The 55,453-nt window shown below is 57.3% G+C and carries 57 protein-coding genes and 1 pseudogene (1 of these 58 running past the window's edge); 30 read left to right on the forward strand and 28 right to left on the reverse strand.

The genetic code is table 11. The features are described from left to right. The 5 genes from AC2FI9_RS10700 to AC2FI9_RS10720 form a co-directional block, all read left to right on the forward strand. A protein-coding gene (locus AC2FI9_RS10700; protein ID WP_496767489.1) for an ABC transporter ATP-binding protein crosses the window boundary here: on the forward strand, window positions 1-810 show its 3' portion. 720 nt of this gene lie to the left of the window's left edge; the window shows 810 of its 1,530 coding nt (coding positions 721-1,530); its start codon lies beyond the left edge, outside the window; the stop codon is at window positions 808-810. Between the two features lies 1 nt (window position 811). Beyond that, window positions 812-1,906 carry an ABC transporter permease gene (locus AC2FI9_RS10705; RefSeq protein WP_282152456.1) on the forward strand — a complete coding sequence of 365 codons (1,095 nt, stop codon included), beginning with the start codon at window positions 812-814 and terminating at the stop codon, window positions 1,904-1,906. After that, complete coding sequence (locus AC2FI9_RS10710; RefSeq protein ID WP_496767491.1) at window positions 1,906-2,874, forward strand: ABC transporter permease; 969 nt, start codon at window positions 1,906-1,908, stop codon at window positions 2,872-2,874. The genes AC2FI9_RS10705 and AC2FI9_RS10710 overlap by 1 nt, the downstream gene beginning before the upstream one ends. A gap of 346 nt (window positions 2,875-3,220) precedes the next feature. Beyond that, window positions 3,221-4,141 (forward strand): sulfite exporter TauE/SafE family protein, encoded by a 921-nt coding sequence (locus tag AC2FI9_RS10715; RefSeq protein WP_496767492.1) that lies wholly within the window; start codon window positions 3,221-3,223, stop codon window positions 4,139-4,141. A 2-nt stretch (window positions 4,142-4,143) separates the two neighbouring features. Further along, window positions 4,144-4,908 (forward strand): TIGR02186 family protein, encoded by a 765-nt coding sequence (locus tag AC2FI9_RS10720; RefSeq protein ID WP_496767494.1) that lies wholly within the window; start codon window positions 4,144-4,146, stop codon window positions 4,906-4,908. A gap of 7 nt (window positions 4,909-4,915) precedes the next feature. On the opposite strand, the gene AC2FI9_RS10725 is transcribed toward AC2FI9_RS10720, so the two are convergent. From AC2FI9_RS10725 to AC2FI9_RS10755, 7 genes are all read right to left on the reverse strand, one after another. Continuing rightward, a complete protein-coding gene (locus AC2FI9_RS10725) occupies window positions 4,916-5,644 on the reverse strand; it encodes an SDR family oxidoreductase (RefSeq protein WP_496767496.1) in 729 nt (242 codons plus the stop codon). Continuing rightward, window positions 5,641-7,173, reverse strand: a complete 1,533-nt coding sequence (locus AC2FI9_RS10730; RefSeq protein WP_496767498.1) for an ATP-dependent DNA helicase — start codon at window positions 7,171-7,173, stop codon at window positions 5,641-5,643. Before AC2FI9_RS10730 ends, AC2FI9_RS10725 begins: the two co-directional genes overlap by 4 nt. Window positions 7,174-7,233: 60 nt before the next feature. Beyond that, window positions 7,234-7,872 (reverse strand): acyl-homoserine-lactone synthase, encoded by a 639-nt coding sequence (locus AC2FI9_RS10735; RefSeq protein WP_496767500.1) that lies wholly within the window; start codon window positions 7,870-7,872, stop codon window positions 7,234-7,236. Between the two features lie 84 nt (window positions 7,873-7,956). Next, window positions 7,957-8,676 (reverse strand): helix-turn-helix transcriptional regulator, encoded by a 720-nt coding sequence (locus AC2FI9_RS10740; protein WP_496725845.1) that lies wholly within the window; start codon window positions 8,674-8,676, stop codon window positions 7,957-7,959. After that, window positions 8,615-8,833: a hypothetical protein gene (locus tag AC2FI9_RS10745; protein WP_058278773.1), complete on the reverse strand. Its 219-nt coding sequence runs from the start codon at window positions 8,831-8,833 to the stop codon at window positions 8,615-8,617. The genes AC2FI9_RS10740 and AC2FI9_RS10745 overlap by 62 nt, the downstream gene beginning before the upstream one ends. Before the next feature lie 207 nt (window positions 8,834-9,040). Next, window positions 9,041-10,327: a crotonyl-CoA carboxylase/reductase gene (ccrA, locus tag AC2FI9_RS10750; protein WP_496725843.1), complete on the reverse strand. Its 1,287-nt coding sequence runs from the start codon at window positions 10,325-10,327 to the stop codon at window positions 9,041-9,043. Between the two features lie 113 nt (window positions 10,328-10,440). Then, on the reverse strand, window positions 10,441-11,829 hold the full coding sequence (locus AC2FI9_RS10755) for a 1-acyl-sn-glycerol-3-phosphate acyltransferase (protein WP_496767502.1): 1,389 nt from the start codon (window positions 11,827-11,829) through the stop codon (window positions 10,441-10,443). A gap of 141 nt (window positions 11,830-11,970) precedes the next feature. Here AC2FI9_RS10755 and AC2FI9_RS10760 point away from each other — a divergent pair. The 3 genes and pseudogenes from AC2FI9_RS10760 to deoD all read left to right on the forward strand — a co-directional run. Beyond that, window positions 11,971-13,941, forward strand: a pseudogene (locus tag AC2FI9_RS10760) (protein meaA); the annotation flags it as partial. Window positions 13,942-14,065: 124 nt separating this feature from the next. After that, window positions 14,066-14,380, forward strand: coding sequence for an H-NS histone family protein (locus AC2FI9_RS10765; RefSeq protein ID WP_496734370.1), 315 nt, complete (start codon window positions 14,066-14,068; stop codon window positions 14,378-14,380). 24 nt (window positions 14,381-14,404) lie between these two features. Beyond that, window positions 14,405-15,115 (forward strand): purine-nucleoside phosphorylase, encoded by a 711-nt coding sequence (gene deoD / locus AC2FI9_RS10770; protein WP_496767506.1) that lies wholly within the window; start codon window positions 14,405-14,407, stop codon window positions 15,113-15,115. Between the two features lie 554 nt (window positions 15,116-15,669). Here the strand turns inward: deoD and AC2FI9_RS10775 are convergent. Then, the gene (locus AC2FI9_RS10775) at window positions 15,670-16,449 is read right to left on the reverse strand and encodes a succinate dehydrogenase iron-sulfur subunit (RefSeq protein ID WP_058273522.1); all 780 of its coding nucleotides are present in this window, start codon (window positions 16,447-16,449) and stop codon (window positions 15,670-15,672) included. 163 nt (window positions 16,450-16,612) lie between these two features. On the opposite strand from AC2FI9_RS10775, the gene AC2FI9_RS10780 reads away from it, so the two are divergent. Continuing rightward, window positions 16,613-17,668 carry a glycosyltransferase family 4 protein gene (locus AC2FI9_RS10780; protein ID WP_496767509.1) on the forward strand — a complete coding sequence of 352 codons (1,056 nt, stop codon included), beginning with the start codon at window positions 16,613-16,615 and terminating at the stop codon, window positions 17,666-17,668. Between the two features lie 646 nt (window positions 17,669-18,314). On the opposite strand, the gene sdhA is transcribed toward AC2FI9_RS10780, so the two are convergent. The 8 genes from sdhA to AC2FI9_RS10820 all read right to left on the reverse strand — a co-directional run bounded on the left by sdhA (window position 18,315) and on the right by AC2FI9_RS10820 (window position 24,501). Next, window positions 18,315-20,123, reverse strand: coding sequence for a succinate dehydrogenase flavoprotein subunit (gene sdhA / locus AC2FI9_RS10785; protein WP_496767513.1), 1,809 nt, complete (start codon window positions 20,121-20,123; stop codon window positions 18,315-18,317). Between the two features lie 24 nt (window positions 20,124-20,147). Then, complete coding sequence (sdhD, locus tag AC2FI9_RS10790) at window positions 20,148-20,519, reverse strand: succinate dehydrogenase, hydrophobic membrane anchor protein (RefSeq protein WP_496767517.1); 372 nt, start codon at window positions 20,517-20,519, stop codon at window positions 20,148-20,150. Window positions 20,520-20,530: 11 nt separating this feature from the next. Next, a complete protein-coding gene (gene sdhC, locus AC2FI9_RS10795; RefSeq protein WP_496767521.1) occupies window positions 20,531-20,914 on the reverse strand; it encodes a succinate dehydrogenase, cytochrome b556 subunit in 384 nt (127 codons plus the stop codon). Window positions 20,915-21,114: 200 nt separating this feature from the next. Continuing rightward, a complete protein-coding gene (locus tag AC2FI9_RS10800; protein ID WP_496767523.1) occupies window positions 21,115-21,777 on the reverse strand; it encodes a DUF1194 domain-containing protein in 663 nt (220 codons plus the stop codon). A 57-nt stretch (window positions 21,778-21,834) separates the two neighbouring features. After that, on the reverse strand, window positions 21,835-22,863 hold the full coding sequence (locus AC2FI9_RS10805) for a MaoC family dehydratase (protein ID WP_496767526.1): 1,029 nt from the start codon (window positions 22,861-22,863) through the stop codon (window positions 21,835-21,837). Next, the gene (locus AC2FI9_RS10810) at window positions 22,863-23,069 is read right to left on the reverse strand and encodes a DUF1737 domain-containing protein (protein WP_496767528.1); all 207 of its coding nucleotides are present in this window, start codon (window positions 23,067-23,069) and stop codon (window positions 22,863-22,865) included. Before AC2FI9_RS10810 ends, AC2FI9_RS10805 begins: the two co-directional genes overlap by 1 nt. Before the next feature lie 13 nt (window positions 23,070-23,082). After that, window positions 23,083-23,637, reverse strand: a complete 555-nt coding sequence (locus AC2FI9_RS10815; RefSeq protein WP_496767534.1) for an NnrU family protein — start codon at window positions 23,635-23,637, stop codon at window positions 23,083-23,085. A gap of 6 nt (window positions 23,638-23,643) precedes the next feature. Then, window positions 23,644-24,501 (reverse strand): HpcH/HpaI aldolase/citrate lyase family protein, encoded by an 858-nt coding sequence (locus AC2FI9_RS10820; RefSeq protein ID WP_496767537.1) that lies wholly within the window; start codon window positions 24,499-24,501, stop codon window positions 23,644-23,646. Between the two features lie 170 nt (window positions 24,502-24,671). Here AC2FI9_RS10820 and AC2FI9_RS10825 point away from each other — a divergent pair, with 170 nt between their 5' ends. Then, window positions 24,672-24,971, forward strand: coding sequence for a hypothetical protein (locus AC2FI9_RS10825; RefSeq protein ID WP_282120109.1), 300 nt, complete (start codon window positions 24,672-24,674; stop codon window positions 24,969-24,971). Here AC2FI9_RS10825 and AC2FI9_RS10830 read toward each other — a convergent pair whose 3' ends face one another. Next, on the reverse strand, window positions 24,972-25,727 hold the full coding sequence (locus AC2FI9_RS10830; RefSeq protein ID WP_496767538.1) for a sulfite exporter TauE/SafE family protein: 756 nt from the start codon (window positions 25,725-25,727) through the stop codon (window positions 24,972-24,974). A gap of 160 nt (window positions 25,728-25,887) precedes the next feature. Here AC2FI9_RS10830 and mdh point away from each other — a divergent pair, with 160 nt between their 5' ends. From mdh to lpdA, 10 genes are all read left to right on the forward strand, one after another. Then, the gene (gene mdh, locus AC2FI9_RS10835) at window positions 25,888-26,850 is read left to right on the forward strand and encodes a malate dehydrogenase (protein ID WP_058273532.1); all 963 of its coding nucleotides are present in this window, start codon (window positions 25,888-25,890) and stop codon (window positions 26,848-26,850) included. Window positions 26,851-27,213: 363 nt separating this feature from the next. Then, the gene (gene sucC, locus AC2FI9_RS10840; protein ID WP_058278788.1) at window positions 27,214-28,407 is read left to right on the forward strand and encodes an ADP-forming succinate--CoA ligase subunit beta; all 1,194 of its coding nucleotides are present in this window, start codon (window positions 27,214-27,216) and stop codon (window positions 28,405-28,407) included. 83 nt (window positions 28,408-28,490) lie between these two features. Next, window positions 28,491-29,372, forward strand: coding sequence for a succinate--CoA ligase subunit alpha (sucD, locus tag AC2FI9_RS10845; RefSeq protein WP_496767540.1), 882 nt, complete (start codon window positions 28,491-28,493; stop codon window positions 29,370-29,372). A gap of 120 nt (window positions 29,373-29,492) precedes the next feature. Next, on the forward strand, window positions 29,493-30,068 hold the full coding sequence (locus tag AC2FI9_RS10850; protein ID WP_496767542.1) for a hypothetical protein: 576 nt from the start codon (window positions 29,493-29,495) through the stop codon (window positions 30,066-30,068). Beyond that, on the forward strand, window positions 30,065-30,607 hold the full coding sequence (locus AC2FI9_RS10855; RefSeq protein ID WP_496767544.1) for a DUF805 domain-containing protein: 543 nt from the start codon (window positions 30,065-30,067) through the stop codon (window positions 30,605-30,607). Before AC2FI9_RS10850 ends, AC2FI9_RS10855 begins: the two co-directional genes overlap by 4 nt. Next, window positions 30,604-33,561 carry a 2-oxoglutarate dehydrogenase E1 component gene (locus AC2FI9_RS10860; protein WP_496767546.1) on the forward strand — a complete coding sequence of 986 codons (2,958 nt, stop codon included), beginning with the start codon at window positions 30,604-30,606 and terminating at the stop codon, window positions 33,559-33,561. The genes AC2FI9_RS10855 and AC2FI9_RS10860 overlap by 4 nt, the downstream gene beginning before the upstream one ends. 3 nt (window positions 33,562-33,564) lie before the next feature. Then, window positions 33,565-35,079 (forward strand): 2-oxoglutarate dehydrogenase complex dihydrolipoyllysine-residue succinyltransferase, encoded by a 1,515-nt coding sequence (gene odhB / locus AC2FI9_RS10865; RefSeq protein WP_496767547.1) that lies wholly within the window; start codon window positions 33,565-33,567, stop codon window positions 35,077-35,079. A 2-nt stretch (window positions 35,080-35,081) separates the two neighbouring features. Beyond that, window positions 35,082-35,351 (forward strand): hypothetical protein, encoded by a 270-nt coding sequence (locus AC2FI9_RS10870; protein WP_058273540.1) that lies wholly within the window; start codon window positions 35,082-35,084, stop codon window positions 35,349-35,351. Between the two features lie 83 nt (window positions 35,352-35,434). After that, window positions 35,435-35,824, forward strand: a complete 390-nt coding sequence (locus tag AC2FI9_RS10875; protein WP_496767549.1) for an MAPEG family protein — start codon at window positions 35,435-35,437, stop codon at window positions 35,822-35,824. A gap of 89 nt (window positions 35,825-35,913) precedes the next feature. Further along, a complete protein-coding gene (gene lpdA, locus AC2FI9_RS10880) occupies window positions 35,914-37,302 on the forward strand; it encodes a dihydrolipoyl dehydrogenase (RefSeq protein WP_496767551.1) in 1,389 nt (462 codons plus the stop codon). Window positions 37,303-37,321: 19 nt separating this feature from the next. On the opposite strand, the gene AC2FI9_RS10885 is transcribed toward lpdA, so the two are convergent. Next, window positions 37,322-37,900, reverse strand: coding sequence for a TetR/AcrR family transcriptional regulator (locus AC2FI9_RS10885; protein WP_496767553.1), 579 nt, complete (start codon window positions 37,898-37,900; stop codon window positions 37,322-37,324). Window positions 37,901-38,002: 102 nt separating this feature from the next. Between AC2FI9_RS10885 and AC2FI9_RS10890 the strand changes: the two genes are divergently transcribed. After that, on the forward strand, window positions 38,003-38,596 hold the full coding sequence (locus AC2FI9_RS10890) for an NAD(P)H-dependent oxidoreductase (protein ID WP_496767555.1): 594 nt from the start codon (window positions 38,003-38,005) through the stop codon (window positions 38,594-38,596). A gap of 126 nt (window positions 38,597-38,722) precedes the next feature. On the opposite strand, the gene AC2FI9_RS10895 is transcribed toward AC2FI9_RS10890, so the two are convergent. From AC2FI9_RS10895 to AC2FI9_RS10915, 5 genes are all read right to left on the reverse strand, one after another. Further along, window positions 38,723-39,595: a sterol desaturase family protein gene (locus AC2FI9_RS10895; protein ID WP_496767556.1), complete on the reverse strand. Its 873-nt coding sequence runs from the start codon at window positions 39,593-39,595 to the stop codon at window positions 38,723-38,725. A 252-nt stretch (window positions 39,596-39,847) separates the two neighbouring features. After that, on the reverse strand, window positions 39,848-40,453 hold the full coding sequence (locus AC2FI9_RS10900; RefSeq protein WP_496767558.1) for a pyridoxamine 5'-phosphate oxidase family protein: 606 nt from the start codon (window positions 40,451-40,453) through the stop codon (window positions 39,848-39,850). After that, window positions 40,440-41,180, reverse strand: a complete 741-nt coding sequence (locus tag AC2FI9_RS10905; RefSeq protein WP_496734331.1) for a lysophospholipid acyltransferase family protein — start codon at window positions 41,178-41,180, stop codon at window positions 40,440-40,442. The genes AC2FI9_RS10900 and AC2FI9_RS10905 overlap by 14 nt, the downstream gene beginning before the upstream one ends. Then, window positions 41,180-42,079 (reverse strand): cell division protein FtsX, encoded by a 900-nt coding sequence (locus AC2FI9_RS10910; RefSeq protein WP_282120101.1) that lies wholly within the window; start codon window positions 42,077-42,079, stop codon window positions 41,180-41,182. Before AC2FI9_RS10910 ends, AC2FI9_RS10905 begins: the two co-directional genes overlap by 1 nt. Beyond that, window positions 42,076-42,753: a cell division ATP-binding protein FtsE gene (locus tag AC2FI9_RS10915; RefSeq protein WP_058273548.1), complete on the reverse strand. Its 678-nt coding sequence runs from the start codon at window positions 42,751-42,753 to the stop codon at window positions 42,076-42,078. Before AC2FI9_RS10915 ends, AC2FI9_RS10910 begins: the two co-directional genes overlap by 4 nt. A gap of 184 nt (window positions 42,754-42,937) precedes the next feature. Here AC2FI9_RS10915 and AC2FI9_RS10920 point away from each other — a divergent pair, with 184 nt between their 5' ends. Then, window positions 42,938-43,657, forward strand: coding sequence for a zinc-ribbon domain-containing protein (locus AC2FI9_RS10920; protein ID WP_496767561.1), 720 nt, complete (start codon window positions 42,938-42,940; stop codon window positions 43,655-43,657). Window positions 43,658-43,663: 6 nt separating this feature from the next. Here AC2FI9_RS10920 and AC2FI9_RS10925 read toward each other — a convergent pair whose 3' ends face one another. From AC2FI9_RS10925 to argH, 5 genes are all read right to left on the reverse strand, one after another. Continuing rightward, entirely contained in the window at window positions 43,664-46,210 is a 2,547-nt protein-coding gene (locus AC2FI9_RS10925; RefSeq protein WP_496767563.1) for a TIGR02302 family protein, read from the reverse strand. Window positions 46,211-46,246: 36 nt separating this feature from the next. Continuing rightward, window positions 46,247-47,512 carry a diaminopimelate decarboxylase gene (lysA, locus tag AC2FI9_RS10930; RefSeq protein ID WP_496767567.1) on the reverse strand — a complete coding sequence of 422 codons (1,266 nt, stop codon included), beginning with the start codon at window positions 47,510-47,512 and terminating at the stop codon, window positions 46,247-46,249. Window positions 47,513-47,565: 53 nt separating this feature from the next. After that, window positions 47,566-47,715 (reverse strand): hypothetical protein, encoded by a 150-nt coding sequence (locus AC2FI9_RS10935; RefSeq protein WP_496722927.1) that lies wholly within the window; start codon window positions 47,713-47,715, stop codon window positions 47,566-47,568. Between the two features lie 82 nt (window positions 47,716-47,797). Next, window positions 47,798-47,980 (reverse strand): argininosuccinate lyase, encoded by a 183-nt coding sequence (locus AC2FI9_RS10940; protein WP_496738898.1) that lies wholly within the window; start codon window positions 47,978-47,980, stop codon window positions 47,798-47,800. Then, window positions 47,980-49,368: an argininosuccinate lyase gene (argH, locus tag AC2FI9_RS10945; protein ID WP_496767568.1), complete on the reverse strand. Its 1,389-nt coding sequence runs from the start codon at window positions 49,366-49,368 to the stop codon at window positions 47,980-47,982. Before argH ends, AC2FI9_RS10940 begins: the two co-directional genes overlap by 1 nt. 21 nt (window positions 49,369-49,389) lie before the next feature. On the opposite strand from argH, the gene AC2FI9_RS10950 reads away from it, so the two are divergent. The 8 genes from AC2FI9_RS10950 to phbB all read left to right on the forward strand — a co-directional run bounded on the left by AC2FI9_RS10950 (window position 49,390) and on the right by phbB (window position 55,278). Next, complete coding sequence (locus AC2FI9_RS10950) at window positions 49,390-49,956, forward strand: TlpA disulfide reductase family protein (RefSeq protein ID WP_058273552.1); 567 nt, start codon at window positions 49,390-49,392, stop codon at window positions 49,954-49,956. A gap of 92 nt (window positions 49,957-50,048) precedes the next feature. Next, window positions 50,049-50,378, forward strand: coding sequence for a hypothetical protein (locus AC2FI9_RS10955; RefSeq protein WP_496767571.1), 330 nt, complete (start codon window positions 50,049-50,051; stop codon window positions 50,376-50,378). A gap of 60 nt (window positions 50,379-50,438) precedes the next feature. Beyond that, complete coding sequence (locus AC2FI9_RS10960) at window positions 50,439-50,825, forward strand: hypothetical protein (protein WP_496756477.1); 387 nt, start codon at window positions 50,439-50,441, stop codon at window positions 50,823-50,825. Then, complete coding sequence (locus AC2FI9_RS10965) at window positions 50,822-51,793, forward strand: sterol desaturase family protein (protein WP_058278810.1); 972 nt, start codon at window positions 50,822-50,824, stop codon at window positions 51,791-51,793. The genes AC2FI9_RS10960 and AC2FI9_RS10965 overlap by 4 nt, the downstream gene beginning before the upstream one ends. A 90-nt stretch (window positions 51,794-51,883) precedes the next feature. Next, a complete protein-coding gene (locus AC2FI9_RS10970; protein WP_113792041.1) occupies window positions 51,884-52,072 on the forward strand; it encodes a hypothetical protein in 189 nt (62 codons plus the stop codon). A gap of 103 nt (window positions 52,073-52,175) precedes the next feature. Then, window positions 52,176-53,009, forward strand: a complete 834-nt coding sequence (locus tag AC2FI9_RS10975) for an EAL domain-containing protein (RefSeq protein ID WP_496767573.1) — start codon at window positions 52,176-52,178, stop codon at window positions 53,007-53,009. A 183-nt stretch (window positions 53,010-53,192) separates the two neighbouring features. Next, window positions 53,193-54,368, forward strand: coding sequence for an acetyl-CoA C-acetyltransferase (locus AC2FI9_RS10980; protein WP_496767575.1), 1,176 nt, complete (start codon window positions 53,193-53,195; stop codon window positions 54,366-54,368). A gap of 187 nt (window positions 54,369-54,555) precedes the next feature. Continuing rightward, a complete protein-coding gene (phbB, locus tag AC2FI9_RS10985; RefSeq protein ID WP_109312925.1) occupies window positions 54,556-55,278 on the forward strand; it encodes an acetoacetyl-CoA reductase in 723 nt (240 codons plus the stop codon). Window positions 55,279-55,453 lie beyond the last annotated feature (175 nt).

The following is a 55,453-nucleotide window of genomic DNA, read 5'->3' on the forward strand; positions in this document are numbered from 1 at the left end:
AAGGTGCTGCTGCAAGTCGATAAAGTACCTGCGCAACCCGGTAAGCCCGTTCTGGAAATTGAAAAACTCAGCGTTTTCGATTCAGCCGGGGTCGAACGGGTCAAGGGTATCGACCTGACCGTTCGGGCCGGTGAAATCGTCGGTATCGCTGGCGTGGCCGGAAATGGCCAATCGGAACTTCTGGAAGTTCTGGGCGGCATGCGTCCGGGTCAGGGTTCGATCAAATTGAACGGCAGCCCGCTGGCGCTTAGCGGTCCGGGATCGGACGGTCAGGCGCGTCGGGCCCAACATATCGCACACGTGCCCGAAGACCGTCAGCGCGAAGGCCTTGTGATGGACTTTCACGCTTGGGAGAATGTGGCCTTTGGCTATCACCGTGATCCTGCCTACCAGAGCGGGATTTTCATGAACAACGCCGCCCTGCGCGCCGATACCGAGCGCAAGATCGAGAAATTCGACGTCCGACCACCTAATGCGTGGCTTACAGCCAAGAGCTTCTCGGGCGGGAACCAACAAAAGATTGTTGTCGCGCGCGAAATTGAACGGAACCCGGATCTTCTATTGGTGGGGCAACCAACCCGCGGCGTCGACATCGGCGCGATCGAGTTCATTCACAAGCAGATCGTCGCGCTGCGTGATCAAGGTAAAGCAATCCTGCTCGTCTCGGTCGAGTTGGAAGAAATCTTCTCGCTATCGGATCGCATCGCTGTGATGTTTGACGGACATGTCATGGGCGAAAGACTGCCCCATGAAACAGATGAAAAAGAACTTGGCCTGTTGATGGCCGGCGTTGCGGGAGAGGCCGCGTAACATGGAAAAGATGCCCAAATGGGCCGATGTGGTGCTGATCCCGCTGATCAGTCTGATATTGGCCGCAATCTTGTCCGCCTTGGTCATTCTGGCCATCGGTGAAAACCCGATCGAAGCGGTGAAACTGATGGTGACCGGTGCGCTCGGGTCGACCTACGGTTGGGGGTATACGCTGTATTATGCCACCAACTTTATGTTCACAGGGTTGGCTGTGGCCGTCGCCTTCCACGCCCGGCTGTTCAACATCGGGGGCGAAGGTCAGGCTATGCTGGGCGGGCTGGGCGTTGCCATGGTATGCCTTTACATCCCGTGGCCGCATTGGAGCGTTGCGCTATTGGCGGCTTGCGCAGGTTCGATGCTGTTTGGCGCCGCATGGGCCGCCATACCGGCCTATCTACAAGCCAAGCGTGGCAGTCACATCGTGATCACAACGATCATGTTTAACTTTATTGCGGCGGCATTCCTGAACTACGTGTTGGTCAATCTTATGCGACCACCAGGCGCGCAAGACCCCTCATCTGCGCGTTTCCCCGAGGCCGTTCACCTGCCCACATTTCAGTCGATGTTCTCAACCGCCGAAAACGTGGTGTTTAAAGGGACCCCTGTTAATATCACGTTCTTCATTGCGGTTTTGGCCTGTTTTGTCGTCTGGGCACTGATCTGGCGGACAAGGTTGGGCTATGAAATCCGGTCCTACGGCAAGACCGAAACCGGCGCCGTCTATGCAGGCATTTCGCCGGTGCGGATCACGATCATTGCGATGCTGATTTCGGGCGCGCTGGCGGGGCTGATGGCCATCAACAACGTGATGGGTGAGGCCGAACGCCTGGTTCTGAACGCAACCGAGGGCGCGGGATTCATCGGCATCGCAGTGGCGCTGATGGGCCGGTCGCACCCGTTTGGTGTGTTTCTTGCGGCGATCCTGTTCGGGTTTCTCTATCAGGGCGGTGCAGAATTGGCTTTCTGGACGTCGATCCCACGCGAACTGATCGTTGTCATTCAGGCCCTGGTGATCCTGTTCACCGGGGCGCTGGACAACATGGTCCGGATGCCACTTGAAAAGCTGTTCCTGAGCCTGCGGAAGGGAGCGCAGTGATGGAGTTCTTTATAACACTCATCCAGGTCCTGGACTCGAGCATCCGTTTGGCCACGCCGCTATTGCTGGCCTGCCTGGCAGGGCTCTATTCCGAACGTGCGGGAATTTTCGACATCGGTCTTGAAGGCAAGATGCTGATGGCCGCCTTCTTCTCGGCAGCCGTCGCGGCTGTGACCGGGTCGGTCTGGTTGGGCCTGCTGGCGGGGATCGCCTCTTCTCTCGTTCTTTCCGGGCTTCACGGTTTGGCCTCGATCACCTTCCGGGGCAACCAATTGATATCCGGGGTCGCAATCAACTTTCTTGCGGCAGGTATGACGGTTCTTGTCGCGCAAAGCTGGTTCGAACAGGGCGGGCGCACGCCCTCGTTGTTTGGCGGCGGTCGTTTCACACCGATCAATTTCCCCTTTGCCGAGTCGCTGAGCGGGGTGCCAATCATCGGGCCGATCTATTCCGAGTTGCTCTCGGGCCATTCGGTCCTGGTCTATGTCGCGTTCCTGATGGTACCGGCAACATGGTGGATTCTGTATCGCACACGGTTCGGATTGCGATTGCGCGCCGTGGGTGAAAACCCCGCTGCCGTCGACACGGCCGGTGTCTCGGTCGTTGGCCTGCGCTATGCCGCTGTCGCCATCTGTGGCGTGTTGTGCGGTATCGCTGGGGCTTACCTGGCCACCGCACTGCAAGCTGGGTTCGTCAAAGACATGACCGCAGGCCGTGGTTTTATCGCGCTGGCTGCACTGATCTTTGCGAAATGGCGCCCCTGGCATGCAATGGGCGCTTGCCTGTTGTTCGGTTTGTTGCAGGCCATCGCGCTGCGGTTCCAGAACATCGATCTGGGCGGCGTGGTCATCCCTGTGCAGGCCATGGACGCCCTGCCTTACGTCCTTACTGTGGTCATTCTGGCCGGGTTTGTCGGCAAAGCGGTTCCGCCGCGCGCCGGCGGTGAGCCCTATGTGAAAGAGCGCTGATAAGTCCAGTTTCGGACTCAGTTCAGTCCTGTTCGCTGCAGAGCGGCATGCGGAGTTGATTTTGCATGCCGCAACCGTTCTAAAGGGGTATGCATGTGTCGCCAATCATACCCTACGACTCGGAATACACCCGGACCGTGTATTTGGGAACGCATGAACACCTCAGTACTGAGGAAAACCAGACATTTAGCCGTATCAGGCTGCTGGCATGACGCCCAGCGATCCGACTTCCGCCATGTGGCCACGGGGCACTGCCGCCGCGCGTCGCATTAAACCTACACCACTTTACCTTGAGGCGGCCCTGATCACTCTCTGTGACCCGCCTACCCTCATCCAGTAGCTCGATATGCAAATTTACCTTCCTATCGCCGAAGTTTCTGTCAACGCCTTCCTTCTACTGGGGCTTGGGGGGATGGTCGGCATTCTTTCGGGCATGTTCGGTGTCGGCGGCGGTTTCCTGATGACGCCCCTGCTGTTCTTCATCGGCATTCCCCCGGCCGTTGCGGTTGCAACCGAAGCCAACCAGATTGTTGCCTCTTCATTCTCTGGGGTTCTGGCGCATTTTCGACGAAAAACAGTCGACCTAAGAATGGGGACCGTCCTATTGATAGGCGGCTTAACGGGTGCTGCACTTGGGGTGGTGATATTCAACTACCTCAAAAGCCTCGGGCAGGTCGATCTGCTTGTGACGTTGTGCTACGTCGTGTTCCTTGGCGTCGTGGGCGGTTTAATGTTCATCGAAAGCCTGAACGCGCTCCGTAAATCCAAGAAAGGCGTGTCCGCACCCCCCAAACGCCGTCAGCGCGGCTGGGTGCATGCGATGCCGTTCAAAATGCGGTTCCGGACTTCGGGCCTGTATATCTCGGTCATTCCGCCTGCGCTGGTTGGCCTGTTCGTTGGCGTTCTGTCGGCCATTATGGGCGTTGGCGGCGGGTTCATCATGGTGCCTGCGATGATTTACCTGTTGGGAATGCCCACCAAGGTCGTGGTCGGAACATCCCTGTTCCAGATCATCTTTGTCACCGCCTTTACGACCATGTTGCATGCCACTACCAACTTTACAGTTGATGTCGTTCTTGCCGTATTGCTTCTGGTTGGCGGCGTCATCGGTGCACAGATCGGAACGGTGATCGGCGCGCGCATGCCTGCCGAGCAGTTGCGGGTGTTGCTGGCAGCGCTAGTTCTTGCGGTTTGCGGAAAGCTGGCTTTGGATCTGCTGATTGAACCATCCGAGCTGTTCTCGCTTGGCACCGGCGGAGGGCACTAATCATGCTGAAACGCTTGCTTGTTGCGCTGGCCCTTTGCGCCAGCCCCGCTCTGGCCGTTGAGGAAGAGGTCGTTCTGGGCCTCAGCCAGGATCGCGTGGCCATCACCGCCAATTTTGACGGATCTGAGATCCTGGTCTTTGGCGCGGTCAAACGCCAAGCTCCCATTCCGCCGGGACCACCACTTGAAGTGATTGTCGCAGTGTCCGGTCCATCCAGTCCTGTCACCGTTCGGCGAAAAGAGCGCAAGCTTGGAATCTGGGTCAATACCGACAGTGTCCTCGTAGACGAAGCCCCCAGCTTCTATGCGGTTGCGACCAGCGCGCCCTTGAATGAGATTCTGTCAGATACCGAAGACCTGCGGTACAGCGTGTCAATCGAACGTGCCATCCGATCTGTTGGTGCTGCGATGAACATCCGCGGCGCGCAGGAATTCGCGGACGCTGTTATTCGTATCCGAGAGAACGAAGGTCTGTATTCCATTCGCGAAGACACCGTGGCCGTTGATGAACAAACCCTGTTCCGTACCTCAATCGACATGCCTGCGGATCTGACCGAAGGCGACTATGTGGCGCGCATCTTCCTAACCCGCGGCGGCGAGGTCGTTTCACAATTTGAGACCACCATCGACGTGCGCAAAGTAGGGTTGGAGCGGTTCTTGTACAACATGTCCCGCCAGCAACCGATCTGGTACGGCCTGATGTCTTTGGTCATTGCCATTGCGGCGGGTTGGGGTGCGTCAACCGCGTTCCGCCTATTGCGCGAGTAACTGATCGTTACCCGCGTCCGATATAGGGCATTGTCGTGGCCATCACGGTCATGAACTGAACGTTTGCCTCAAGCGGCAGGTTCGCCATGTGAAGAACGGACCGCGCTGCATCTTCGACGGCCATTGTTGGGTCGGGCTGCTGCCTGTCGGCAATGGCCGCGTCGACCAGGCCCTGCACCATCTGTGTTCGCGCATTGCCGATATCGATCTGCCCACAAGCGATATTGAAGCCCCGCCCGTCCAAAGACAGGCTGCGGGTCAGGCCGGTAATGGCGTGTTTCGTCGCCGAGTAATGCACCGAGTTGGGGCGCGGCACATGGGCGGCAATTGAGCCGTTATTGATGATGCGCCCGCCTTGCGGCGATTGGTGGCGCATGATCCGAAACGCCTCACGGGCACACAGGAACATGCCGTTCAGGTTGACGGCGACGCTTTGGTACCAATCGTCCAACGCGATCTCGTCAATCGTTCCCCCCGGCGCGAATATTCCCGCGTTGTTGAACAGAACATCCAAATGGCCCGCCTTACCCTGAAAGTCGCCAAAGGCGGCCTCAACCGCTTGTGCATCGGTGACATCCGCGACCAATGGAATTGCGTTTGCGTGCTCTGCAGCCATTTCGTTCAGCTTGTCAGCACTGCGCGCCAATAGACCAACCGTCCATCCTTGGGCCAGAAACAATTCAGCCGTGGCGCGCCCTATGCCAGAACTTGCGCCGGTCACAATAATGGATGTCATGTCTCTTCTGCCTCCAAGGTCAGTGAGGCCGCCGGGACAGCGCGCAGGTCGTCCACACGCAGCGGATAAGTCGGCTTGGCAAGCCGGTTGCGTACGACCCAGATCAGCCTTTCCTGCGCGCGCGTGATGGCGACATAGGCCAAACGTTTCCACAGTGGTTGTCCAGCCTCGGTGCGGCCCATACGGGCAGCGGCATAAATATCCGGAGCGAAAACCTGAACAGTGTCCCACTGCGACCCTTGCGCCTTGTGAATGGTGACTGCTGCACCGTGCAAAAAGGTGGCGCCCATGCGCGCGGCAAAGGGAATGAACGGCTCTTCCTCGTCCGGTTTTTCAATCTTGACGATGGATGCGGCGCTGACCTGAGGGTCTACTGCCCCCATCACGTGCAACCTGGAAAACCCCGGTTTGCGGCCAGGACCCAGATAAATGACCTGAGCGCCCTTGATCAGGCCGCGCGCCTCAAGATCCAGCCGTTTCTTGCGATGTTTCAAAGGTAATTCGATACCGTCGCAGATAAGCGGTTCGCCTTCCAACAATTCGGTATCCGGCGCGCCGTGAACGTTTCGAAAAGCCTGAATCAACCGAATACGGGTTGCATTGCGCCAGACCAGAACGGGACTGCGGGCCATCAGATCAACCTCGACCCGCTGCCCCCAGACCACACGGTCGTCCTGACGGGCGGTCTGTTCGACCATGCGCTCAAAATCTTCGAACCCCATCTGCGGGTCAGACAGCGCATGGGCAAGGTCCAATATCGGGTTATCCGCATCCTGTCGGTGAACCCGGTGAAGGATCTGTTTGCGCGGTTCGGGTAACGCTTCGAACACCATGCTGCCCGACTGATTGACCGGCGCCAACTGTGCCGGGTCACCAAACAGCAGAAGTGTTGGGAAGATTTCTTGCAAGTCTTCGAATTGCCGGTCATCCAGCATCGAGGCTTCGTCCACAAACCCGATGTCCAACGGCTCGTCCCGGCGCTTCCAGCCGGTGATAAAATCGGAGCCCCGCAACCCTGCCGCGGCCAGAGCGCCCGGAATGGACTTGTTGTTCTGGTAAAACGCCGCTGCGCGATCCAGCGCCTCGTCGGTCAGGCCTTCGATTTCGGGACGCTCGTCATTGCCTGCCAGCCATTCGGCGATGCGCTCGTATTCCGGATCGTAGACGGGTGTATAAAGGATGCGGTGGATCGTGGTGGCTGGCACCCCGCGCAGACGCAATACGCTGGCCGCTTTGTTCGTCGGGGCCAAGATCGCCAGACTGCGTTTTTCACGAGCTTTGCGGCTTTCGAAATCGCCTGACACAATCTGCACGCCGGTGTCCGCGATGGCCTTATAAAGCTCGGCCAGCAGCAGGGTTTTTCCGGACCCTGCCTTTCCAATCACAGCCATCACACCGGATTTACTCGATCCCGGAAGCTTCAGCAGCGCGTCATCGTCAAGGTCAACACCTGCCGATTTCAGCATCTCAGAGATGCTGTCATACGCGGCGGCCTGGTCGTCAGAGTAAGTCACAGAGGGCAAAGACATGGCGCGACCCTACAAGCCCGCGCCAGCTATCACCAGATGTGGAATTCGGTTTTCACTCTGTCATGCTGACAATGCAAACGGGTGCTGTCTGCCAACGCCGAAAGCCGTCTTGAACCACAGCCGCGACAATTCACGCGGGATGCCCGCGCGCTTGGCTACGCGGTTGCAGTCGTCCGCCGAATACGGCCACATCCCGACCGAGATTTGATCACGCCCTTTACCTTCGGTGCCCAGCACGATCGGAGATGATCCGATCAGGCGATAGATGCGAATCATACGCGCATCGAAAACACCCGCAATGTGGGTTAGACCAAACCCCTCCATCATCTCGCCGCCGCTAAGCATGATGGCCCCGGCCGTCTGCGGGCTTGCCGTGCGCGACAGGCAAAAGCGCGTCACTTCCCAGATCAAGGGGCTGTTGATTGGTTTGCCGCCCGTCAGGTGTCCAAACACCTCGTTCACCATAACCGGACCGGTGGTCGGCATCACGCGCATGGAGCCGCCGTGGCTGCCATCCGGTTCTTCCCAAATGACATAGATCGGGTTCAGATCATCGTACTGATCTCGCTCTTCCCCCTTGTCGTTGACATGAACATCCCAGCCCAGCCGGGTTTTGAATTGATCGGCGCGGTCCCGAAACATCCCCTCAGCCAGTTTTGGATATTTGTGCAATTCGTCAGCATAGACATAGCGCAACATGACTCTTTTCCCCTTGTCGTCCTGTGCAAGAACGAAGGGGGTACAAAGTCGTGGTTAATTTCCGGTTTTTAGTGCGGGCGCGCTTTAAACCACTATTAACCCTCGGCTCAGGGCCGTTGCGATAGCATGAGTTGTGTTTTGCGCACCCAGCTTGGCGCGGGCGCTTTCGATATAAACCCTCAGCGTGTGTTCCGAGATCGACAAGGAATGAGCGACCTGTGCCCTGCTATAACCCAGGGCGAGCAAGGTCATGGCGTCCACTTCACGCGGCGACAATCCACGTGCAGAATCGGGCTGACGGTCACTTTCAAACTCCAGCGCCTTTCGGTTGAAGTAATGCGCAATCAGGATCAGTTCGCGCCCATGCGTTTTGATGAACTTCTGCCAGGTGTCATCGTCACAGGTATGATTGACGGTAAACAAAGCGAATTGGCCATTCGGGCCGCGGATCGGAATGGAATAACCTTGATTGCCAACGCCGTGCTCTAATGCATCCTTCAAAAACGTCTTGGCAACCTTGCCCGACCAATCCAGCGTCTTCCAGTCCACCGGATGAAACCGTTGGAAACAGCCCAGTATGACCGGATCAATTCTGTGATAGTTACGCTCGCGGTACCGTTCGGCCCAAACGTCGGGATAGGTGGTATAGCCGTATTGATCACCGGCCCCGTCGACCCAATGATAAATCAGGTTTTCAATCTGCAGCCTGTCCCGCAGGCGAATGGCGACTTCGCTTAGTTCGTCAAGCGAGCTGGTGTTTTCCAAGTCCTCCAGAACCTGGCTCATATCGAGTTTTGTTGCCATCCGCTGGTGCCCGAACCTCATTCTTTCTGGACGAGATTTCGGCTGCGGCGATCAGCTTGGTGTCATCCAACTGCTCGGCAAGCGCGGTCAAACCGTTTTCAACAGCAAAGGCGCTGAGGTCCGACAGTACGTCCAGTATCCACTCATTTTGCGCCATCAGCGTCTCTCCGAAACGGTTAACGAAGGGTTAACACAACCATAGCATGAGGAAGTTTTTTTGGCCTATTCACTGATTTCTACTCCCCAAAAACAGCGGGGTATTCTCGCTTAAGCCTTTAAAAAGGCTAAGACCACCGCCCAAAAAGAAACACCCGCGAGCCAGAAAACCGATTCGCGGGTGTTTTGGATTTTGTCTGAGACGAAGTTAGTCGCGTGCGGCCAGAACCTCTTCCAAGGTGCGCATCCCGGTCTGTGGAGCCTGAACCAACACCGACATGTTGCCCGGCTTATGCTCGTTCCGCAGCATCTTCATGTGCGCCTCGGGCAGATCATTCCAGGTGAACACTTCGGACATGCAGGGATCCAGGCGACGTTCAACCATCAGCTGGTTTGCAGCCGCTGCCTGCTTGAGGTGGGCAAAGTGCGAGCCCTGCAGACGCTTCTGGTGCATCCACATGTAACGCACATCGAAGGTCAGGTTGTAGCCGGTTGTACCAGCGCAGATCACAACCATGCCGCCCTTCTTCACAACAAAGGTCGAAACCGGGAAGGTGCTTTCGCCGGGGTGCTCGAACACCATGTCGACGTTGTTGCCTTTACCGGTGATGTCCCAAATGGCCTTGCCGAATTTGCGGGCTTCTTTGAACCACTCGGCATATTCTGGTGTGTTCACTGTGGGCAGCTGACCCCAGCAGTTGAAGTCTTTGCGGTTCAGAACGCCCTTGGCACCCAGACCCATGACAAAGTCACGCTTGCTTTCGTCTGAGATCACACCAATCGCGTTTGCACCTGCGGTGTTGATCAGCTGGATCGCATAGGAACCCAGACCACCCGACGCTCCCCAAACCAGAACGTTCTGGCCCGGCTTTAGGTCGTGTGGCTCATGACCAAACAGCATCCGGTAGGCAGTCGCCAGCGTCAGCGTGTAGCAAGCGCTTTCTTCCCAAGTCAGGTGCTTGGGCCGCGGCATCAGTTGCTGGGCCTGAACATTAGTGAACTGCGCGAACGAACCATCGGGGGTTTCATAGCCCCAAATCCGCTGGCTGTCCGAATACATCGGATCACCGCCGTTACAATGCTCGTCATCGCCATCATCCTGGTTGCAGTGGATGACGACCTCGTCACCAACTTTCCAGCGGGTCACTTTTGAACCAACGGCCCAAACGATGCCCGACGCATCAGAACCGGCAATGTGGTAAGGGGCCTTGTGGCCATCGAAGGGCGAAATCGGCTTACCCAGCGACGCCCATACTCCGTTGTAGTTGACGCCGGCAGCCATGACCAGAACCAGCACTTCGTGACTGTCCAGCTCGGGGACGTCCACGACTTCCTGAATCATCGCGGTGTCCGGGTCGCCGTGGCGCTCCTTGCGGATCGCCCACGCATACATTTTCTTGGGCACAAAACCCATCGGAGGGATTTCACCCATCTCATAGAGGTCTTTTTCCGGTGCCTCGTACGACGCGATGCCGCTGTCGGTGTCCAGAGCCATGTTGGCCTCCTTCAGTTCTAAACCTTTGCCGCGATGCAGAATCGCGTGCATTAACCGATGGAATATTGGCCTTTAGGAAATAATGCAACCGAAATCGGTGCTGTTTTGTAACTTTATGACCCAGCGGATGCAGAAATTTCCTTCGCATCCGCAGCATTTCCCTCGTCTGGTCCCATCGGAACCGAGGCTGCATAATACTCCAGAAGATCAACCCTTTGACCGGACAGGCATATTTTCCCGTCACTGCGCCTGAGAATTCGCCGTTCGACCAACTGATCAATCGCGGCTTCAACCGATGTCTGGTTCTCTTGGTCCGTCATTCCATTGCGACGCATGAGCTCGACAATCACCTGAACGGCATCGGCCTCCGACATCTCTTTATGCTTTTGCATTAGCCAACACGCGGCGGGTACAGGGACCAGCGGGATTGCAGCGCGGAGTCGCGTCATCAGGTCACGCGCTAAATCGGTCATCAGATCGCGCTGATGATCTGCCCGAAACGCCCGCAAGGAAACGGGCTGACCATATCGGACCGAGGCTAGGCCAAATCGTTTGTAGCGCCCGATCACGCGCCGCCAGAGCTGTTTGAGGATCCATCTGGTGATTACACCGATCCGCGCGCGAAACCGTCGTTCATTGCCTAATGCGGCACGCGTCAGAACAGTATCTTCGAGCACACGATCATAGTTCAGCGCCACGGGGACGAATACAACATCGCGGCCCTCTTCCGAGGTCCCGTCAATAATATATTTGAGCAAACCCAGCTTTGGACGACCCAGGGCACCAGTCAGACTTAGCCCACCTTCGGGGAACATGGCCTGCGTCACTCCTGCCGTGGTCGCGTGGCGCACATAACAGGACAGCACCTGACGATAGAGATCATTGCCGGACTTTCGCCGAATAAAATAAGCCCCCATCGCACGGATCAGACGGCTAAGGGGCCAGACACGGGCCCATTCGCCCACCGCATAAGAAAGGGCCGAATGTTGCGCTGCGAGGTAGGTAACGAGCACATAGTCCATATTGCTGCGATGATTCATGACGAAAACCACCGTGGCGTCGGGGTCGATGTTTTCGACAGCGTCTTCGTCCTGATAGCTAAGCTGCACGTGATAAAACGCATTGCTCAGCAAACGAGCCAGACGGATCGCAATGCTGAAATAGGCAACGGCTGAAAACGAGGGAACGATCTCACGCGCGTATCGCTGCGCTTGCTCGAACGCCACAGCATCGGGGACACCCGTTTCGCGTGCGTGATCCTGAACGGCCTGACCAACCTGCGGGTCATAGATCAGGCGCTGAATCATATCGTGACGGTGCGCCAACTTGAACGGCTGGATCGGCCGCTTCAGGCGCGTGTTCAATCGTTTCACCGCTCGTTCGAGTCGACGCCTGAAAAACCACCGCACCGACGGGAACAGAAAATGTGAAGCCAAAGTGACCACGGCAAACACCAGGATCAGCAAAAAAAGCCAAAGCGGAAGTTCCACGGTCTGAGTCATGCGTGCACCCTGCCACCAAACGCTGCGTCCTACAATCTGAAGAACCTAATATGCCGCGACGCAGCGAATTGACATGTCCCGAAAATTGCGCTTTAGAGGCCAGGAACGTAATTTTCTTGCCCAACCGAGACACGAGGTCCAGCTATGACGCAGACGCAGAAAGATCGCCCCTGGCTCATCCGAACCTATGCCGGTCATTCCACCGCCAAAGCGTCGAATGCGTTGTATCGCGGGAATCTGGCAAAAGGCCAGACGGGCCTGTCGGTGGCCTTCGATCTGCCCACGCAGACCGGTTATGACAGTGATCATACGCTCGCGCGCGGCGAAGTGGGCAAGGTTGGCGTGCCTGTCGGCCACCTGGGCGATATGCGAGTTCTGTTCGACCAGATTCCGTTGGAACAGATGAACACTTCGATGACGATCAACGCGACAGCGCCTTGGCTGCTTGCGCTTTACATCGCTGTGGCCGAGGAACAAGGCGCAGATATCTCCAAACTGCAGGGCACGGTACAAAACGACCTGATCAAGGAATACCTGAGCCGCGGCACCTATGTCTGCCCGCCCAAACCGTCGCTCAAGATGATCGCTGACGTGGCCGAGTACTGTTATACCAACGTGCCGAAATGGAACCCGATGAACGTGTGTTCCTATCACCTGCAAGAAGCCGGCGCGACACCGGAGCAAGAGCTGTCTTATGCGCTGGCCACCGCCATCGCCGTTCTGGACGAACTGCGCCCTCGTGTTCCCGCCGAGGATTTCCCAGCACTTTGCGGACGGATTTCGTTCTTTGTTAACGCAGGTATCCGCTTTGTCACTGAAATGTGCAAAATGCGCGCTTTCGTCGATCTTTGGGACGAAATCCTGCGCGACCGCTACGGCGTAGAGAACCCGAAATTCCGCCGATTCCGGTATGGCGTTCAGGTCAACTCGCTCGGTTTGACCGAGCAGCAGCCTGAAAACAACGTCTACCGCATCCTGATCGAGATGCTGGCCGTGACTCTTTCGAAAAAAGCCCGCGCCCGCGCAGTTCAGCTGCCTGCTTGGAACGAGGCACTGGGCCTGCCCCGCCCCTGGGATCAGCAGTGGTCCATGCGGATGCAACAGATTCTGGCCTATGAGACCGACCTTCTGGAATATGGTGACCTGTTCGATGGCAACCCCGCCGTGGACGCGAAGGTTGAAGAATTGAAAGAGGGCGCACGCGCTGAACTGGCCAATCTGGATTCAATGGGCGGAGCAGTAGCGTCAATCGAATACATGAAGTCACGGCTTGTTGATTCAAACGCTGAACGCCTGAACCGCATCGAACGGAACGAAACTGTCGTTGTCGGTGTGAACAAGTGGATCGAAGGCGAACCCTCGCCCCTGCAGACCGAAGATGGCGGCATCATGGTCGTTGACCCTGCTGTCGAACAAGAACAAATCGCGCGCCTGAATGAATGGCGGCAAGATCGCGATGACACAGCTGTCGCGGCGGCTCTGGCCGCGCTATGCGAAGCGGCGCAAAACGGCACCAACGTCATGGAGCCCTCAATCGCAGCTGCCAAGGCTGGTGTAACCACCGGTGAGTGGGCCGAAGAAATGCGCAAAGTCTACGGTACCTATCGTGGGCCCACGGGCGTTTCGGGCTCGGTCTCGAACAAGACAGAGGGCTTGGAAGATCTGCGGGCCGCAGTGGATGTGGTCAGCGACAAGCTTGGTCGCCGTCTGAAGTTCCTGGTCGGCAAGCCGGGGCTGGACGGTCACTCGAACGGGGCCGAACAGATCGCATTCCGCGCCCGGGATTGCGGGATGGATATCAGTTACGAAGGTATTCGCCTGACTCCCGAGGAAATCGTAACCGCCGCTGCGGATGACGACGCACATGTGATCGGTCTATCTATTCTGTCAGGCAGCCACATTCCGCTTGTGCAGGACGTCATGAACCGGCTGCGCGAGGCCGGGCTGAATCATATTCCGGTGATTGTAGGTGGCATCATCCCCGATGACGACGCCGCAAAGCTTACTGCAATGGGTGTTGCAAAGATCTATACGCCCAAGAATTTCGAACTGAATGCAATCATGGGCGATATCGTCACTCTTGTAGATCCTCAAAACCTGGCTGCCGAGTAACTCCGGTCAATTTGAACTGATCCTGTTTCTATCCCTGAATAAAAGGGGATAGATAATCCTTTTCTTTGGAATTACGGTGTGCCATCGGTAACGCCGTTAATGACTATTTCCTGGGAGAGGGTGAATGTCGGGGACAAATCTGGAAAATATGTCGCGCAAGGATCTACTTGAATTGCGCGATCAGGTGGAAAAGGCGCTTATTGGTGCAGAAAAACGCGAACGCAAAGAAGCGCTGAAAGCGGCGGAAAAAGCCGCAGCTGAATTCGGGTTCTCTTTGTCGGAACTGTCAAAAGACAATCCGATATCTGGAAAAGCCACAAAAGCGAAATACAAAAACCCCGCCAATCCAGAACAAACATGGTCGGGTCGTGGTCGAAAGCCGCAATGGATTCATGACGCATTGAATTCCGGCGCAGATATTTCGGATCTGGAAGTCTAATTTCTAATTGGAACGTACCCCAAAATGACAATTCATATTGGAGCCGAAAAAGGCGATATTGCAGAAACGGTTCTTTTGCCCGGCGATCCCTATCGTGCAAAATGGGCGGCTGAAACGTTCCTGGACGACGTGAAGAAAGTCAATGACGTGCGCGGCATGTTGGGCTTTACGGGACGCTGGAAAGATAATCCTGTCACCATTCAAGGTAGCGGGATGGGCATGCCATCCTTGTCGATATACGTCAACGAACTGATCCGGGACTATGGTGCCAAAACGCTGATCCGTATCGGCTCTTGCGGGGGCATGCAGGACAGTGTGAATGTCCGCGATGTGATCCTGGCGATGACCTCGACCACGCTTAGCACACCGTCACGCGGCATCATGAAAGAGCTGAATTTCGCACCCTGTGCTGATTGGGGGCTGCTTCAGGCGGCGGCTCAGGCGGCTGCGGCCAAAGGCACGCCAACCCATATCGGCGGCATCTATTCGTCGGACGTCTTCTATGACGAACGCCCAGATCTGAACGAACAGATGGTACGGCACGGTATTCTCGGGGTCGAGATGGAAGCTGCGGAGCTGTACATTCTGGCCGCGCGGCACAATTGCCGCGCATTGGCTGTTCTAACCGTTTCCGATCACTTGCTGACCGGCGAATCTTTGCCCTCAGATGAACGCGAAAGCAGTTTTGGCGATATGGTTGAAGTCGCACTTCAGGCGGCATTCCCGGCAGCGTGAATGCAAAAACGTAGGGTGGGAAGCCGCCCTGCTATTGACCCTTCAGACATTGAGTTGGCGCGTCGCTGCCCTGCTGCTGCGCGCCACAGAATGCACACACCCAAACGCCTTCCTTACGGTGCTGCCGCCAGCGGCAGTCCCGGCTCAGGGACGAGGTGCGCGAGCGCCACAGAAAATAGGCAAACACGCCGCCTGCCAAGATAAGAAGCAAAATGGGCATGACCAAAGCATGACCCATTTTGAGTGCCGGCCGCAAGCCTGACGTCGACTTAGGCTGCGTTTGCGTATTCGAAAAGCTCAGGTTCGTGCTTTTCTTCCACCTCTACAGGCTCGGGCGTGTAGTAGGTCCACGCTTGATTTAGAAGCTCCAGAGCTTCAACAGCGCTCGTTTTGGATTGTTGTCTTTGATTTTGCATCGGAGCGGTCCCGTTTTCGGTCTCATCACTCCTCCCTGATCACAAAGATAGTCTGGATCAGGGGCCATCGCATTACACAAATCTGCAACTGCGACATGCACTTACCGCAAGGCGGCAAGTGCATGATTTTCATACGCTTTAAACTGCGCGATCAACCATCATCTTTTTGATTTCGGCAATCGCCTTGGCCGGGTTCAGACCCTTCGGACAGGTCTTGGCACAATTCATGATCGTGTGGCAACGATACAGTTTGAACGGATCTTCCAACTCATCCAATCGTTCACCCGTGGCTTCGTCACGGCTGTCGATGATCCAGCGATACGCATGCAAAAGCGCAGCGGGCCCAAGATAGCGATCCCCGTTCCACCAATAGCTGGGGCACGAGGTCGAGCAGCTGGCGCACATCACGCATTCATACAGCCCATCCAGCTTCTTGCGATCTTCGATAGATTGCTTCCACTCTTTCGCAGGACGGTTGGTCTTGGTTTCCAGCCACGGCATGATGCTTGCATGCTGCGCGTAGAAATGCGTCAGGTCAGGGATCAGGTCCTTGACGACCGGCATATGCGGCAGCGGGTAAATCTTAACATCACCCTTGATTTCATCCATGCCGTAGATACAGGCCAGCGTGTTGATCCCGTCGATATTCATCGCGCAGGAACCGCAGATACCTTCGCGGCAGGATCGGCGGAAGGTCAAGGTTGGGTCGATTTCGTTCTTGATCTTGATCAGCGCGTCCAGAACCATCGGGCCGCAGCTGTCCATATCGACAAAATAGGTGTCTACACGTGGATTTTGACCGTCATCCGGGTTCCAGCGATAGATCTGAAACTTACGAACATTGGCCGCGCCTTCAGGCTTCGGCCAAGTTTTACCTGTGGTAATCCGAGAGTTCTTTGGCAGGGTGAGTTGTACCATTTCCGACCTCGCTAAAATCCTGCGTATAGATATACTCGGCAGGCCGGAAAGCCAACCTTTTAACCTTGAAAACACCCAAGAAAATTGGGCAAGTTCACTACAAAATTCCCGCGGTGCACATGGATCGTGCCGCCAAAGAAACGAGTTGAGTTCAGGACAGTGAATGCCGATTAATGTCGTCAACATACCCTACGGCAATAAGAACCCTTACCAGAACATGCTGTATTCGGCCTGCAAGCCAGAGTTCTGCTTGATTGCTTCCAGAAGCGCTCCTTTGTCCGCGTTTGCAAAGGCTGATTTTCAACCCGATCAAAGCATCATTCATATACATTGGGACGACCGGTTGTTCCCCACGCCGGAAACGGAAGAGCAGGCTTCTGATTTTCGGGCCACCTGTGACGGCATGAGACAGTATCAGGCCAATGGCGGGAGATTGATCTGGACCATTCACAATCAGTTTGCGCATTCCGAAGGTTTCAAGACAGATTATTTCCGCAATATCCGCCAGGAATTGGCGGATATTGTCGACCTAGTTCACGTTCACACGCCCCATGCCCGGCAACATATGATTGATGATTATGGCACTGACCCGGAAAAACTGCGTCTCATTCCGCATCCGAGCTATCTTGGTGTTTACGAACCGGCAGAGCAAACGTTGAAACGCCCCCTTCCTCTGCGCGAGCGCACCCATTTCTTAAGCTTTGGAACAATGCGGGGCAGCCGTGAATTGGGGCGGTTGGGAGATGCCGCAAAAAAATTGACTAGTCGCGGGCACGACTTTCAGGTGTCAGTCGTCGGGCGTGTGTATCCGTCCGGCCGCCGCCTGATGCGCCGCTTGCGGTCAAACCGCAATACTACTGTTATGCCTGAACGAATTCCCGATTCCGAAATAGCCCAAGTGTTCGCAAATGCGCATGCATACATGCTGCCGTCGACGACCACTTTTACCTCGGGAACGGCTATGCTGGCGCAGACCTTTGGCTTGCCGATTATCGGCCCCGACATTGATGCGCACAAGCATATTACCCCAGAGGCCTGTCATGATCTGCTCTATCCCGCGCAAAACCCAAGAGGCTTGATCCGCATGATGATGCGTGTACTCAGCATGTCCGATGAGGAGTTGGCCAAAAAACGTCAGGCCTGTCTCGACTTTGCGGTTGAACGCAGCCCGCACCGAATATCCGGCGACCTGAAACGTGCGCTGTCTGAGCTGACCTAGATGCGGTCACCCGTTACACGATACCCGTCGTACGCGGTAAAAAACTGATTTCATCCAAACCTGGCGCGTCTTTCTGGTAAAAGTCATGAAGAATGTTTCGTGCTCACCTTCGGTGGGCACGCGCCGAATAAATCCGCTGTTCTCGCGATCGATGACCCAGCTTTCAATGCCGTTTTCATGCAACCAACGCGCATAACACACATCCACGAATTTCTGGCTGGATTCCACGTACTCGTAGGGCGCAATGTTACGGCCAAGCGCAACCAATGCCCCTGTTCACAGTTGGTCCACACGCTGCATGTTTTGTAACAGTTGGCCGAACTTAATTGGTGTTCTTTGATGAACGTTTTCCGGAGCTGTACTGGAATAAGTGGTCCCATGCGTGCCGATGACCACTTTGTCCGCGTCGTGGTTTTCTAGGCATTTGACCATGCGCTGAACATAATCATCGCTGTAGCTCAAATCGTCGTCGCCCAAAAACGGGCAGTTAGACAACCTAAATCTTGCAAGCATTTAATGGCAGGCTGGCTGACCCACAATAAAGGGCCGCAGACATCATGTCAGCGGCCCTTTCTATTCTTCGTTTCACTAATCCGCCGCATGTGCCGTCCGATTAGCGAGCCACTTCAAGGCGGGGTCCGCTTGATCAGAACGTCCGCGCTTTGGGCGCGATTTTCTTCAGGCTGATGCCGCCTTCGTCTTCGGTTGTCAGCGGATCGGCAATGACCGGGCGATAGCTAAGATCAACCTTGTTGCCATCAACACGCGACACTGTGTGGACGCGCCAGTTTTCATCATCACGCTCGGTGAAATCCTCATGCGCGTGCGCGCCGCGGGATTCCTTACGCGCCTCGGCGCCGACAATCGTGGCCAACGCACTTGGCATCAGGTTGGTCAGCTCCAGCGTTTCCATCAGGTCGCTGTTCCAGACCAGCGAGCGGTCGCTGACTTTTAGGTCGTCCATCTTGGCGGCGATCTCCGTCATCTTGTCGACGCCCTCGGCCATGGTTTTTGCTGTCCGGAAGACCGCTGCGTCTTCCTGCATGGTCTTCTGCATCTCAAGACGCAGATCGGCGGTAGCGATTGCACCGCTGGCATTACGTACCGCGTCAAAGCGGTCGAACGCCTTATCGACCGACGCCTGGTTCAGCACCGGGTTCGGTGCCTCGGCATCCACTACCTTGCCCGCTTTGATTGCAGCAGCGCGGCCAAACACCACGAGGTCGATCAGTGAGTTCGAGCCCAGACGGTTCGCCCCGTGAACCGAGGCACAGCCTGCTTCACCCACAGCCATCAATCCGGGGACAACGCCCGTCGGGTTGTCAGCGGTCGGGTTCAGAACCTCACCCCAATAGTTGGTTGGAATGCCGCCCATGTTGTAGTGCACGGTCGGCAGAACCGGTATCGGTTCCTTGGTGACGTCTACGCCCGCAAAGACACGTGCAGACTCGGAAATCCCCGGCAGACGTTCGGCCAGCGCCTCGGCCGGCAGGTGGCTGAGGTTCAGGTGAATGTGGTCGCCACCGTCACCATGGCCGCGACCTTCGCGGATCTCCATCGTCATCGAACGCGAGACGTAATCGCGAGGTGCGAGGTCCTTGTACTGGGGCGCGTAGCGTTCCATGAACCGTTCGCCTTCGCTGTTGGTCAAGTAACCACCCTCGCCTCGCGCACCTTCGGTGATCAGGCAACCCGAGCCGTAGATGCCGGTCGGGTGGAACTGTACGAATTCCATATCCTGCAGCGCCAGACCCGCGCGGGCCACCATGCCGCCGCCATCGCCGGTACAGGTATGGGCCGAGGTCGCGCTGAAATAGGCACGACCATAGCCGCCGGTCGCCAACACCACCATTTTGGCATTGAAGACGTGCATCGTGCCGTCATCCAACTTCCAGCAGACGACGCCCTGACATTGCCCGTCTTCGGACATGATCAGGTCGATGGCAAAGTATTCGATATAGAACTCGGCGTTGTTCTTGAGGCTTTGACCATAGAGCGTGTGCAGGATCGCGTGACCGGTCCGGTCCGCAGCAGCACAGGTCCGCTGCACGGCAGGACCTTCGCCGAATTCGGTGGTGTGACCACCAAACGGGCGTTGATAGATCTTGCCTTCTTCAGTACGGCTGAACGGAACACCGTAGTGTTCCAGCTCATACACGGCCTTGGGTGCCTCACGCGCAAGGTATTCCATTGCATCGGTGTCACCCAGCCAGTCCGAGCCTTTGACGGTGTCGTACATGTGCCACTGCCAGTGGTCCGGACCCATATTGGACAGAGATGCGGCGATCCCGCCCTGCGCGGCAACCGTGTGCGAACGCGTCGGGAACACTTTGGTCACGCACGCTGTACGCAGACCCTGCTCAGCCATGCCCAGCGTGGCGCGCAGACCTGCGCCGCCAGCGCCGACAACAACCACGTCATATTCGTGTGTTTCGTATTCGTATGCAGCTGTCATTTGATTATTTCCTTACCGCGCGTTTCACAGAGCCAGCTTGATCAGGGCAAACAGCCCGGCAGCAATCAATGTGTAGCCAAACGCCGCGACGGCCATGAGGCTCAGCTTTTCTGCGACACCATGAACATAGTCTTCGATCGCAACCTGCGTCTCACGTACCAGATGGATGATAGCGACGACCAAAGTCAGGCCGGTTACAATCGCCGGGAATGGGCGGCTGTAGTAGGTCAGAACCTCTTCGTATGATCTGCCCAATCCGCTTGCGAAGACAAAAACGAAAAGTGGCACCAGAACGACCAGAGCGGCCGAGCTGACCATCATCTGCCAGTGATGATGTGTACCTTCGCCTCCGGCACCGGTACCCTGCGCGCGTTTGCGGTCAGTGAGGTAATTCATGGCCAATCTCCTTAAACCGCAATTGCCGTGATGAAGGCGAGGATGGTGGCCAACACCAGCATGCCGATCCCCATCTTTTCGGAGGTACCGACATCTACGCAATACCCCAGATCCCAGATCACGTGACGCAGACGACCCAGCATGTGATAGAAGATCGCCCAGGTCGCAGCGAACATCACCAGATCACCCAGCCAGCTTCTCATCAGCCCATCGATGAAGTTGAATGCCGTTTCGGATGTTGCCGCCGCCAGGAACCACCAGACGACAAAGAATGCGATCGCTAGCGACGCAATACCCGTGATGCGCACAAGGATCGATGTCATCGAAGTCAGTTGGGGGCGGTAGATCGTGAGGTGAGGTGAAAGAGGGCGGTTGCCCCGATTTACATCGGCCATGTTGGCTCCTTTACGGTTGGCTTCCGAAGGTTTTACTGTTTTTTGCGGTTCTGTCACGTGCTGCAGATGCAAAAAAGTTCACAATTGACGCAAAATGACGGATATTTGCATTATGTGATCACACAAAATAAGCTCGTGATCACAAATTGTTTTCCATCCATCACGATGTTAGCGCCTGCAGATTCGATTCTGTTGTGCGGCTATTTCAAATCAGCGGTTTGCTGGGTCACCTCGCGCAGCAGTTTCTTACGAATCCGCTCGGGGTAATCAGCAAACCCTGAGGCTGAGACGACAAACGCCCCCTCGCCCACGATCACATTTTCAAAGAAATACGCGGTCAGATCCGGTTCGCTTTCTTCGATTGCAATCGCGTTCACCGTTACACCGCGTGTCCGCAGAATTCTGTGCACGTCCGATGGTTCCACCCCCTCGTTCGACACCCCATCGCCAGAGATATCGATCAGGTGGCGTTTGCAATCCGACACCACATCGAAATAGGACATGGTCGTTTCCAGCGCCTCGCCAATTGCGGTGGAAAAGTTGCGCCAGACTCTTGGATCGTTAGCCACCTTCACTGCAAACTGATCAATTGCCTCGAAACTGTCGATCTGTGTCCACGGAACAGTGACCATCTGACGAGAGGACCCTGTCCACTGCACTAGCATCACGCGGGCTTTCCCACGCACCAGCGCCTCGGACACAATTGGATCGCGCAACCCCGCAGCAAGGCCATCCATCTGAATTCGATACTCGGTCGAATCCACCGAGCCTGAGACATCTACAGCCAGCGCTAATGCCAGATCGCAGGCATAAGCGGGTGGCGTCAGACAGGCGCAGGCAACTATCGTGCGAAGCAAGGTCATGACCACAGCCTAACACGATTGGCGCTGGCTGCGATCAAATGAATGTCTCCACGAGTATCAGATCGGCATCAAGGCCCAGTAATCCAGATCAAGCAGGACATTGGGCAGATAACGACCGTCTTCGTTTTTCAACTCAAAAGGCGCGCCGCCCTTTGTGGCGACCAGCCGCAGGCGAACCGCACCAACACCCGGAATGGCAGTTTCCGCCTTATCCAGAACTTCGGACCAGGCTTTGATCGTATCGCCGGCAAAGCAGGGGTTCGCATGCGCGCCACCGTTCAGGCCAACGATCATCTGTGCGTTAGCCAACCCGTTGAACGACAGGGTCCGCGCCATGGAAATCACGTGACCGCCATAGATCAGCCGCCCTTCGGGGCGGAAGGTCAGATCGAAATGCACCTTGGCAGTGTTCTGCCACAGGCGGGTGGCCAGCATATGCTCGGCCTCTTCGACCGTGACGCCATCGACGTGATCAATGGTCTCGCCAATCTCATAGTCGCCCCAGCGATGCGCCTCACCAGCCTGAGCGAAATCGTACTGAGAGAAATCAAGGCCCTCGGGCGCGATCAGATCCTTCGCGTCCAGCGCCTTTTTCAGTTCCGGCACCACAGTCTCGGGTGCGGGCGCATCCAGATCCGATTTCCGCACCATGACCCAGCGCACATATTCGATGACTACTTCATCGCGCTGGTTCAGGCCGCGCGTTCTCACCCAGACGACGCCTGTTTTACCGTTCGAGTTCTGTTTGAGGCCGATCACCTCGGATTCCGAACGCAGCGTATCGCCGGAATAGACCGGCTTTAACCAGCGCCCTTCGGCATAGCCCAGATTGGCCACGGCATTAAGCGAGATATCGGGGACAGTCTTGCCAAACACGACATGAAACGCCGCCAGATCATCAATGGGACTTTGCGGCAGACCACAATTCCGGGCGAATTCGTCCGAGGAATACAGCGCATGCCGCGCCGGATAGAGCGCATGGTACAGCGCCCTCTCGCCATTGGTCACCGTGCGCGGCACGGCATGGTGCAACACCTGACCGATGGAATAGTCCTCGAAAAAGCGGCCCGGATTGGTTTTTGCCATTATTGCTGTCCCAGTTTCATGTCAGGTGAATAGTCGGCCTCGACCTCTTTGGTCACGGCCTGCGCGCAGCGCATCATGCGGCTGTTATCGTCATAGGCATAGGACGGGTCGCCATACAGCTCCCACCCTTTTGCTAGTGCGTCTGTTACTTTGTGGCAGAAGGCGGATGTGTCTTCTTCGGTCAACAAACGATAGAGTTTTGCCATGATGTCAGATCCCTTACGAGGCGAACGGTGACGGACCGACCAGCCCGTGAACGTAACCGATGACACCCATCAGCACGATCGAGGCCACAAAGAACATCGCGTCCTTGCCATAGGTGCCGGGTTCACCGGGCGTCCAGTCAGGTTCAGACTTGTTGATTACGATCACCTCAACCACAGCCCAGGCCAACAATCCGCCAAACAGGATGATCGAGGCCAGATCTCCATTCACCAGCAAATGCGCAAAAGCCCACAGCTTGAACCCGCCAAGCATCGGATGGCGGAGCTTGTTCAGAATACGGCCCTTGGTTCCGGCGGGGCTCAACATGAAGATCGCGATCAACACCAGCAGGTTGTTGATGTGAATCATGAAGGTCGGCGGAGCCCAGACATAGATGAAGTCGGTCATGCGATAACCGAAGATCATCAGCAAAATCGACGCGACCAAAGCTAGCGCAACCGCGCCCTTGCCAGCGTCGCCCATTGCGGCGCGCCGCGCCGGCATCACACGTTTGAACAGATGTGCGGCCCACCATAGTGCCACGCCGAGAATCAGAAGAACAAAGCCCATGCTGGCTTACCCCGCTTGCAAAGCTGTAATCGCCTCCGCTTTTGCCAGAATATCGCGGGCAGTTACAACGTGCAGATTTTCCACGATCTTGCCATCGACCACGGCAACGCCCTGCCCTTGTGCCTCGACCTCTTCAAAGGCGGCAATCTGGCGGCGGGCCAGATCAATCTCGGTCTCGGACGGTGCATAGGCTGCGTTGGTGACATCGACCTGCGCGGGGTGGATCAATGTCTTGCCGTCAAAGCCCATGTCTCGGCCTTGCGCACATTCGGTGGCCAGACCTTCGACGTCCTTGAATGCGTTATAGACACCGTCAACAATGATCAGCCCCTCGGCCTTGGCGGCCAGCAGGCACAGACCCAGCGAAGTCATCAGCGGCAGGCGGTCCGGGCGGAAGCGGGTTTGCAGTTCTTTCGCAAGATCGTTAGTGCCCATGACGAACCCGGCCATCAATGGATGAGCGGCGATCTCGGCCGCGTTCAGCATCCCGCGTGGGGTTTCCATCATCGCCCAGATTGGCAGGTCACCGGTAATCGCGGCCAGCGCGTCCACATCGGCAGCCGAATTCACCTTGGGCAGCAGGACCACATCGGCATCCATTTCACGCACGGCCTCTGCGTCTGCACGGCCCCATTCGGTATCCAGACCGTTGATGCGCACGATTTTGACCCGTTCGCCATAGCCGCCCGCGGCCAGAGCCGCCTTAAGCGTTTCGCGTGCATTGCCCTTCTCATCGGCAGACACCGCGTCTTCAAGATCAAAAATGATCGCATCCACAGGCAGGGTGCGCGCCTTGTCCAGCGCCCGGTCTTTCGAACCGGGGATATATAGAACAGAGCGATAGGGGCGCTGGCGCGGGTCCATTGGCTTCTCCCGAAGAAATAAAGTTGCGCGGAATGGGGCATTTTTTGCCGGAAAGTTCAAGCGCAAAATCGCCGCATCGCAGCATTCGCGACGCAACGTGCGTTCCTTTAACGGAATTTCGGTTCGCGGTCGGCACCCTGACCGGCAAATGAAATCGAAAAGGGTCGAACATGCACAAGACACTGCTGAAGATGACGATGGGCCTTGGAATCATGGTTCTGGCTGCACAACAGGCCCACGCCCGCAACTGCGCACCACGTGACGAGGTGATAAAACGGCTGACCGAAACTTACGGCGAAACGCGCCAGGGGATCGGCATCGCGCGTCAAGGCGCGGTGATGGAGCTTTATGCGTCGGACCAAAGCGGCAGCTGGACGATCACCGTGACACTGCCGGATGGAATGACCTGCCTTGTTGCCTCGGGTCAGGCTTATGAAATGATCGCCGATGCCCTGCCGCCCAACGTCTGATCAGGTCAAAGCGTCCCAGATCAGTTTACTGCCCGTGAGCGTCAGCAGCACATAGGCGATGCCAAAGAACAGGCGCTCGGACAGCATGAAATGCGCCCGCACCCCCAACCATGCTCCAAGAATCGCGAACGGGGCCAGCAACAGATCAGCCCAAGCGGTGTGCCACGTGAAAAGGCCGAGATAGGCGTAAGGCACAAATTTCGTGATGTTGATGACCCAGAAGGCCAATACAGTGCTGGCCTGAAACTCGGTCTTCGACAGGCGTTGCGACAGCAGGTAAACGGCGGCTGGCGGGCCGCCCGCATGGCTAACAAAGCTGGTGAAGCCAGCAACCAGTCCAGCGAACAGTCCGGCGGGGGCAGGCAGTCTGTTTGTGAAGCCGCGCACCCAGCCTTTGGATTGACTGACGTGCCAAACGACAAAACCAATGGAAATCCCCCCGATCAGTAGGCGCAGCAGATCATCATCGGTGGCGCGATAAAGCCATGCGCCCAACGCCACGCCAGGCACGGCCCCAAGGATCAACAGGCGCGAATCCGGCCAGCTCCAGCGTTTCCAATAGGGCCCAAGTGTTGCAACATCGATCACCATCAAGATCGGCAGCATGAGAGCCAGTGCCTGCCCCGGCTCCAATATCAACGCCAGAATCGATGAGGACGCAAAGGCCACGCCTGAGCCAAAGCCACCCTTCGAAATACCCGCAAATATCACAGCCGGTATCGCTACAACAAAAAACATCAGGTTCAATTCGAACATGCAGCGCCCCGGTTTCGGCCTGTATCCTTGGCCGTTTAGCGCAATCAGCCCAGGCAGTGCAAACGGTATGCGGTTGCATGCCGCGCCGCTGAACACTTGCGCGAAAGCCATTTAGCGACTAGCACAGCCGCGATTTCAATTCCGACCGGAGATTTTCCAAATGGCCAGACCCAAGATTGCGCTTATCGGCGCTGGGAACATCGGCGGCACGCTTGCGCACCTCGCAGCTGTCAAAGAACTGGGTGACGTTGTCCTGTTCGACATCGCAGACGGGCTGCCGCAGGGCAAAGCGCTCGACATCGCCGAATCCGGCCCTTCGGAAGGGTTCGACGCAGCCATGTCCGGCACCAGCGACTATGCCGATATCGCAGGCGCAGACGTCTGCATCGTCACCGCTGGCGTGGCCCGCAAACCCGGCATGAGCCGTGATGACCTGCTGGGCATCAACCTGAAAGTCATGAAGTCGGTCGGCGAAGGCATCGCAGCCCACGCACCCGACGCGTTCGTGATCTGCATCACCAACCCGCTGGATGCGATGGTCTGGGCTCTGCGCGAATTCTCGGGTCTGCCGCACAACAAGGTCTGTGGCATGGCTGGCGTTCTGGACTCAGCCCGTTTCGCGCACTTCCTGTCGGAAGAGTTCAACGTCTCGATGCGTGACGTCACCGCGTTTGTTCTGGGCGGCCACGGCGACACAATGGTGCCGTCGGTGCGTTATTCGACCGTAGCAGGCATCCCCCTACCCGATCTGGTCGAGATGGGCTGGACCACACAGGACAAGCTGGACGCCATCGTTCAGCGCACCCGTGATGGCGGTGCCGAAATCGTTGGCCTGCTGAAAACTGGCTCGGCTTACTATGCGCCTGCCACTTCGGCGATCGAAATGGCCGAAGCCTATCTGAAAGACCAGAAACGCGTTCTGCCCTGCGCTGCATATTGCAGCGGTGAGCTGGGCGTAGACGGTCTGTATGTGGGCGTACCCACCGTGATCGGTGCCGGTGGTGTCGAACGGATCGTCGACATCAAGCTGAACGAAGACGAACAAGCCGGGTTCGACAATTCGGTCAACGCCGTCAAAGGCCTGATCGAAGCGTGCAAGGGCATCGACAGCTCGCTGGCCTGATCCCTCTGCAGCGGTAATTCAGAACCCGGTTCACCATTGGTGAGCCGGGTCTTTCTTTGGACGATTACGGCGCCATTGAATCCACATGTCCCCGGCGCAGCTGCCATGAAAACGTTTGAATCCGCCGTCTCGGCGGACTGGCTAGGTTTAGCGCTAGCTGAAATCTCTCTTTATTCTAAAGGCCGTCATCGACGACGAATCAAAGGGGTGACCTTCATTGCATTTTGTGATCACACCCAAAAAAACCGTGATCACAAATAATGAAAATCTTCGTGAAAAACTGCTTCCCTGTCAAAAAACCCTTTAAACTTGCCCCCTAGACACCCCTATAACGGTGTAACGCAGTCAGACAGGACAGTTTCGATGAACATTCACGAATATCAGGCCAAAGCGCTTCTTCGCAGCTATGGCGCTCCGGTCTCCGAAGGTCGCGCGGTTCTGCGCGCTGAGGAAGCCAAAACCGCAGCCGGTGAGCTGGATGGCCCGCTCTGGGTTGTCAAAGCACAGATCCACGCGGGTGGCCGTGGCAAGGGCTCCTTCAAAGAGGCTGACGCCGGTGAAAAAGGCGGTGTTCGTCTGACCAAGTCGGTGGAAGAAGCATCCGAGGAAGCCAAGAAGATGCTGGGCCGTACGTTGGTCACGCATCAAACCGGCCCCGCGGGCAAGCAAGTCAACCGCATCTACATCGAAGCCGGTTCCGGCATCGAACGTGAACTGTACCTTGCCCTGCTGGTGGATCGCCAGACCAGCCGCATCTCGTTCGTCTGCTCCACAGAAGGTGGCATGGACATTGAAGAGGTTGCTGCTGCAACGCCCGAGAAAATCCTGTCCTTCTCGGTCGATCCGGCAACAGGCTATCAGCCCTATCATGGCCGCCGCATCGCCTTTTCGCTGGGGCTGGAGGGCGCGCAGGTCAAACAGTGCGTCAAACTGATGAGCCAGCTGTACGCCGCCTTCGTCGAGAAGGACATGGAGATGCTGGAAATCAACCCGCTGATCGTGTCCGACAAGGGCGACCTCAAAGTGCTGGACGCCAAGGTCGGCTTTGACGGTAACGCGGTTTACCGCCATCCGGATATTGCCGAGCTGCGCGACACGACCGAGGAAGACCCCAAGGAACTTGAAGCCTCTAAGTACGACCTGAACTACATCGCGCTGGATGGTGAGATCGGCTGTATGGTGAACGGTGCCGGTCTGGCGATGGCGACAATGGACATTATTAAGTTGTATGGCGCCGAGCCTGCCAACTTCCTCGACGTTGGTGGTGGTGCCACCAAAGAGAAAGTGACCGAAGCGTTCAAGATCATCACCTCGGACCCGCAGGTCAAAGGCATTCTGGTCAACATCTTCGGCGGCATCATGCGCTGTGACGTGATTGCCGAGGGCGTTGTCGCCGCGGTGAAAGAAGTCGGCCTCAAAGTTCCGCTGGTTGTGCGTCTTGAAGGCACGAATGTCGAGAAGGGCAAAGAGATCATCAACACCTCTGGCCTGGACGTGATCGCGGCGGACAACCTGAAAGACGGTGCCGAGAAGATCGTGAAGGCCGTCAAAGGCTAATCCCAATTCCGTGGGGTGGGATTTGCCCACCTTTCCGACGAATTCAGGCAGGCTCAGGCCCGCTTAAAACAGGAGAATGCCAAATGGCAGTCCTCATCGACGAAAATACCAAAGTGATCTGTCAGGGCTTTACTGGCTCGCAGGGCACATTCCACAGCGAACAGGCCATCGCGTATGGCACCAAGATGGTCGGCGGCGTGACCCCCGGCAAAGGCGGGATGACCCATCTTGACCTGCCCGTATTCAACTCGGTCCACGAGGCCAAGCGTGTGACCGAAGCCAACGCCAGCGTGATCTATGTGCCGCCGCCCTTTGCGGCAGACTCGATCCTCGAAGCGATTGATGCCGAGATGGAGGTGATCGTCTGCATCACCGAAGGCATCCCGGTTCTGGACATGATGAAGGTGAAGCGCGCTCTAGAGGGCAGCAAGTCACGCCTGATCGGCCCGAACTGCCCCGGTGTGATCACGCCCGACGCCTGCAAGATCGGCATCATGCCCGGCCACATTCACAAACGCGGGAGTGTGGGTGTCGTTTCCCGCTCGGGTACGCTTACTTATGAAGCTGTGAAACAGACAACAGACGTAGGCCTGGGTCAGTCCACCTGCGTGGGTATCGGCGGCGACCCGATCAAAGGCACCGAGCATATCGACGTGTTGGAATGGTTCCTGGCCGATGACGAAACCGAGTCGATCATCATGATCGGTGAGATCGGTGGCTCGGCCGAAGAGGAAGCCGCGCAGTTCCTAGCGGATGAGGCCAAGAAAGGCCGCAAGAAGCCGACCGCCGGTTTCATCGCAGGCCGCACAGCCCCTCCGGGCCGCCGCATGGGCCACGCGGGCGCGATTGTCGCCGGTGGCAAAGGCGGTGCCGAGGACAAGATCGAAGCCATGCGCTCAGCCGGTATCGTTGTGGCCGAAAGCCCCGCCCAGCTGGGTGAGGCTGTGCTGGAAGCGATTGGGTAACCCCGCACATACCATGTGTAGGCCGGGCTTCTGCCCGGCTTGCATTCACGAGCAACTGAGACAGTCAGAGGGTCTTACATCGGCATGAACTTGAAACGGTTGTCAGCTATACTGTTTGCTATGCCGATGGCGCTCGTTGCGCCGTCTACCGCTAGTGCGATTGATTTTTGGAAGACAATTGGCTTGTGTTCCGCCGGGCTTCAAGCGGAGTCCTTGGAGGCTAACTTTCAAGAGTTTGGCTGGCAGGTGCAAAAACCAGAAGAGAAACGCGCGCTCGACCACTCCGCCATGTTCAATCTGCACTACGGTTTGGCTTGGGGAAAAAACAGTGACTACGACATCGTCCGAGAGTTGTCGTCCCGCGAGTTTCTTGCCAAGCCCGCCGACCCGTATAATCGGGACTTTTACTTTAGCGATCCTAAAGGCGATGCGGTACTGACTGTTCGGTTGCTTGACCAACAGCAGTCGTGCTTTTTGACGTCAAGCCGTCCTCCCTTCAAGGTTGTCAAAGTACGTCAAGCTGAAGAAGTGCGGGATTTTCAAATCGGCAAATTCAGAAAAGATAATACGCAGATAACTCTCTATAATACCCGAGCAATAGCAAACATGGCGTACGAACGGTTTGAAAATGCAACTGTCGACCTGCGTCTCGTATTTGTTGCTTCTGTATCCAACTCTGGAAACGCACAGCAATGACCTTCTCCGACGCCATACGCACCTGTTTTTCCAAGTTCTTCACCTTCTCGGGTCGCGCCTCGCGGCCCGAATACTGGTTCTTTTTCCTGTTCATCGTAATCTGGAACATCATCGCCGGGATCATCGACTGGCAGTTCTTCACTCAGGTCTCGGTCAGCCAGACTGACGAGGTCAAAGCGGTCACTGCGACGTCCTCTGCGCCAGTACAAAGCATCGTTGGCCTGATCGTGTTCATCCCGCATCTGGCCGTCGCGTGGCGGCGGATGCATGATACCGGGCGCAGCGGGCTTTTTGCCTTGCTACCGATCCTGCTGATCCTCGGTGCCGGGGCGGTTCTGTTCTTCGGCATCGGCCTTGCCTCCAGTTTCCAGCATGGCGGCAATCTGGACATCCTGTTCACCCGCGCCACGTTGCTGGTCGTTATCCCGACACTGCTTGTTTTGTTTGTGTCGCCCCTCCTGGTTCTGTGGTGGCTGACCCGCCCCAGCCAGCCAGGCACCAATCAATACGGTCCCAACCCACATGAGGTAGCCCAATGACCGAACATACGCCCAACTCTGCCTTTCATGCCTCAAGCTTTATGCAGGGGCATAATGCCGAATATCTGGAGCAGCTATATGCCCAGTACACCAAGGACCCGAACGCGGTGGATGCTGCCTGGGTCGAGTTCTTCCGGCAGATGGGCGACGCCACACCGGACGTCCAGCGCGAGGCCGAAGGGCCGTCCTGGGCACGGACCGACTGGCCTCCGATGCCGACGGATGATCTGACTGGTGCATTGACGGGAGAATGGGCCGAAATCGATGCTAAGGCAGCGGGCGACAAGATCAAGGACAAGGCCGAGGCCAAGGGCGTTCAGGTAAGCGAAGATCAGATCAAACGTGCGGTTCTGGACAGTCTTCGCGCCCTGATGCTGATCCGGGCCTATCGCATCCGGGGCCATCTAGCCGCTGAACTGGACCCGTTGGGCATGCGTGCCGCCAGCACTCACCCCGAGCTGGACCCGAAGACGTATGGCTTTACCGAAGCCGACATGGACCGCCCGATCTTTATCGACAACGTGCTGGGTTTGCAGATGGCCAGCATGCGCCAGATTGTCGAGATCGTTAAGCGGACCTATTGCGGTACGTTCGCGCTACAGTACATGCATATCTCAAATCCGGAAGAAGCCGCATGGCTGAAAGAGCGGATCGAAGGGTATGGCAAGGAAATCCAGTTCACCAAGGAAGGCCGCAAGGCGATCCTGAACAAGATGGTCGAGGCCGAAGGCTTCGAAAAGTTCCTGCACGTGAAATACATGGGCACCAAGCGGTTTGGTCTGGACGGAGGCGAGGCGTTGATCCCCGCGATGGAGCAGATCATCAAGCGCGGCGGTGCGCTGGGTGTCAGTGATATCGTCATCGGTATGCCCCATCGCGGCCGGTTGAACATCCTGGCCAACGTGATGCGCAAACCCTATCGCGCCATCTTCAACGAGTTTCAAGGCGGCAGCTTCAAACCCGAAGATGTAGATGGTTCTGGCGATGTGAAATACCACCTCGGGGCCTCAAGCGACCGCGAGTTTGATGGCAATTCCGTCCACCTGTCGCTGACAGCAAACCCGTCTCACCTTGAGGCGGTGAACCCGGTCGTACTGGGCAAGGTCCGCGCCAAGCAGGATCAGTTGGGCGACGAAGATCGCACCAGGGTCATGGGCATCCTGTTGCACGGTGATGCAGCTTTTGCTGGTCAGGGTGTTGTGGCCGAAGGGTTCGGCCTGTCCGGCCTCAAGGGCCACAAGACCGGCGGCACAATGCATATCGTGGTGAACAACCAGATCGGTTTTACCACCGCACCACATTTCAGCCGTTCCAGCCCCTACCCCACAGATATTGCCCTTATGGTTGAGGCACCGATCTTCCATGTAAACGGTGACGATCCCGAGGCTGTGACCCACGCTGCCAAAGTGGCGACCGAGTTCCGTCAGAAGTTCCACAAGGACGTTGTCATCGATATCTTCTGCTATCGCCGGTTCGGGCATAACGAGGGCGATGAGCCCATGTTCACCAACCCGATCATGTACAAGAAGATCAAGACACATAAGACCACGCTGTCGCTGTACACCGAACGTTTGGTCAAAGATGGCCTGATTCCCGAGGGTGAGATCGAGGATTTGAAGGCCGCCTTCCAGGCCCATCTGAATGATGAGTTCGAGGCGGGCAAGGACTATAAACCCAACAAGGCTGACTGGCTGGACGGGCGTTGGTCGCATCTGGACAAAAACAAAGAAGAATATGTCCGCGGCGACACTGCAATTAAACCAGAAACACTGGCCCAAATTGGCAACGCGCTGAGCCACGCACCCGAAGATATCGCAGTGCACCGGACCGTCGCGCGTCTTCTGGATCACAAGAAACAGATGTTCGAAAGCGGCAAAGGATTTGATTGGGCCACTGGAGAGGCACTGGCCTTCGGCTCGCTGCTGACCGAAGGCTATCCTGTCCGCCTGTCAGGGCAGGATGCGACACGCGGGACGTTCAGCCAGCGTCATTCGGGTTTTGTGCATCAGGAAACTGAAGAGCGGTACTATCCGCTGAACAACATTCGCGAAGGCCAGTCTAAATACGAAGTGATTGACTCGATGCTCAGCGAATATGCGGTTCTGGGTTTTGAATACGGGTTTTCGTTGGCCGAGCCAAATGCACTGACCCTGTGGGAGGCACAGTTTGGCGATTTTGCCAACGGCGCGCAGATCATGTTCGACCAGTTCATCAGTTCGGGCGAAAGCAAGTGGCTACGGATGTCCGGTTTGGTTTGCCTGTTGCCGCACGGTTTCGAAGGGCAAGGACCGGAACACTCGTCCGCACGTCTGGAACGGTTCCTGCAGATGTGTGGTCAGGACAACTGGATCGTGGCCAATTGTACGACACCGGCGAACTATTTCCACATCCTGCGCCGTCAGTTGCACCGCACCTTCCGCAAGCCGCTGATCCTGGTGACGCCGAAATCGCTGCTGCGCCACAAGATGGCGGTCAGCAAGGCAGAAGAGTTCACCACAGGCTCTAGCTTCCACCGCGTGTTGTGGGACGACGCACAACAAGGAAATTCGGACACCCAACTGGTCAAGGACGACAAGGTTAAACGCGTGGTGATGTGTTCCGGAAAGGTCTACTACGACCTGCTGGAAGAACGCGATGCGCGCGGTATCGACGATGTCTATCTGATGCGGATCGAGCAGTTCTATCCCTTCCCGGCGCATTCGCTGATCAACGAGCTTGAGCGCTTTAAGGGTGCCGAGATGATCTGGTGTCAGGAAGAGCCCAAGAACCAGGGCGCCTGGACCTTTATCGAGCCGAATATCGAGTGGGTTCTGACCCGCATCGGTGCCAAGCACACCAGGCCGCGTTATGTCGGCCGCGCCACATCGGCCTCTCCCGCGACGGGTCTGGCCAGCCAACACAAAGCCCAACAAGAAGCGCTGGTCGACGAAGCGCTGAGCATTGAAGGAAAATAATCGATGTCCATTGAAGTTCGAGTTCCCACGCTTGGCGAGTCGGTGACCGAAGCCACGGTTGCGACATGGTTCAAAAAACCCGGCGACGCCGTAGCCGTTGATGAAATGTTGTGCGAGTTGGAGACCGACAAGGTCACAGTCGAAGTTCCTTCTCCCGCTGCTGGCGTGATGGGCGAAATCGTCGCCGCCGAAGGTGAAACCGTTGGCGTTGACGCGCTGCTGGCCACTATTGCCGCAGGCGAAGGCGCAGCCCCTGCCCCGGCAGCAGCTCCGGCCCCGACTGCGGCGGCAGCTCCGGTGGCGTCGGGCGGCAGTGTCGACGTGATGGTGCCAACCTTGGGTGAATCCGTGACCGAAGCGACTGTTTCGACATGGTTCAAGCAGGTCGGTGACAGCGTCGCGCAGGATGAGATGCTGTGCGAGCTGGAAACAGACAAGGTCTCGGTCGAGGTTCCCGCCCCGGCTGCAGGCGTTCTGGCAGAAATCGTCGCCCCCGAAGGCGCGACAGTCGAAGCTTCGGCCAAACTGGCGGTGATTGCAGGCGCAGCGGCTGGGTCAGCTGCTGCTCCGGCTCCTGCGGCAGCAACCCCGGCTGCAGCAGCAAGCACCGGCAAGGACATTGCCAACGCCCCGTCCGCCGAAAAGGCTATGGCAGAGGCAGGTTTGTCTGCGGATCAGGTCACCGGCACCGGTCGGGATGGCAGGATCATGAAAGAAGATGTGGCCCGAGCAGCGGCAACAGCAGCTGCCCCGGCGCCCGCTGCGGCAGCTCCGGCCCCGGCACAAGCGCCACGGGCACCGGTTGCTGCGCAGGATGCGGCCCGTGAAGAGCGCGTGCGGATGACCCGCCTGCGCCAGACCATCGCCAAGCGTTTGAAGGATGCGCAGAACACGGCTGCAATCCTGACCACCTTCAATGAGGTGGACATGACCGAGGTGATGGCCCTGCGCAACGAATACAAAGACCTGTTCCAGAAGAAACACGGTGTGAAGCTGGGCTTTATGTCCTTCTTCACCAAGGCGTGCTGCCACGCGCTGAAAGAGGTTCCCGAAGTCAACGCCGAGATTGACGGCACAGACATCGTCTACAAGAACTTCGTTCACATGGGCGTCGCCGCCGGTACGCCTCAGGGTCTGGTTGTTCCGGTCATCCGAGACGCCGACAGCATGTCCTTTGCCGATATCGAAAAGGCCATTGCCGAAAAGGGCAAGCGCGCCCGTGATGGCAAATTGTCCATGGCAGAGATGCAGGGCGGCACCTTCACTATCTCGAATGGTGGTGTCTATGGCTCGCTGATGTCGTCGCCGATCCTGAACCCACCACAATCGGGTATCCTTGGCATGCACAAGATCCAGGACCGTCCGATGGTCATCAATGGTGAGATCAAGATCCGCCCGATGATGTATCTGGCACTGTCCTATGACCACCGGATTGTTGACGGCAAGGGCGCGGTGACGTTCCTTGTACGTGTGAAAGAGGCGCTGGAAGACCCGCGCCGTCTGCTGATGGATCTGTAATCATGGCGACACATGTACTCTGGCAAGCCGACGTGGCCGACTTTGATGTCTGGCTGAAGGTGTTTGAAGAAGACAAACCGATGAGAGAGGCCGCGGGCATCCGCGACCTCCATATCTGGAAAGACCCTGATCGCAAGGACCACGCGGTCGCGTTGTTCGAGATCACCGATCTCGACCGAGCCCAGAGCTTCATCGAATCCGAAGAGCTGGCCATGCACCACGAACGTGGTGGCGTGGCACATATCCAGACCAAGGTTCTGGACCCTGTCTGAAAGCATTAGGCTGCGCCTCCCATTGGGGGCGCGGCACAAACGGATAACGCGATGACTTTCGACAGCTCAAAGGGAACCACTGGATGACCACGGAACTAACCGTCCTGACCCTTGCCGCATTACTTTGGGTCGCGCAATTCGTGGTCTATCTGGCTGCCGGGCACGGTAAGATTGACCTTGGCCTTGCGGTTGGCCCGCGAGATATTCCTTTTGACAAACCGGGGGTTTCGGGGCGTCTGCACCGTGCCCTCAGCAACCACACCGAAGGGTTGGTTCTGTTCGCAATTGCGGCGCTTGTCGTGACGGTTTCGGGCCAGTCGAACGGGCTCACTGCGGCCTGTAGCTGGATCTATTTGATCGCCCGCATCCTCTACGTCCCCGCCTACGCATTGGGTTGGACGCCTTGGCGAACTGTGATTTGGATTGTTGGCTTGTTGGCCAACACCGTAATGTTGCTGGCGGCTGTCTTTTGATTCAGTCGCTGGCGTGGATAAAGTAATGGGGAAACGCCCTGGCGCGCATACAAATGTCGCCATCCCCGTAATCGATAAGGACCTGACACATGGCAAATTATGACGTTATCGTAATCGGATCAGGCCCCGGCGGCTATGTTTGCGCCATCCGTTGCGCTCAGCTGGGCCTGAAGACTGCCTGCGTCGAAGGGCGTGAAACTCTGGGCGGCACGTGCCTGAACGTGGGCTGTATCCCGTCCAAGGCGCTGCTGCATGCCAGCCATCAACTGCACGAGGCCGAGCATAACTTTGCCAAGATGGGCCTGAAGGGCAAAAGCCCCTCGGTCGATTGGAAACAGATGCAGGGCTACAAGCAGGAAACGATCGACGGCAATACCAAGGGTATCGAGTTCCTGTTCAAGAAAAACAAGATCGACTGGTTGAAAGGCTGGGGCTCGATCCCTGCCGCGGGTCAGGTCAAAGTGGGTGATGAGGTTCACACCGCAAAGAACATCATCATCGCATCCGGGTCCGAACCGTCCTCTCTGCCCGGTGTCGAGGTGGACGAAAAGGTTGTGGTGACTTCGACCGGAGCTTTGTCCCTGAACAAGGTTCCAAAGAAGTTGGTGGTGATCGGCGCGGGCGTGATCGGACTGGAATTGGGCTCGGTCTATCAGCGTCTGGGCGCTGAGGTGACTGTGGTCGAATTCCTCGACGCGATCACCCCCGGCATGGACCCCGAAGTTCAGAAGACCTTCCAGCGCATCCTCAAGAAACAAGGCCTTAAATTTGTCATGGGTGCGGCGGTTCAAAAGACCGAAGCCACCAAGACCAAGGCCAAAGTGACTTACAAGCTGCGCAAGGATGACAGCGAACATGTGATCGAAGCTGATACAGTTCTGGTCGCCACCGGGCGCAAACCGTACTCGGATGGTTTGGGTCTGGAAGCGTTGAGTGTTGAAATGACACCGCGTGGTCAGATCAAGGTGGGGGCCGATTGGCAGACAAACGTGCCGGGCATCTACGCTATCGGTGACGTGACCGAAGGCCCCATGCTGGCGCACAAGGCCGAAGATGAAGGTATGGCCGCAGCCGAGCAGGTTGCGGGCAAGCATGGGCACGTGAACTACGGCGTCATCCCGGGTGTGATCTACACATGGCCCGAGGTCGCCAATGTTGGCGAAACCGAAGAGACGCTGAAAGAACAGGGGCGCGCCTATAAGGTCGGCAAGTTTATGTTCATGGGCAACGGCCGCGCCAAAGCGAACTTAATGACCGATGGGTTTGTCAAAATCCTGGCCGACAAGGAAACTGATCGCATTCTGGGCTGCCACATCATCGGCCCCGGTGCGGGCGATCTGATTCATGAAGTCTGTGTGGCGATGGAGTTCGGCGCCTCGGCCGAAGATCTGGCCCTGACCTGCCACGCCCACCCAACTTATTCGGAAGCCGTGCGTGAGGCTGCGTTGGCCTGTGGCGACGGACCGATTCACAGTTAATATTAAACCCCGGCCGCCGTCAGGTTGCCGGGGTTAACCACGCGTCCAGATAGATTTCCAACCTGTCTGAAAAACTCTCTGCTTCATGCAGAGCGCAGAACTTCAGCGACATTGACTGAATAGCAAAAGCCTGAACCCCCTCGGCCAACAAGTCGGGGGAAATGTCCTTGCGCACCTTCGCGGTTTCCAACCAACCAGCGACCAGTCGGACATAGCGTTCGAAGCAACGCGCTATGGGCCCGATCTCGGTTATTGCGGTAGCGCCTGAGTACCGGATGATCAGATCGAACACATAACGCTCTGACGTCATGAAGGCGTGGATCGGTTGCAGGGCATCGGCGATTTCGGGGGCTGTGCGTGGGGCGGGGCCCTGTTCGACCTGATCGAAACAGGCAACCAGCCTCTCACCAATCAGCATTTCCATCAGCGCGTCTTTGTCCCGGAAATGCGCAAAAAAGGTTCCCTTTGCGACCCCGGCTGCCTGAACCACGTCTTCCACTCGCAAAGCCTGATAGCCGTTTCTTTCGATAACGTCCTCTGCCGCCTCAATTAATCGGGCGCGCGTTTTAAGGGTTCTCTTTTGAACTGTCTTTTGCATATGCCCTGTTCGCATGTTTTTTGACCGTGGTCAAATTTTGTAATTGACCGTGGTCATTTTTTCCACTTATAAACTGACCATGGTCATTTTTGGAGATTCGCGATGCAACCTAAGAAAATCCTGATCCTCGACGGACACCCAGGCGAAACCAGCCTGTCCCGAACATTTGCTGAAACCTATGCTGACGCGGCCAAACGACAGGGGCACGACGTTCGCATGATTCACCTAAGCGACCTGCAATTTGACCATGACTTCGGTCAGGGAAACTATGAGGACTTCAAACCGTTGGAACCCGCATTGGAACAAGTGCTGCAGGATCTTGAATGGAGCGAACACCTTGTCCTGACGGCACCGATGTGGTGGGGCGGCTTGCCGGCCAAGCTGAAAGGTTTGATTGACCGGGCATTCATCCCCGGACGCACCTTCGACACGCGGAATACTACAAGGATCGGCTTTCCAGCACCTATGCTGACAGGGCGCACAGCGCGGGTCATCCTGACCTCGGACACGCCGGGCTGGTTCATGCGTTTGATCTACAGGCAAGCCCTGATCCGCCAGATCCGCGATCAGATTCTGGGATTTGTCGGCTTCAAACCGACCCGGTTCACTTACTTTTCGGGCGCCAGCTATCCCAAACCCGGCAGCGTGGATCGTTGGATATCAAAGGTAGCCCGGATCGGTGCCGCGGCAGCCTGATCCCGTGCTTACCCGACCTATTCAAGGCCGCTCATAAAGTTGCGCTCGCCTACGGCGGCAGGTCGATCCAATAGTGAATTCAATATGGGACAACCCGGGCGCAACCGGGTGGTCGACCGATTAACATTATTCCGCTGGCTCGTTGGTGACAGAGTTAGATTGAGCCGACGGCTTTTTGGGCCGGAACAGACGCCACGCATCCTGGAACGGCAACACGTACAGTTTCAGGCAAGAGTCCAACCTCAGGCCGTTGTCCTTTTCCGTTACACCAAATTTCACGTCCCTGTTGTCTTCAGGCATCACGTAAGTGCCGAAAACCACATCCCAGAATGGGAACATGAAAGCAAAGTTCTTGTCCAGGTGATCCGGGTGACAGCTGTGATGCACGTGATGATGCGCGGGTGACGGAAATACTTTTGACCAAACACCGGGCCAACGCAGCCATATATGGGAATGGCGCAAATTATAGCCCGCGAAGTTAAACAGGAACATAAAAACCGGAACGCCCAAAATAACAGGTAGGTTGGGGTGATACCCCAAGATCCGGAAAGTGAAGCCGGTGATAGCCCCCCCGCCCAAACCAATCAAAATATTGTAAAAAAAATTATCAATCGGATGCTCGCGGAAGTTGGAAATCGGGTGCATCACTTCAGCGCTGTGATGGACTTTGTGAAATTGCCACAAAAGCGGGATTTTATGCTGTAGATAGTGCGCAAAAAAGCCAAGAAAATCTGCGACAAGGAACAGTACAGCCATATACGCAACGGTGATACCGGCGCCTGTCCAACCCTCTAAGGATTGTGCCGGAGCAGCTTCATTGATACTGAACCCGCCGCTCGCCCAATAGTAGGACAGAGCCGCAGCAGCAGCGGACAGGCCAATCATCAAGAAGTGACCAATAAACATATGAAAAAAGAAGTATCGGACATCAAGCCAAGCTGATGGGTGCCTCCAGACCTTTTTAGGGAACAGAAAACCAACAAAGCTCTTTTCGCCCAAAACCTCAGATGTGTTTTTTCGATTTCTGACGTAAATCCAGAACGCGATCAAAACCGAACTGCACAAATAAACGTAGTAGATTCGATTAACGGGATCGAACGGATACATAAGTACATTCCGAACGTGTTCAAAAAACGAGTTCAGAAGGGATTGTAACTGCTGCATTGTGGCCTCGGATCGTTTTTTACATCCTTAATTTTGGCCGAGCATTTGTCCACACTAGTGACAATTCCGTGACGATTTGTGGTCAGTTCACCACATCGTCTTTGCGGCGCGCGCACCCCATTCGCGATCATATTGCGTGCCGCCTTCCTCGCCGCCCGACGCCTCGGCGAGGATTTCACCGACGGTCGGCACATGCGCGGTCTCGTCGCCACTGACCCAGGTACGGGCGCGCATCAAAGCGCGGGCGCATTGGGTGTAAATCTCAGTGATTTCTATAACGATTACTGTTGCTGGTTTTTTGCCCTGCTTTTCGAACTGCGCGCGCAAATTTTCATCAGCCGTCACATGCGCCGTGCCATTCAATCGCACGACACTGTTGGACCCCGGCACCATGAACATCAACGACACTCGCGGGTCGCGCACGATATTGCGCAGACTGTCCAGCCGGTTATTTCCGCGCCAGTCAGGCATCGCCAGTGTGTGCGGATCAAGTTCCAGTACAACCGGGCCGTCGTCACCTCGCGGGCTGCCATCGACACCCTCGGGCCCGACGGTGCTGAGGATGCACAGGCGCGACGCCATGATCCATTTGCGATAAAGCGGAGTAAGGTGTCTGGCCACTTTGCGCAGTGAAGGCGCGCCCGGTGTGCCGTAGAGCGCCTCAAGCGTTTCGATGTTCTTAATGAGCTCCATCCGGTTCAAACCCCACTTCTCGCATCAATGCATTGGATCGTGTTTCGATCACGTCTTCCAGACGTCCAAGAAATTGATCCCGCCCCACACCCGGTTCGATCGGGTCAAGAAAGTCGACGATTGCAAGACCAGGTTTGCGCATAACCCCGGTACGCGGCCAGAAAACACCAGCATTCGTCGCAACCGGCACACAAGGAAAGCCCAGTCCTTCATACAGAACCGCTGTCCCGACCTTGTAGGGTTTCTTCGCCCCCGGTGCGACGCGCGTGCCCTGCGGGTAAATCACAAGCTGCCCGGGCTCTGAGAACTCTTTGGCCACGTCTTTGACCATCTTGGCGACGGCAGCACCCTTTCTGCCGCGATCAACCGGTATACACCCAAGGCGGCGGGCATAGAGACCGATAACCGGGGTATACAGCAGTTCCCTTTTCATAATGAACTTGCCGTGCGGAATGGCGCTGAAAATCATGATGATGTCCAGGAAGGACTGGTGTTTGGCTCCGATCACGACCTCGTCCACGGGAACGTTTCCGCGAACCTCACAACGGATGCCAACCATCCAGCTGGCCAACCAGATCGTCGATCGCGCGTAGGTTTTACAGGCTTGCAATGCCCCGCGTTTGGTAAACAGCGCGTAGGGCGCGAAAACGATACCAAGGATCAGCATCCACGCATAAATCACGATCATGAAGATCAAAGAGCGCACCCATTGGATCGCTGTAGCCATCACGAAAGCTCCTTCAATTTGCGCACGGCCGCTGTCCAGGTGGCCAAGAACGCCACCGCAGCCCCCAGCAGAGGTATCAGCGCAGGCAACAGCCAGCCAACCCCCTGAAAACCCAATCCGGTCAGAAACCCGCCTTCAACTGAGGCTTCGGGCAACAGCAGAACACCGGTCATGCCGAACAGCACGCCAACGAGGGCACCGAAGAAAGCGCGATATGTGAACCGCCGTACAAATGCGCTGGCGATAAAACGATCACGGGCACCGACAAGGCGCAGGACTTCGATGATTTGGGCATTGGCCGCCAGTGAGGCATTGGCCGCCAGCGTGATCATCGCCGCCGTTGCGCCGCCAATCAGCAGGATAGACACCCAGCCCAATCGCCGCAGCGAGTTTGCCGCCTCGACCAGCGGCTCGCGCCAGCGTGAATGGTCGTCCAGCACGGCGCCGGGCACTTCGGCGCCAAGTCGCAAGCGCAAGCCAGCGGTATCTAGACCCGGTTCGCCCTCGATGATTTCTATCAGTTGCGGAATAGGCAGCGTATCCAGCGGCAAATCAGGACCGAACCACGGGGACAAAAGCGCGACCTGTTCCTCTGCGGTCAGGGCGCGTGCCGACGCAACGCCTGGGGTTTGGGCCAGCACGGTCAGCGCGGCCTCGGTCTGGGCGGAAAGCTGTTCGGCGGGCGCGTTTATACGCAAAGTGGCAGCCCCTGCTAGTTCCGATGCCCAACGGTCGGCCAGCCGGCCTGATGCCAGCGACAAGGCAAGCGCGAAAACGGCCAGAAAGGCCATCGCGCCAGAAACGAACAGTGTCAGCTGCGCCGTGTAGCCGGATGGTGGAACAACCCGATCTGCGCGTTTGTCGCGCACCAGCATGCTGCGGATGGTGCCCTTGTTCATAGATCCGCCCCCGCCAATTGAATCTGGCGTTGCGATATCCGAAGGACACGGGCCTGAACCTGGCTTTTGGCCGCGCGGATTAGGCTCAGGTCATGGGTCGCGATCAGCACGGTCTTGCCCATCTTGTTCAACTCGACCAGCAGGCGCAGCAATCGCTGGGACATTTCCCAATCCACATTGCCGGTCGGCTCATCGGCCAGCACAACGTCCGGCGACAAGATAACCGCCCGCGCCAAAGCTGCGCGCTGACGCTCACCCCCGGAAAGCTCCGGCGGAAGCGCATCGAGCCGTGTGCCCAGCCCGACCCAGTTCAGCAATTCCAGCAGGTCTTCTTTCTGCGCATTCTCGCCTTTACCGGACACCATCAATGGTAAAGCGACGTTTTCAGCCAAGGTCATATGGTCCAGAAATCGGCAATCCTGATGCACGACCCCGATCCGGCGACGCAGCAGCGCCATCTGATCTCGGTCCAGGCGTGCAATGTCCTGCTCAAATGCGGTCATCCGTCCTGATGTGGCCAGCAACGCGCCATAACATAGCTTGAGCAAGGTCGTCTTGCCCGCACCCGACGGACCGGTCAGAAAATGGAACGACCCCGGCTGCAACTGAAGCGATACGTCGCTCAGCAACTCACCATCACCATAGGTGTAGCTGACGTTTTCCAGCTCGATCACAAGGGCCCCCAATTATTGTTGCCGCCCTTCTTGCCCGAGCGCGGTTGTGGTTTCAATGCCTGCACCGGGTCGAATTGGTGACACTTGCCGTGTGAAACCGAAAACACCCTTTGCGGTCAGGTCTTAACGGAATAACATCCCTGAAAAAACTATTATCAGGTCGGGCCCCCGACCGGGAGGCAGCATGCGTCTTACTTGTCCGAATTGTGGTGCTCAGTACGAAGTGCCAGACGAGGTCATTCCCGAGGAAGGCCGCGATGTGCAGTGTTCCAATTGCGAAAAGACTTGGTTTCAGGCCAAATACCCCGAAACTGCATCTGAACCGGTAAAGCCGGAACCGCCCGCGGACGAACCCGCGGCAAAGGCGGAAACGCCAGAGATTGTCGCGAAACCTATCGAAGAGCCCGAACCTGCCGCAGCTTCCTCGACCGGCAATGTCGACCCGGCGGTTGCCAACATCCTCAAGGAAGAAGCGGCCCGCGAAGCAGACCTGCGCGCCCACGAAGGCAGCAGCCTTGAGACGCAGACCGATTTGGCTCTCGACGCGCCGCCCGAAGTGGAAAAAGCCGCCAAGGACCTGATCGCGACAGAAACCGCAAAGGATTTCGGTCAGAAAGACGCGCTGCCGGATGTCGAGGCAATCAATTCCAGCCTGCGCAGCGACGATCCCTTGCCAAAGCTGGACGAGGACATGCCCCCGCCCCGCAAGTCTGGCGGGTTCCGGCGCGGGTTCCTTCTGATTCTGGTTGTCGGGGTGACCCTGCTGCTGATCTACAGCAATTCCCAGAAGATTTCCGAAGCGGTGCCGCAGGCTGATCCGGTTCTCAACAGCTATGTCTCTCTGGTGGATCAGGCGCGTTTGTGGCTTGAGGCGCAGACCGGGTCTGGCACCTCTCAGAACTGACTAAGATCAGAACCTTTCTAACAGGCGTTTGAGGTATTCCAGTTCGATCTGGGGGCGATCCGATTCCCCAGTCCGGCGGCGGATTTCGTCCAGCAATTCGCGGGCGCGACGATAGACATCTTCACCCTGCAACAGGTTTTCATCGGTCGAGATTGTGCCATTGGCCCCCGGGCTGCGTCCCAATGGGTCACGGTTGTCGGCTTGCATATCTCCTTCCTGCGACCCTTGGCCCGGCTGGTTCTGCTGGTTTTGGGCCAGTGCTTCGCCCAGAGATCGCATCCCCTCGCGCAGAGCCTCCATCGCTTCGGATTGTTGGTCGATTGCTTCGGCCAGATCATCGCCGCGCAGGGCTTCTTCGGCGCCCTCCATCGCGCGCCCGGCTCGGTCCAGCGCATCGCGCGCGGCGTCACCTTCAGGGGTTCCGGTACCGGGCAATCCTTGCTGCTGCCGGTTCAGCTCATCGCGTAAGGCCTGTTGGCGATCTGCAAGTGACCCCTGGCCTTGCTGGCTGCCGCTGCCCTGTTCGTCAGTCCCCTGACCCTGACCGCCTTGTCCTTCGTGGCTCTGGCCCCGGCCCTGCCCACCCGAGCGGCCTTCGTTGCCCTGGCTTTCGCCGGCTTGCGCGCCGGGGTTGAACTGTTCCTGCAGATCACGGAAGGCTTGATCGCTCAGACCTTGCTGTTCGCGCAGAGTTTCGGCCAATCCTTCCATCGCCTGCTGGCCTTCGGACTGTTGTCCCTGACCCTGGCCCTGGGTAACGCGCATATTCTCCATCATCTGCTGGAACTCTTCCAGCGCTTGCTGCGCCTCGGCCATGCGGCCCTGTTCCATCAGCTCCTGAATTCGGTCCATCATGCGTTGCAGGTCGTCCTGCGCCATTTGCATGGACTCGCCGTCCTGACCTTGCTGGTTCTCGTCGAACTCGCCGTTTTCCTGCGCCAGACGTTGCAATTGGCGCATGTAGTCCTGCGTTGCCTCGCGCAGTTCCTGCATCAACTCGGCGATCTCTTCATCCGTGGCACCGTTTTTCATCGCCTCTGTCAGGCGCTCCTGCGCCCGGCGCATGCGTTCCAGAGCGTCGGCAAGGGTACCGTCTTCTATCAGAACGCCTAGCTCCCAAAGCGCCTCGGCGATTTCTGCCTGCTGTTCCGGTTTCAGGCCGTACTCGTTGAACATCTCCAAACGGCGCAGGATCACGCGCAGGCGCAGATAGGCGGTGTCGGACCGGAAAAGCTCTTCGGGCAAGTGCGATACCGCCCGCAGCATTTGCGAAACCCGGGTCGCGTTTTCGCGCGTCCACAGCAGATCGCGGCGCTGTTCGATCACGGCGGCGGCCAGCGGGTCAAAGAACCGGCGCGCGGGCAGCGCAGTCGCATAAGGCTCGGATTGCCCCTCTTGATCCGCCGCGTCTCGGGCCATCAGGGTTACTTTTACCGGCAAATGCGCCCATGGATGCTGTGAAAAATCCTCGATTAGATCTTCGGTGAAATCCGCCCGATCACCGGTGATCGGCATGGGCAGTTCAACCTTGATGACCTCGCGCGGCTCAGGCGCAGAGGTCAAACCATACCGGCGGTCGACCGAGGCCAGATCCAGTTCGATCACCGCCGAGCCGGATACCACGCCATAATCATCGCTGGCAGCAAATGGCAGTTTCATCTGACCGCCGGCCTCGGACTCGGCGGAACCGGCCACGGCCACCTGTGGGCGGGTATCCGCAATAACGTTCAGCGCCCAATCGCGGCCCGATGGGCCGTCGATTTTGAACTGGCCCGAGCGTTCGACGACAAAATCCTGCTCCGGCTCGGTGGCCGCCTCAGTGCCCAAAGGCGTGGTGGTTTCCGTCAAACTGTGCGCGCCGATTTCCCCGTAGAAGCGAAGAGTGATACGACTGCCCTGCGGAACGGACAACGTCGGATCGGATTGATCAGCCAAATACAGCGTCGGTAGCCCGGTGTAACGCGGCGGCTCAACCCAGCCTTCCCAGCTGGGCCCTTGCCCTGCCACAGCAGCGCCCGGCGTCATCTCGGCCACCGAGCCGATGCGCCAGAACGACCCGAACATCGCCGCGATCACCAGCGCCAGCAGTGCTGAATAACGCAGCGCATAAGGGTCGCGATCCGCCAGCCGCAAATCGGGTTTGACAGGTTCCGCCTGCGCAACACGTCGCGCCATCCTATTCTGGTGCGCGCGCCACAACGCGACAGAATCCGTGTCCATCGCGCCGATGGCCTGATCATCTATCAAAGCTTGGATAGGCCGCCCCGGCATCGCCGCATCCAGCCGCATCAGCGCTTCGGCACGTGAAGGGAAATGGAATCGCCTTGCACCAACAAACAGCGTAGCGGCCAGCCCCAACAGTGCGACAGCGCCCACACCCCAGACGATTTCAACGCGGACCTCGTCCTGCAAGCCCAGCATCAAAGCCGCCAGAATCGCCATCAGAACCGAGAAAAAGGGCCAAAACGCGCGCAAAAACTGCTCGGCCAGCATCCCTGCGTGCGTCAGCCACAGGGACAGTCTTGGGATCGGCAGGTTGTGTTTTGCGCGCAAAGCGGGCCTCCTGATCGGGCCCACGCGCCTATCGCGTCAAAGCCACTCAGGTATGGTATCGCGGTTTATGATTTCGTCAAAGCTTGGCCGTTCACGAATAACTGCAAATTGATCCCCGTGCACAAGAACCTCTGGGATCAGGGGACGGGTATTGTACTCGCTGGACATCACCGCGCCATAGGCCCCGGCACTGCGGAAGGCGACCAGATCGCCCGGTGAAAGGGGCGGCATGTTGCGTTCCTTGGCAAAGGTATCGCCGCTTTCGCAAACAGGGCCGACAATGTCATAGGGTTGCTGTTCAACGCCCGGAGCGGGTTCATTTACGGCAACGATGTCATGATGTGCCTCGTACATCGCCGGACGGATCAGGTCGTTCATCGCGCCGTCGAGGATCAGAAAATCACGGCCCTCGCCAGATTTCACGTAGATCACCTTGCTGACCATCAGTCCGGCATTTCCAGCAATCAGGCGACCGGGTTCGATCTCGATCTCACAGCCCAGATGGCCCAGCGTTTTCTTGATCAACGCGCCATACTCCAACGGCAACGGTGGGGCGTCATTGGCGCGGGTGTATGGAATGCCCAACCCTCCGCCCAGATCAAGACGGCGGATGTTGTGACCCTCAGACCGCAGCTTTTCGGTAAGTTCGGCGACCTTGGTGTAGGCCAGCTCGAACGGCTCCAACTCGGTCAGTTGCGAGCCGATGTGGACGTCGATACCGATCACCTCCAGCCCAGGAAGGCTGGCTGCGTGGGCATAAACCTCAGATGCGCGGGCGATCGGGATGCCAAACTTGTTCTCGGACTTGCCAGTCGCGATTTTGGCGTGGGTTTTTGCGTCAACATCAGGATTCACCCGAACGGTGATCGGTGCAACCACGCCCAGTTCCAAAGCGATGGCGTTGATCACTTCCATCTCAGGCTCGGATTCAACATTGAACTGGCGGATACCGCCGCTCAGCGCAGCGCGAATCTCATCCGCGGTCTTGCCAACACCCGAGAACACGATCTTGTCGCCCGGCACGCCCGCCGCCTTGGCACGCAGGTATTCCCCGCCCGAGACCACGTCCATTCCCGCACCGGCCTGTGCCAGCGTCTTCAGGATCGCCTGATTGCTGGCCGCCTTCATCGCATAGCAGACCAGATGATCCATGCCGTCCAGCGCATCGTCGAACAGCTGGAAATGCCGCAATAGCGTCGCGGTGGAGTACACATAGAACGGTGTTCCGACCGCAGCTGCGATTTCGGAAATCGGGACATCCTCGGCGTATAGCGCGCCGTCGCGGTAGAGAAAGTGATCCATGACTGCGCGCTTAGACCAAAATGGCCACGCGGATCAATGGATTCCGCGCAAGATCAGTTCGATGTGGAAACACCGACCCGGCCATAGCCAGAGATTTTGATGCCGTTCCCGGTTGATGTCTCTGCGGGCTCAGGGCGGGGTTTATATGTGGGGTCGCAAGCTGCCAGTACGACAAGCGACAGGATCAGGCCGATGGTTTTCATTGTCTTGACTTCTTTTTTGATTTTGGCGCTCGGCCACTATGCCGTTCAAATAGGCATGGTAATGCGAGATTGCTATCGACGATTACAGCCCCAGGAAAACGCCGAGCCCGCCGCGTCGTAGGCCGACCCCGACACCGCCATAGGTGCCGCTGCTGCCGACACCGATATTTGCGCTCATCGTGGGTTGGATGGGTTCGCCGTCCGCTCCGCAGCCGGCCAGAAGAGCCCCGGCCGAAATAAGAAGCACCACACGTAGTATCCGCATCACACCAGCGCCTTCCACCGCTTGACCTGGGCACGCACCTGATCTGGTGCCGTGCCGCCATAAGACTGGCGTGAGTTTACCGAATTTTCGACGGTAAGGACAGAATAGACATTGTCGGTGATGTCCGCATGGACCGATTGCATGTCTTCCAGCGTCAGATCAGGCAGGTCACAACCCTTGCTTTCCGCCATGGCGACCAGCGATCCGGTAACGTGGTGCGCGTCGCGGAACGGCAGGCCCGGCACACGGACCAGCCAATCGGCCAGATCGGTCGCAGTCGAAAAACCAGACCCTGCGGCGGCAGCAAGGCTTTCGCGGTTGGCCGTCATGTCCTTGACCATGCCTTCCATCGCGGCCAGAGCAAGCATCCAGTTGTCGGCGGCGTCAAACACCTGTTCCTTGTCTTCCTGCATGTCCTTGGAATACGCCAGCGGCAATCCCTTCATAACCATCATCAGCGCAGTATTGGCGCCGTAAATCCGACCCACTTTGGCACGGATCAGTTCTGCGGCATCAGGGTTCTTTTTCTGCGGCATGATCGACGATCCGGTCGAGAACCGGTCAGAAAGCGTAACAAACCGGAACTGAGCCGAAGACCAGATGACCAGCTCTTCGGCAAAGCGCGACAAGTGCACAGCGCAGATTGAGGCGGTCGACAGGAACTCGAGCGCGAAATCACGGTCGCTGACCGCATCCAGTGAGTTGGCGGCGGGGCGGTCAAAGCCCAGCGCCTCAGCCGTCATCTGACGATCGATGGGGAAGGACGTTCCAGCCAGCGCGGCTGCACCCAAGGGGGATTCGTTCATCCGGGCGCGGGCATCGCGGACGCGGGACAGGTCACGGCCGAACATCTCGACATAAGCCATCATATGATGGCCCCAAGTCACTGGCTGGGCGGTTTGCAAGTGGGTGAAGCCAGGCATGACCCAATCAGCGCCAGCCTCAGCCTGCGCCAAAAGCGCGCGGATCAGGGCCAGCAGACCGGATTCAGCCGCATCAAACTGATCACGGACCCATAGTTTGAAATCGGTCGCCACCTGATCATTGCGCGACCGGCCTGTGTGCAAACGGCCTGCGGGTTCGCCAATCACCTCTTTCAGGCGCGCCTCGACATTCATGTGGATGTCTTCCAGCGCGGTCGAGAACTGAAATTCTCCGTTCTGGATTTCTGACAAAACGGTGAGCAGCCCTTCCCGAATAGCCTGCGCATCACTATCAGTAATAACACCTGTGGCAGCCAGCATGGCGGCATGGGCACGCGAGCCTGCAATGTCCTGGGCTGCCATCCGCTGATCGAACCCGATCGAGGCATTGATCGCCTCCATGATCGCGTCTGGACCGGCGGCAAAGCGGCCGCCCCACATCTGGTTCGAAGATTGATCGGTCATGTAAGAAAACCCGGAGTTGATATGCGCCTATTTCGTCTGATCCCCCTTTATATGGCCCTCGCGTTGGGTGCAAACGCGGCTTTGGCCACGGATGCCGAAACTCTAGCACCGCTCCGGGAGGACTCCTTAAAACGGCTGATCCTGCACAAAGAGCCAAAGCCAGTCGAAGCAGTTGAATTTCAGCTTGAGGATGACGGCGGCACCGCGACGCTTGCGGATTACAAGGGCAAGTATGTTCTGTTGAACTTCTGGGCCACCTGGTGCGCGCCGTGTCGCAAGGAAATGCCCCAGATCGCCGAGCTGCAAGAAGAATTCGGCGGCGACAAGTTCGAGGTCGTGACACTGGCCACAGGGCGTAACTCGCCAGCCGGGATCAAGAAGTTTTTCGAGGAAAACGGCATCGACAACCTGCCACGTCATCAGGACCCCCAATCGGCAGTTGCACGCAAAATGGGCGTGATCGCCCTGCCAATCACTGTCATTCTCGACCCCGACGGCAACGAGATTGCCCGCCTGATCGGAGATGCCGAGTGGAATTCGGACAGCGCCAAGGCCATCGTTTCAACCCTTGTCGAGGGCAACAGCTGAAGCATCAGGCCTTCCTGAACGTTTTGTGTTATGCTGAAACCGGCCCAGATGGGCCGGTTTTCGTTTGCAACCTGAAGGAAGGGGAGACGACGATGAAACCGGTAGTTCTGTTGATTGGAAAATTGCCCAACGTGATCGGTGATGTTGCGCGTCAATTGGATCACCTTCCGATCCAATGGCTTGGCGCGCATGATCAGGAAGAAGTCAAACGGCAGCTGGACGAAGAGCCGCGCATCGCCTGCGCGATCATGGGTGCCGGTCTCGATGACAGGATACGCGGCGAGATGGTGGGAATCATCGCGGCGCGCAGGCCCGATATCTGTATCCACCTAAAGGATCGCGCCTCGGGGTCGGACGGATTGGTGCCGTTTGTCCAGCGAGTTGTCCAGTATGAGGTTCTGGACAGTCTGGAACATAGCTGACGCGACGCCACCTTTGACAGCCTGCCTGCCGCTTTGCACTCTGCCGCGCAGGAGGACGGAATGCCGCTTGAAATTCTATTGGTTCTGGTGGTCGGAGGCATCGCCGGGATAACCCTGTTGCTGCACCTGACAGGCAGATCCCGATTGCGCGTGCTATCGCCCGAATTGGCGTGGTCAGAATGGCTGCGTCATGCGCCGGATGATTCGATCATCGATGTCACCGTTGCACATGACGGGCACGCGGCCCTGATCCGAACCGAAACAGGAAATGGTCTGCTGTGGTCTTTTGGTGCAGACACCGTTGCCCGGCACCTGCTGGACTTTGATCTGCTGGATCACCCGCAAGGGTTCCAGGTTCAATTCCACGACTTCGGAACGCCCAAAGCCATAATCCACCTTGACGAACGCGAACGCCGCCACTGGCAGCACCTGATGGAGCCCGCATGACCGACCACGTGACTTTCCCGGACGCCGTGCAGTGGGCCGTCCCCTTTTTCATAGCTGCTATTCTGGCCGAGTTTCTGTGGATCGCCGTCAAAGGACGCGGCGGCCGCTATGAGACGCGGGACGCTGTTACATCGCTGATCATGGGAGCTGGCAACATCGCATCCGGCTTTCTGTTGGGGTTTATCGCCTATGCATTCTTCATGTGGCTGTGGCAGATCACGCCGTTGAACCTGGGCACCTCTATCCCCGTTATCCTTCTGTGCTTTGTGCTGGATGATTTCCGCTATTACTGGGTGCACCGCTTTGGTCACCGCATTCGCTGGGTCTGGGCCAGCCACGTGAACCACCACAGCTCGCAACACTACAACCTGACCACCGCCCTGCGTCAGACATGGACCTATACGTTTACCTTCATGATGGTGGTTCGCGCGCCTTTGATCCTATTGGGTTTCCATCCGGCGATGGTGTTGTTCGTCGGTGGTCTGAACCTGATCTACCAATTCTGGATTCATACTGAAGCCATCGGCAAGATGCCCCGCTGGTTTGAGGCGGTGATGAACACGCCCAGCCACCACCGCGCCCATCATGGTCGCAATGCACGCTACCTGGACTGCAACTATGCCGGCGTTTTCATCATCTGGGACAAGCTGTTCGGGACCTTCGTGCCGGAACAGGAAGACGACCGCGTCGACTATGGGCTGGTTCACAATATCGGCACCTTCAACCCACTGCGTGTGGCCTTTCACGAATGGGTTGGAATTTGGCGCGACGCGACACAACCGGGCCTGACGATGCGTCAGCGACTGGCGTATTGCTTTGCCCCCCCCGGCTACAGCCATGATGGCAGCCGGGACAATTCCGAACAGATTAAAGCCAAGCATCTGGACCGCCACCCGGAAGATCGTGGAACGCCAGGATTCGAACAATTCGACACCAAACAGCCCAATACGCAGGCAAAACAGGCCTGATGCCGCCGACCTATCCGACCTGATTCTTGAAATCCGGCCCTCGCGTCCCATATCCAATCGATGTGTGCAGTGCGAGTAACCGGAGGCAACATGACCAGACTGACAACCCTTTCCACCGTTATGGGCCTTACCGGAGTGGTGCTCGCTATGTTGACGGCGTTGGCTGGAGGTGCAACGGGGATCGTCGCGTTGGGCTTTGGCATGATGCTTTTGGGCTTCATGGGTGCGCTGGTCGGTGGCTTTGCAGCGCTGGGACGCATCTGGGAAACGACACGGTAACCCAAGCCTGACCTTAAACAATTGCGTTTGTCTTAACCGCAGATTCATACCTTTCCTCTGAAATCGTCACCAGACCGGCGGCGCTAAAGGAAACGGGTTGTACATGCGGAAGAAGGTACTGGCAGATTTGCCCGAAGGTGGGGACAGCCCCTTGAACGCGGCTGTCAAATCCCGCGATGCCTCGACGATTGAAATGGCGACCGAAGCGGTGAAGCACAAACAGTGCAAACTGGCCTTTCAACCGGTGATGCAGGCGAACAGGCCGCATGACGTGGCCTTCTACGAAGGCTTCATCAGAGTGCTGGACGAAACCGGTCGGGTCATCCCCGCGCGCGAGTTCATGCCACAACTGGAAAACACTCCAATCGGGCGCGAGCTGGACTGTGTCGCGCTTGAAATGGGATTGCGGACGCTGACCAAAAACCCCGACATTCGCCTGTCCATCAACATGTCAGCCCGATCGATCGGTTACGCGCGATGGTCACGTGTGCTGGAGCGGTTTTTGAAGAAAGATGCCAATATCGGCGAAAGGCTGATTTTGGAAATCTCAGAAAGCTCGGCCATGACGGTGCCTGAGCTGGTGATCGATTTCATGGACCGTCTGCAGCCGCGCGGTATCGCCTTTGCGCTTGATGATTTTGGGGCAAGCAATTTCAGCTTTCGAAATTTTCGCGAGTTTTTCTTTGATGCCGCCAAGATCGACGGCCAATTCATCCACGGAATCGGCGAAAATCCGGACAATCAGGCGCTGGTGCGGGCCTTGATCGCCGTGGCGCGGGAATTCGAGATTCTGGTGACCGCCGAATCAGTCGAAACACAGAAGGATGCCGAATTCCTTATCGCCAACGGCGTCGACTGCCTGCAGGGGTTCCTGTTTGGCGCCCCTACCGTTTCCGCCCCGTGGAAGGCGGAAAAGCGCAAACATACAGCCAGTTAGAGTGATTTATCCGGTCCACGCCCGACCTGAGGCAAGCTGACCGTTGCTGCAACTGCAGCGTTGCGCTATGCCATGTGGAGTTGGAGCGGGGAACATGAGGCGCTCTTACTGCCACAGAGTTATCTTTGTGCGATCCGCGCCGTCGAATATCCCGCAGGACCTTGACGGTAAAGGATTGTCTAAATGACCAACGTAGTAATCGCATCCGCCGCGCGTACCGGAGTGGGCAGCTTTGGCGGCTCGTTTGCAAACACACCAGCGCATGATCTTGGGGCCGCCGTACTGGAGGCCGTAGTAGAACGCGCAGGCGTGGAAAAGGGCGAAGTCAGCGAAACCATTCTGGGACAGGTGCTGACGGCAGCTCAGGGTCAGAACCCCGCCCGTCAGGCACATATCAACGCCGGTCTGCCACAGGAAAGCGCAGCATGGGGCCTCAACCAGGTTTGCGGCTCTGGTCTGCGGGCCGTTGCTTTGGGTGCTCAGCACATCCAACTGGGCGACGCTGATATCGTGGCTGCCGGTGGTCAGGAAAACATGACCCTTTCGCCCCACGCCGCCGCTCTGCGTGCAGGTCAAAAGATGGGCGACATGAAGTACATCGACACGATGATCCGCGATGGTCTGTGGGATGCTTTCAATGGCTATCACATGGGCCAGACCGCTGAAAACGTCGCCGAGAAATGGCAGATCAGCCGTGACATGCAGGACGAATTCGCCGTCGCGTCGCAGAACAAGGCTGAAGCCGCGCAAAAGGCTGGCAAGTTCGCCGACGAAATCACCCCCTTTACCATCAAGACCCGCAAGGGCGACATCGTGATGGACGCTGACGAGTACATTCGCCATGGCGCCACCATGGAAGCGATGGCAAAGCTGCGCCCGGCCTTCACCAAGGACGGTTCGGTCACGGCCGCAAACGCATCCGGCCTGAATGACGGCGCGGCGGCGACCCTGCTAATGTCCGCCGAAAATGCTGAAAAGCGCGGAATCGAGCCACTGGGCCGTATCGCATCCTATGCAACCGCCGGTCTGGACCCGTCGATCATGGGCGTAGGCCCGATCTACGCTTCGCGCAAAGCGCTGGAAAAAGCGGGCTGGTCCGTTGACGATCTGGATCTGGTCGAGGCGAACGAAGCGTTTGCCGCACAGGCCTGCGCCGTGAATAAGGACATGGGCTGGGATCCGTCGATCGTGAACGTGAACGGCGGCGCCATTGCCATCGGTCACCCGATCGGCGCTTCGGGCTGCCGCGTTCTGAACACGCTGCTCTTCGAAATGAAACGCCGCGACGCGAAGAAAGGTCTCGCCACTCTCTGCATCGGCGGCGGCATGGGCGTCGCCCTGTGCGTGGAGCGCGACTAAGTGCTTTGACAAGCGAATAGAAAAGGGCGTCCCTTGGGCGCCCTTTTTTGTTACATTGGGGCCTTAACCCAAAGATGCGACGATATTGCCACGCGGAATTTAGAAAATCATGACGAAACAATATTGCGCACGATCGCCTCTCAAAGTAACAGCATTACCAAGACGACTTTAATTGGAGGATTCCTAAATGGCACGTACAGCACTCGTTACCGGCGGCTCCCGCGGCATCGGCGCAGCAATTTCCAAGGCGCTCAAGGCCGAAGGGTACAATGTTGCAGCCACCTATGCGGGGAACGACGAAGCCGCCGCGAAGTTCACCGAAGAGACCGGCATCGCCACCTACAAGTGGAACGTCGCTGATTATGACGAATCCAAAGCCGGAATTGAAAAAGTCGAAGCCGAGGTTGGCGCGATCGACATCGTGGTTGCAAACGCGGGCATCACTCGCGACGCACCCTTCCACAAGATGACCCCCGAACAGTGGCACCAGGTAATCGACACCAACCTGACCGGCGTGTTTAACACAGTGCACCCTGTCTGGAACGGCATGCGCGAGCGTAAGTTCGGCCGTGTCATCGTCATCAGCTCGATCAATGGTCAGAAGGGCCAGTTCGCTCAGGTGAACTATGCCGCGACCAAAGCAGGCGATCTGGGCATCGTGAAATCGCTGGCGCAAGAAGGCGCGCGTGCAGGCATTACCGCCAACGCGATCTGCCCCGGCTATATCGCAACCGAGATGGTGATGGCTGTTCCCGAAAAAGTCCGCGAATCCATTATCGGCCAGATCCCAGCAGGTCGCTTGGGTGAGCCCGAAGAAATCGCGCGCTGTGTGGCGTTCCTGGCATCCGACGATTCTCAGTTCATCAATGGCTCGACCATCTCGGCCAACGGTGCGCAATTCTTCGTCTGATCTGAAGCGTAGAAAAGACAACGGGCCGGTCCATTGCGGACCGGCCCTTTTTTATCCCGTAAGAACGCGCGCGCTGCGCTCAGCGGGAACCGAATAGCCACATAAGGGCGTGTTTGATCATCTTGCCACGTTCAGCATGGGCCCGCTGAAAGGCACGGGCAGCTGCGGGGTTGGT

The organism is Ruegeria sp. CDSA246, assembly GCF_059611225.1.

What these genes read in the sequence shown, in the direction of transcription:
- AC2FI9_RS10755 (WP_496767502.1), bottom strand. Translation starts at nt 11,829, where the DNA reads ATGACTCAGACCGTGGAACTTCCGCTTTGGCTTTTTTTGCTGATCCTG.
- sucC (WP_058278788.1), top strand. Translation starts at nt 27,214, where the DNA reads ATGAACATTCACGAATATCAGGCCAAAGCGCTTCTTCGCAGCTATGGC.
- AC2FI9_RS10830 (WP_496767538.1), bottom strand. Translation starts at nt 25,727, where the DNA reads ATGTTCGAATTGAACCTGATGTTTTTTGTTGTAGCGATACCGGCTGTG.
- AC2FI9_RS10940 (WP_496738898.1), bottom strand. Translation starts at nt 47,980, where the DNA reads ATGCGGATACTACGTGTGGTGCTTCTTATTTCGGCCGGGGCTCTTCTG.
- AC2FI9_RS10890 (WP_496767555.1), top strand. Translation starts at nt 38,003, where the DNA reads ATGCAACCTAAGAAAATCCTGATCCTCGACGGACACCCAGGCGAAACC.
- AC2FI9_RS10710 (WP_496767491.1), top strand. Translation starts at nt 1,906, where the DNA reads ATGGAGTTCTTTATAACACTCATCCAGGTCCTGGACTCGAGCATCCGT.
- AC2FI9_RS10720 (WP_496767494.1), top strand. Translation starts at nt 4,144, where the DNA reads ATGCTGAAACGCTTGCTTGTTGCGCTGGCCCTTTGCGCCAGCCCCGCT.
- sdhA (WP_496767513.1), bottom strand. Translation starts at nt 20,123, where the DNA reads ATGACAGCTGCATACGAATACGAAACACACGAATATGACGTGGTTGTT.
- deoD (WP_496767506.1), top strand. Translation starts at nt 14,405, where the DNA reads ATGACAATTCATATTGGAGCCGAAAAAGGCGATATTGCAGAAACGGTT.
- AC2FI9_RS10745 (WP_058278773.1), bottom strand. Translation starts at nt 8,833, where the DNA reads ATGGCGCAAAATGAGTGGATACTGGACGTACTGTCGGACCTCAGCGCC.
- AC2FI9_RS10920 (WP_496767561.1), top strand. Translation starts at nt 42,938, where the DNA reads ATGCGTCTTACTTGTCCGAATTGTGGTGCTCAGTACGAAGTGCCAGAC.
- AC2FI9_RS10850 (WP_496767542.1), top strand. Translation starts at nt 29,493, where the DNA reads ATGCCGATGGCGCTCGTTGCGCCGTCTACCGCTAGTGCGATTGATTTT.
- AC2FI9_RS10735 (WP_496767500.1), bottom strand. Translation starts at nt 7,872, where the DNA reads ATGTTGCGCTATGTCTATGCTGACGAATTGCACAAATATCCAAAACTG.
- sdhC (WP_496767521.1), bottom strand. Translation starts at nt 20,914, where the DNA reads ATGGCCGATGTAAATCGGGGCAACCGCCCTCTTTCACCTCACCTCACG.
- AC2FI9_RS10965 (WP_058278810.1), top strand. Translation starts at nt 50,822, where the DNA reads ATGACCGACCACGTGACTTTCCCGGACGCCGTGCAGTGGGCCGTCCCC.
- AC2FI9_RS10800 (WP_496767523.1), bottom strand. Translation starts at nt 21,777, where the DNA reads ATGACCTTGCTTCGCACGATAGTTGCCTGCGCCTGTCTGACGCCACCC.
- AC2FI9_RS10935 (WP_496722927.1), bottom strand. Translation starts at nt 47,715, where the DNA reads ATGAAAACCATCGGCCTGATCCTGTCGCTTGTCGTACTGGCAGCTTGC.
- AC2FI9_RS10875 (WP_496767549.1), top strand. Translation starts at nt 35,435, where the DNA reads ATGACCACGGAACTAACCGTCCTGACCCTTGCCGCATTACTTTGGGTC.
- AC2FI9_RS10870 (WP_058273540.1), top strand. Translation starts at nt 35,082, where the DNA reads ATGGCGACACATGTACTCTGGCAAGCCGACGTGGCCGACTTTGATGTC.
- AC2FI9_RS10900 (WP_496767558.1), bottom strand. Translation starts at nt 40,453, where the DNA reads ATGGAGCTCATTAAGAACATCGAAACGCTTGAGGCGCTCTACGGCACA.
- mdh (WP_058273532.1), top strand. Translation starts at nt 25,888, where the DNA reads ATGGCCAGACCCAAGATTGCGCTTATCGGCGCTGGGAACATCGGCGGC.
- phbB (WP_109312925.1), top strand. Translation starts at nt 54,556, where the DNA reads ATGGCACGTACAGCACTCGTTACCGGCGGCTCCCGCGGCATCGGCGCA.
- AC2FI9_RS10825 (WP_282120109.1), top strand. Translation starts at nt 24,672, where the DNA reads ATGCACAAGACACTGCTGAAGATGACGATGGGCCTTGGAATCATGGTT.
- AC2FI9_RS10885 (WP_496767553.1), bottom strand. Translation starts at nt 37,900, where the DNA reads ATGCAAAAGACAGTTCAAAAGAGAACCCTTAAAACGCGCGCCCGATTA.
- AC2FI9_RS10740 (WP_496725845.1), bottom strand. Translation starts at nt 8,676, where the DNA reads ATGGCAACAAAACTCGATATGAGCCAGGTTCTGGAGGACTTGGAAAAC.
- AC2FI9_RS10960 (WP_496756477.1), top strand. Translation starts at nt 50,439, where the DNA reads ATGCCGCTTGAAATTCTATTGGTTCTGGTGGTCGGAGGCATCGCCGGG.
- sucD (WP_496767540.1), top strand. Translation starts at nt 28,491, where the DNA reads ATGGCAGTCCTCATCGACGAAAATACCAAAGTGATCTGTCAGGGCTTT.
- AC2FI9_RS10910 (WP_282120101.1), bottom strand. Translation starts at nt 42,079, where the DNA reads ATGAACAAGGGCACCATCCGCAGCATGCTGGTGCGCGACAAACGCGCA.
- AC2FI9_RS10860 (WP_496767546.1), top strand. Translation starts at nt 30,604, where the DNA reads ATGACCGAACATACGCCCAACTCTGCCTTTCATGCCTCAAGCTTTATG.
- ccrA (WP_496725843.1), bottom strand. Translation starts at nt 10,327, where the DNA reads ATGGCTCTGGACACCGACAGCGGCATCGCGTCGTACGAGGCACCGGAA.
- AC2FI9_RS10705 (WP_282152456.1), top strand. Translation starts at nt 812, where the DNA reads ATGGAAAAGATGCCCAAATGGGCCGATGTGGTGCTGATCCCGCTGATC.
- lpdA (WP_496767551.1), top strand. Translation starts at nt 35,914, where the DNA reads ATGGCAAATTATGACGTTATCGTAATCGGATCAGGCCCCGGCGGCTAT.
- AC2FI9_RS10775 (WP_058273522.1), bottom strand. Translation starts at nt 16,449, where the DNA reads ATGGTACAACTCACCCTGCCAAAGAACTCTCGGATTACCACAGGTAAA.
- AC2FI9_RS10765 (WP_496734370.1), top strand. Translation starts at nt 14,066, where the DNA reads ATGTCGGGGACAAATCTGGAAAATATGTCGCGCAAGGATCTACTTGAA.
- odhB (WP_496767547.1), top strand. Translation starts at nt 33,565, where the DNA reads ATGTCCATTGAAGTTCGAGTTCCCACGCTTGGCGAGTCGGTGACCGAA.
- AC2FI9_RS10810 (WP_496767528.1), bottom strand. Translation starts at nt 23,069, where the DNA reads ATGGCAAAACTCTATCGTTTGTTGACCGAAGAAGACACATCCGCCTTC.
- AC2FI9_RS10715 (WP_496767492.1), top strand. Translation starts at nt 3,221, where the DNA reads ATGCAAATTTACCTTCCTATCGCCGAAGTTTCTGTCAACGCCTTCCTT.
- sdhD (WP_496767517.1), bottom strand. Translation starts at nt 20,519, where the DNA reads ATGAATTACCTCACTGACCGCAAACGCGCGCAGGGTACCGGTGCCGGA.
- AC2FI9_RS10805 (WP_496767526.1), bottom strand. Translation starts at nt 22,863, where the DNA reads ATGGCAAAAACCAATCCGGGCCGCTTTTTCGAGGACTATTCCATCGGT.
- argH (WP_496767568.1), bottom strand. Translation starts at nt 49,368, where the DNA reads ATGACCGATCAATCTTCGAACCAGATGTGGGGCGGCCGCTTTGCCGCC.
- AC2FI9_RS10975 (WP_496767573.1), top strand. Translation starts at nt 52,176, where the DNA reads ATGCGGAAGAAGGTACTGGCAGATTTGCCCGAAGGTGGGGACAGCCCC.
- AC2FI9_RS10955 (WP_496767571.1), top strand. Translation starts at nt 50,049, where the DNA reads ATGAAACCGGTAGTTCTGTTGATTGGAAAATTGCCCAACGTGATCGGT.
- AC2FI9_RS10820 (WP_496767537.1), bottom strand. Translation starts at nt 24,501, where the DNA reads ATGGACCCGCGCCAGCGCCCCTATCGCTCTGTTCTATATATCCCCGGT.
- AC2FI9_RS10815 (WP_496767534.1), bottom strand. Translation starts at nt 23,637, where the DNA reads ATGGGCTTTGTTCTTCTGATTCTCGGCGTGGCACTATGGTGGGCCGCA.
- lysA (WP_496767567.1), bottom strand. Translation starts at nt 47,512, where the DNA reads ATGGATCACTTTCTCTACCGCGACGGCGCGCTATACGCCGAGGATGTC.
- AC2FI9_RS10780 (WP_496767509.1), top strand. Translation starts at nt 16,613, where the DNA reads ATGCCGATTAATGTCGTCAACATACCCTACGGCAATAAGAACCCTTAC.
- AC2FI9_RS10855 (WP_496767544.1), top strand. Translation starts at nt 30,065, where the DNA reads ATGACCTTCTCCGACGCCATACGCACCTGTTTTTCCAAGTTCTTCACC.
- AC2FI9_RS10970 (WP_113792041.1), top strand. Translation starts at nt 51,884, where the DNA reads ATGACCAGACTGACAACCCTTTCCACCGTTATGGGCCTTACCGGAGTG.
- AC2FI9_RS10950 (WP_058273552.1), top strand. Translation starts at nt 49,390, where the DNA reads ATGCGCCTATTTCGTCTGATCCCCCTTTATATGGCCCTCGCGTTGGGT.
- AC2FI9_RS10730 (WP_496767498.1), bottom strand. Translation starts at nt 7,173, where the DNA reads ATGTCTTTGCCCTCTGTGACTTACTCTGACGACCAGGCCGCCGCGTAT.
- AC2FI9_RS10905 (WP_496734331.1), bottom strand. Translation starts at nt 41,180, where the DNA reads ATGGCTACAGCGATCCAATGGGTGCGCTCTTTGATCTTCATGATCGTG.
- AC2FI9_RS10980 (WP_496767575.1), top strand. Translation starts at nt 53,193, where the DNA reads ATGACCAACGTAGTAATCGCATCCGCCGCGCGTACCGGAGTGGGCAGC.
- AC2FI9_RS10725 (WP_496767496.1), bottom strand. Translation starts at nt 5,644, where the DNA reads ATGACATCCATTATTGTGACCGGCGCAAGTTCTGGCATAGGGCGCGCC.